31 protein-coding genes and 11 pseudogenes are annotated in these 42,896 nt (G+C 68.8%); 24 read left to right on the top strand and 18 right to left on the bottom strand.

The features are described from left to right. The first annotated feature begins 176 nt into the window (after window positions 1–176). The 3 genes and pseudogenes from ITI46_RS10080 to ITI46_RS10070 all read left to right on the top strand — a co-directional run bounded on the left by ITI46_RS10080 (window position 177) and on the right by ITI46_RS10070 (window position 3,037). Window positions 177–519: pseudogene (locus ITI46_RS10080) on the top strand (Rid family hydrolase). A gap of 239 nt (window positions 520–758) precedes the next feature. Then, complete coding sequence (locus tag ITI46_RS10075; protein WP_209239106.1) at window positions 759–1,127, top strand: hypothetical protein; 369 nt, start codon at window positions 759–761, stop codon at window positions 1,125–1,127. Between the two features lie 1,025 nt (window positions 1,128–2,152). Continuing rightward, window positions 2,153–3,037, top strand: a complete 885-nt coding sequence (locus ITI46_RS10070; RefSeq protein ID WP_247745744.1) for a TIGR03619 family F420-dependent LLM class oxidoreductase — start codon at window positions 2,153–2,155, stop codon at window positions 3,035–3,037. Window positions 3,038–3,063: 26 nt separating this feature from the next. On the opposite strand, the pseudogene ITI46_RS10065 reads toward ITI46_RS10070, so the two are convergent. After that, window positions 3,064–4,185 (bottom strand): annotated as a pseudogene (locus ITI46_RS10065) (IS630 family transposase). Between ITI46_RS10065 and ITI46_RS10060 the strand changes: the two are divergent. The 5 genes and pseudogenes from ITI46_RS10060 to ITI46_RS10040 all read left to right on the top strand — a co-directional run. Further along, window positions 4,150–4,999, top strand: a pseudogene (locus ITI46_RS10060) (IS5 family transposase). The pseudogenes ITI46_RS10065 and ITI46_RS10060 overlap by 36 nt on opposite strands. Window positions 5,000–5,102: 103 nt before the next feature. Then, complete coding sequence (locus ITI46_RS35795; protein ID WP_209239105.1) at window positions 5,103–6,203, top strand: ankyrin repeat domain-containing protein; 1,101 nt, start codon at window positions 5,103–5,105, stop codon at window positions 6,201–6,203. A gap of 156 nt (window positions 6,204–6,359) precedes the next feature. Next, window positions 6,360–6,815: pseudogene (locus ITI46_RS10050) on the top strand (transposase family protein); the annotation flags it as partial. 86 nt (window positions 6,816–6,901) lie between these two features. Further along, a complete protein-coding gene (locus tag ITI46_RS10045) occupies window positions 6,902–8,017 on the top strand; it encodes a transcription termination/antitermination protein NusG (protein ID WP_307808115.1) in 1,116 nt (371 codons plus the stop codon). A gap of 432 nt (window positions 8,018–8,449) precedes the next feature. Next, a pseudogene (locus tag ITI46_RS10040) lies at window positions 8,450–8,791 on the top strand (transposase); the annotation flags it as partial. A 310-nt stretch (window positions 8,792–9,101) separates the two neighbouring features. Here the strand turns inward: ITI46_RS10040 and ITI46_RS10035 are convergent. Continuing rightward, window positions 9,102–10,436, bottom strand: a complete 1,335-nt coding sequence (locus ITI46_RS10035) for a sensor histidine kinase (RefSeq protein ID WP_209239104.1) — start codon at window positions 10,434–10,436, stop codon at window positions 9,102–9,104. 8 nt (window positions 10,437–10,444) lie between these two features. Continuing rightward, window positions 10,445–11,098: a response regulator transcription factor gene (locus ITI46_RS10030; RefSeq protein WP_209239103.1), complete on the bottom strand. Its 654-nt coding sequence runs from the start codon at window positions 11,096–11,098 to the stop codon at window positions 10,445–10,447. Between the two features lie 134 nt (window positions 11,099–11,232). On the opposite strand from ITI46_RS10030, the gene ITI46_RS35465 reads away from it, so the two are divergent. The 5 genes from ITI46_RS35465 to ITI46_RS10010 all read left to right on the top strand — a co-directional run bounded on the left by ITI46_RS35465 (window position 11,233) and on the right by ITI46_RS10010 (window position 15,364). Beyond that, entirely contained in the window at window positions 11,233–11,355 is a 123-nt protein-coding gene (locus tag ITI46_RS35465; protein ID WP_280634744.1) for a hypothetical protein, read from the top strand. Between the two features lie 316 nt (window positions 11,356–11,671). Continuing rightward, the gene (locus tag ITI46_RS10025) at window positions 11,672–12,253 is read left to right on the top strand and encodes a hypothetical protein (RefSeq protein ID WP_209239102.1); all 582 of its coding nucleotides are present in this window, start codon (window positions 11,672–11,674) and stop codon (window positions 12,251–12,253) included. Further along, on the top strand, window positions 12,250–13,404 hold the full coding sequence (locus ITI46_RS10020; RefSeq protein WP_209239101.1) for a peptidoglycan-binding protein: 1,155 nt from the start codon (window positions 12,250–12,252) through the stop codon (window positions 13,402–13,404). Before ITI46_RS10025 ends, ITI46_RS10020 begins: the two co-directional genes overlap by 4 nt. After that, the gene (locus ITI46_RS10015) at window positions 13,401–14,165 is read left to right on the top strand and encodes an ABC transporter ATP-binding protein (protein ID WP_209239100.1); all 765 of its coding nucleotides are present in this window, start codon (window positions 13,401–13,403) and stop codon (window positions 14,163–14,165) included. The genes ITI46_RS10020 and ITI46_RS10015 overlap by 4 nt, the downstream gene beginning before the upstream one ends. Further along, window positions 14,162–15,364: an ABC transporter permease gene (locus ITI46_RS10010; protein ID WP_209239099.1), complete on the top strand. Its 1,203-nt coding sequence runs from the start codon at window positions 14,162–14,164 to the stop codon at window positions 15,362–15,364. The genes ITI46_RS10015 and ITI46_RS10010 overlap by 4 nt, the downstream gene beginning before the upstream one ends. Before the next feature lie 132 nt (window positions 15,365–15,496). Here the strand turns inward: ITI46_RS10010 and ITI46_RS10005 are convergent, their stop codons facing one another. The 5 genes and pseudogenes from ITI46_RS10005 to ITI46_RS35790 all read right to left on the bottom strand — a co-directional run bounded on the left by ITI46_RS10005 (window position 15,497) and on the right by ITI46_RS35790 (window position 17,439). Then, entirely contained in the window at window positions 15,497–15,730 is a 234-nt protein-coding gene (locus tag ITI46_RS10005) for a hypothetical protein (RefSeq protein WP_209239098.1), read from the bottom strand. A 133-nt stretch (window positions 15,731–15,863) separates the two neighbouring features. After that, window positions 15,864–15,963 (bottom strand): annotated as a pseudogene (locus ITI46_RS34760) (IS5/IS1182 family transposase); the annotation flags it as partial. A 21-nt stretch (window positions 15,964–15,984) separates the two neighbouring features. After that, window positions 15,985–16,218, bottom strand: a pseudogene (locus tag ITI46_RS36025) (ankyrin repeat domain-containing protein); the annotation flags it as partial. Window positions 16,219–16,719: 501 nt separating this feature from the next. After that, window positions 16,720–16,992 carry a hypothetical protein gene (locus tag ITI46_RS09995; RefSeq protein WP_209239096.1) on the bottom strand — a complete coding sequence of 91 codons (273 nt, stop codon included), beginning with the start codon at window positions 16,990–16,992 and terminating at the stop codon, window positions 16,720–16,722. A gap of 306 nt (window positions 16,993–17,298) precedes the next feature. Further along, complete coding sequence (locus ITI46_RS35790) at window positions 17,299–17,439, bottom strand: trypco2 family protein (protein ID WP_307808116.1); 141 nt, start codon at window positions 17,437–17,439, stop codon at window positions 17,299–17,301. A 1,655-nt stretch (window positions 17,440–19,094) separates the two neighbouring features. On the opposite strand from ITI46_RS35790, the pseudogene ITI46_RS36230 reads away from it, so the two are divergent. After that, a pseudogene (locus ITI46_RS36230) lies at window positions 19,095–19,238 on the top strand (DUF7196 family protein); the annotation flags it as partial. A 45-nt stretch (window positions 19,239–19,283) separates the two neighbouring features. Here ITI46_RS36230 and ITI46_RS09985 read toward each other — a convergent pair. Beyond that, entirely contained in the window at window positions 19,284–19,499 is a 216-nt protein-coding gene (locus ITI46_RS09985; protein WP_209239095.1) for a hypothetical protein, read from the bottom strand. Window positions 19,500–19,567: 68 nt separating this feature from the next. On the opposite strand from ITI46_RS09985, the pseudogene ITI46_RS34750 reads away from it, so the two are divergent. Further along, window positions 19,568–19,726, top strand: a pseudogene (locus tag ITI46_RS34750) (phosphoglyceromutase); the annotation flags it as partial. 67 nt (window positions 19,727–19,793) lie between these two features. Here ITI46_RS34750 and ITI46_RS09980 read toward each other — a convergent pair. Next, entirely contained in the window at window positions 19,794–20,279 is a 486-nt protein-coding gene (locus ITI46_RS09980; protein ID WP_209239094.1) for a hypothetical protein, read from the bottom strand. A 931-nt stretch (window positions 20,280–21,210) separates the two neighbouring features. Between ITI46_RS09980 and ITI46_RS34745 the strand changes: the two are divergent. Both ITI46_RS34745 and ITI46_RS09975 read left to right on the top strand, forming a co-directional pair. Beyond that, window positions 21,211–21,360: pseudogene (locus ITI46_RS34745) on the top strand (DDE-type integrase/transposase/recombinase); the annotation flags it as partial. Window positions 21,361–22,648: 1,288 nt separating this feature from the next. Further along, window positions 22,649–23,614, top strand: coding sequence for a hypothetical protein (locus ITI46_RS09975; protein ID WP_209239093.1), 966 nt, complete (start codon window positions 22,649–22,651; stop codon window positions 23,612–23,614). Window positions 23,615–23,734: 120 nt separating this feature from the next. On the opposite strand, the pseudogene ITI46_RS09970 reads toward ITI46_RS09975, so the two are convergent. From ITI46_RS09970 to ITI46_RS09960, 3 genes and pseudogenes are all read right to left on the bottom strand, one after another. Next, window positions 23,735–23,857: pseudogene (locus ITI46_RS09970) on the bottom strand (VOC family protein); the annotation flags it as partial. A gap of 5 nt (window positions 23,858–23,862) precedes the next feature. Beyond that, window positions 23,863–24,363 carry a cupin domain-containing protein gene (locus tag ITI46_RS09965; RefSeq protein WP_209239092.1) on the bottom strand — a complete coding sequence of 167 codons (501 nt, stop codon included), beginning with the start codon at window positions 24,361–24,363 and terminating at the stop codon, window positions 23,863–23,865. A 99-nt stretch (window positions 24,364–24,462) separates the two neighbouring features. Further along, entirely contained in the window at window positions 24,463–24,969 is a 507-nt protein-coding gene (locus tag ITI46_RS09960) for a nuclear transport factor 2 family protein (RefSeq protein ID WP_209239091.1), read from the bottom strand. Window positions 24,970–25,095: 126 nt separating this feature from the next. Between ITI46_RS09960 and ITI46_RS09955 the strand changes: the two genes are divergently transcribed. Next, window positions 25,096–26,001, top strand: coding sequence for a LysR family transcriptional regulator (locus ITI46_RS09955; RefSeq protein ID WP_209239090.1), 906 nt, complete (start codon window positions 25,096–25,098; stop codon window positions 25,999–26,001). A gap of 180 nt (window positions 26,002–26,181) precedes the next feature. Here the strand turns inward: ITI46_RS09955 and ITI46_RS09950 are convergent, their stop codons facing one another. Together ITI46_RS09950 and ITI46_RS09945 are read right to left on the bottom strand one after the other, a co-directional pair. Continuing rightward, the gene (locus tag ITI46_RS09950; protein ID WP_209239089.1) at window positions 26,182–27,693 is read right to left on the bottom strand and encodes a DUF4246 domain-containing protein; all 1,512 of its coding nucleotides are present in this window, start codon (window positions 27,691–27,693) and stop codon (window positions 26,182–26,184) included. 199 nt (window positions 27,694–27,892) lie between these two features. Further along, entirely contained in the window at window positions 27,893–28,750 is an 858-nt protein-coding gene (locus ITI46_RS09945) for an arginase family protein (RefSeq protein ID WP_247745743.1), read from the bottom strand. Window positions 28,751–29,048: 298 nt separating this feature from the next. Here ITI46_RS09945 and ITI46_RS09940 point away from each other — a divergent pair, with 298 nt between their 5' ends. From ITI46_RS09940 to ITI46_RS35785, 3 genes are all read left to right on the top strand, one after another. Further along, on the top strand, window positions 29,049–30,083 hold the full coding sequence (locus ITI46_RS09940) for a tetratricopeptide repeat protein (RefSeq protein ID WP_209239088.1): 1,035 nt from the start codon (window positions 29,049–29,051) through the stop codon (window positions 30,081–30,083). A 47-nt stretch (window positions 30,084–30,130) separates the two neighbouring features. Continuing rightward, a complete protein-coding gene (locus ITI46_RS09935) occupies window positions 30,131–30,889 on the top strand; it encodes a class I SAM-dependent DNA methyltransferase (RefSeq protein ID WP_209239087.1) in 759 nt (252 codons plus the stop codon). A gap of 156 nt (window positions 30,890–31,045) precedes the next feature. Further along, the gene (locus ITI46_RS35785; RefSeq protein WP_209239086.1) at window positions 31,046–34,570 is read left to right on the top strand and encodes an NACHT domain-containing protein; all 3,525 of its coding nucleotides are present in this window, start codon (window positions 31,046–31,048) and stop codon (window positions 34,568–34,570) included. A gap of 52 nt (window positions 34,571–34,622) precedes the next feature. On the opposite strand, the gene ITI46_RS09925 is transcribed toward ITI46_RS35785, so the two are convergent. From ITI46_RS09925 to ITI46_RS09915, 3 genes are read right to left on the bottom strand one after another with little or no spacing between them, the layout of a single operon-like run. Beyond that, a complete protein-coding gene (locus tag ITI46_RS09925; RefSeq protein WP_209239085.1) occupies window positions 34,623–35,483 on the bottom strand; it encodes a carbohydrate ABC transporter permease in 861 nt (286 codons plus the stop codon). Beyond that, window positions 35,483–36,328 carry a carbohydrate ABC transporter permease gene (locus ITI46_RS09920; protein ID WP_209239107.1) on the bottom strand — a complete coding sequence of 282 codons (846 nt, stop codon included), beginning with the start codon at window positions 36,326–36,328 and terminating at the stop codon, window positions 35,483–35,485. The genes ITI46_RS09925 and ITI46_RS09920 overlap by 1 nt, the downstream gene beginning before the upstream one ends. A gap of 59 nt (window positions 36,329–36,387) precedes the next feature. Further along, complete coding sequence (locus ITI46_RS09915) at window positions 36,388–37,704, bottom strand: extracellular solute-binding protein (protein ID WP_209239084.1); 1,317 nt, start codon at window positions 37,702–37,704, stop codon at window positions 36,388–36,390. A gap of 184 nt (window positions 37,705–37,888) precedes the next feature. On the opposite strand from ITI46_RS09915, the gene ITI46_RS09910 reads away from it, so the two are divergent. The 3 genes from ITI46_RS09910 to ITI46_RS09900 all read left to right on the top strand — a co-directional run bounded on the left by ITI46_RS09910 (window position 37,889) and on the right by ITI46_RS09900 (window position 42,887). Then, window positions 37,889–38,920 carry a LacI family DNA-binding transcriptional regulator gene (locus ITI46_RS09910; RefSeq protein ID WP_209239083.1) on the top strand — a complete coding sequence of 344 codons (1,032 nt, stop codon included), beginning with the start codon at window positions 37,889–37,891 and terminating at the stop codon, window positions 38,918–38,920. A gap of 77 nt (window positions 38,921–38,997) precedes the next feature. Further along, window positions 38,998–41,457, top strand: a complete 2,460-nt coding sequence (locus ITI46_RS09905; protein WP_209239082.1) for a beta-xylosidase/alpha-l-arabinosidase — start codon at window positions 38,998–39,000, stop codon at window positions 41,455–41,457. Between the two features lie 455 nt (window positions 41,458–41,912). Next, the gene (locus ITI46_RS09900; protein WP_307808114.1) at window positions 41,913–42,887 is read left to right on the top strand and encodes a glycoside hydrolase family 62 protein; all 975 of its coding nucleotides are present in this window, start codon (window positions 41,913–41,915) and stop codon (window positions 42,885–42,887) included. The last annotated feature ends 9 nt before the right edge of the window (window positions 42,888–42,896 follow it).

The following is a 42,896-nucleotide window of genomic DNA, read 5'->3' as shown; positions in this document are numbered from 1 at the left end:
GCAACCCCCTGCACGACCTTGCCGCGCCCCCACGCCGCCCACACCCCCGCGCATGCCTGCTGCCCCTGCCCCAGCCATCCCCGTGAGCCGGAGCAGCAACTGGCCGGTGCGGCCCTGGCCCACAGCCGGCCGCCTGGCGAGGGGAGCAGCCGGTCGGCTCACCGTTCGAGGAGCAGATCGGCTGCGCCCGCGCCGTGGTCGACGGGGACTGGGTGCATGTCTTCGGGACGACCGGTTTCGACTACACCACCAGGACGATCCCGATGACGTCGTCGAGCAGGCCGAGCAGTGCCTGCACACCATCGAGGCCGCTCTGGCCGAGGCGAAGTGCAGCTTCGTCGACGTCGTGCGGGTGCGCTACCTGCTGCCCGACCGGCCAGACTTCGCGCTGTGCCGGCCATCCTGCGCCGCTGCTCCCGCGGGATTCGGCCGGCGGCCGCCACGATGCTCGTGTGCGACCTCGCCGACCCCCGTATGAGGATCGAGATCGAGGTGTACGCGCGGCGGGCCACCGGGTAAGACCCTCCGCGCCCTCCTGACCCGCGCCGACGCCGAGGGCCGGATCGACCGGAGCCCGGTGCGCGTCGGCTCCACTTCCTGCCGGGCCCCTCAGCACGGGCCCACCGGCAGCGCCGCGAACGCGGGCGCCCCGGCCGCTCCCGGTGACAGCTGGGTGCGTGACGTCGCCGAACACCCTTCTACGGCGTAGGCTACCGACGGCCTGCGGGCCCGACCGTCGGCGTCTCACCGGGAGGGACATGGGCGTGGACGCATCGGTGCCGCGTGGCTCCGGAGGCTGCTCGTTCTTCGGCACCGCGCTGGCCGTCGCGGCCGTTGTCACGGTGTGGTGGGGGTTCGTCGGGCTGGCCACCGAGAACTTCGGGAGCGACTGCCTGTTCTATCTCGGCGCTGACGGGCCGCGGGCCGAGCACTGCAACCAGGTGAACGACCGAGCTGAAGCATGGCTGCCGTGGCTGGTGTTCACCGCGTGGGCCAGCGCGGTTCCGGCCCTTTTCGTGCCCCGCCGGTTTCCGTCGTGGCGGTACGCGGCTGTCGGCGTCGCCGTCGGGTGCCTGGTCGTCGCCGTGGTGCTCGGAGGGCAAGCCATGACGGTGGGCCGACCGTGAACCGACTCCACCGCGCCGCGACTTCCGCTGGTCCACGTCTCCGCACAGGGAATCCGGACACGGCCTGGCTTCACTGCCGTGGGCACGGCTATCAGTGAGTGACTCCTCTGTCGTCAACTACGAAGCCGATGAGCGCGTTAGCTGGCCCTCAGGCTCAAGGCGGTAGCTCGCGAGAGGGCAGGCGGAGGAGCACCGCGCCCCGGGCCGGCAGCGCGAGCCGCCACGCTCCCGACGGAGGGCTCCGCCCTCCTGGCCCCGCAACGCGCCCGCACTCGCGCTGTCTTCCTCACCAACCGCGTCGGGACCGCAACGCCCGGCGCGCGACCTGGAGACCGCCCCGAGTACACACACCCGCCGCCGGGCCGGCCGACGGGGCCTGCGGGAGCCTGCGTTCGGCACCCCAGCGCAGGCTATTCGGCGGCCTGATCAGCCGGTCACCGATGGAGCAATGGGATGCTCAGGGCCCAGCCTGTGCCGGATGTAAGCCCGCTGGGCCGCACCGGTCTCGATGCCACTTCTCTGGCTCGGTCCACTTCCTGCGCGGCTTGCTCACTTCCGGCATTCCCTGCTCCCTTCGCTGAGGCACTAATGTGCCGTCGGCCCGACCTGTTCCGGGCCGGGGATCTGGCGGGAGCAGAGGAGTTGCCGGATAAGCCATCGTAACGGCTCTTTTAGAGCCAACGCCCGGGTCGGCGTTGGCTACTTCACTGCGATTGCATCGCTGCTTCCACGCTGCTGCTAGGGGAGGCCATACCCCATACCCCGTTTCACTGTTCCAACCGAGGCTGAGGCGGTGGTCCGAGACTTTGGCGGTACCACAGCATCCGGGCTACTAGTGCTCTGACCGGGAAGGTTCACCGGCTTGCGGAGTTCCCGGCGTTGGTCAGCGAGCGTCGTACGGAGTGACAGGCGATCCGCTTGCCCCCGGCCGGGGATGAAATAGGGGCGGTGCGGGAGTTGAGTGTGGCGACAGGGCGGTCAGTGATCGTCGTGTCTCCCTCGGACTGCCGTCGAAAGGCAACCTCATGCCCTCGCTGCGCCTCGGTGTTTCCCTTCAACCACGCTGGCCGCTCGATGACGGAGCCAGCGTGCTCCGCGCCGCACGCCATGCTGAAGACTTGGGCTTCGACCACGTTGCGGTCGGTAACCGCCTACTGGACAGCGGTTTCGGCCTCGACACGGACCCGCTTGTTCTGCTGTCGGCCGTCGCGGGGGCGACGACGCGCCTGCGGCTGCTGACGTCCGTACTCGTCGCGCCGTACTACCCGGCGCTGGTACTCGCCAACCAGGCGGCCACCCTGGACGTCGTGTCCGGTGGCCGCTTGATCCTGGGCGTCGGCACCGGCTGGAACCCCGACGAATTCGATGCCGTGGGTGTACCCGCCCGTGAACGCGGTGCACGCACCGACGACCACCTCGCCGCCGCCAAGGCCCTGTGGGCCCGGCGACCCGCAGATTTCGACGGGCCTTTCACGACACTGCGTGCCGCGCACTTGGGAGTGCCTCCGGTCACCGCCGGCGGTCCGCCCGTGTGGGTCGGCGGCCACAGCAACGCTGCCCTGCGCCGTGCGCTGCGTTTCGGCGACGGCTGGTACGGCACAGGCGCCGACGCCGTGGAGATCACCGACGTCCGGCGCCGCTTGCGTGACCTCGCCGAGGCACAGGACGCCGATCGTCTGACGTTGGCGTCGGCCGCGTTCCTCACTCCGCCGGGTCTGCCCGCGGCGGTTCCGCCACCGGGACGACCACTCGGCGGCACTGCGCCCACTGCAGAGAGCGTTGCCGACGACCTCGGTCGGCTCGCCGAGGCAGGGCTTGCCGCTTGCACCCTGTGGCTGCCTGTCGCGGCTGAACATGTCGAGAAGGCCATGGAGTGGGTCGCAGCCGAGGTGGCACCGCGGCTCGCCTGATGCCGTGGCTGGAAACCCTAGGTTGATCAAGTTGCCGCTTCGAGGGGGCGTTCGCCCCAGCGGAGGCCCTTCTCACCACGGATGCGGGCGCGTTCTCGGCGTTGGGCGGCCAGGACCTCGGGGTGGCGGGAGTTGGCGTTGCGCCAGAGCAGGTAGCGGTGCAGAGCCTGGGTCTGTGCGGGATGGCTGCGGTGGTTCGAATTCGCCAGGGTGAACTGCCGCAGCGGGCCGAAGTGGGCCTCGATCGGGTTGGCCCAGGAGGCGTAGGTCGGGGTGAAGCACAGCTCGACCTTGTTCCTCTCCGCCCAGCGACGGATGGCCTGGCCGGTGTGGGCAAAGAGGTTGTCCAGGATGATGTAGATCGGGGCGCCGTCGGGGCGGGCAGCGCGGATCGACTTCAGCGCGGCCAGACTGTTGGCGGTGCCTTAGCGGCGGCGGTTGACGCCCCACAACCGGTCGTCGCCGACGGAGTAGCAGCCGTGGAAGTAGGTGACGCCGTGGGTGCGGCGGTAGGTCGCTGGCAGCCGGTCGGGCTTGCCCCGCTTCGCCCAGCAGGAACCTGCGGTCGGCCGGATCCCGAGCGGGCCGAACTCGTCGAAGGCGAAGATCCGGTCCGGAAAATGCTCCAGAACGTGCTCGATGCGGTCGAGCTTGACGTCACGGTCGGGGTCGGGTGACTCCTTCCAGGTCTTGGTCCGTTGGAAGGTGATGCCGCGGCGTCGGAGCAGGCACCGTAAGGCTTCCCGGCCGATGCGGATGACGCGGCCGTGCACGCGGCGCAGGTAGGCGGCGAGTTTGCGGATCGACCAGCGAGAGAAGGGCTGGCCGAGCTTGGTGGGGCGGGTGGTGGCCGTCTGGATGACGAAGTCCTCGTCGTCATCACTGAGTAGGCGGGAACGGCCTCCCGCCCATCGAGGGTCCAGGCAGGCCAGGCCGATCTCGTTGAACCGGTGGATCACATCGCGCACGGTGTCCTCGTCAGCCTGGACCAGCTGAGCGATCACCGGGACCGAGTTCCCGCCGACAGAGACGAGCAGCATCATCGCACACCGGTAGCGCACCGAGCTGGTGCTGCCCCGGCGCACGATCTGCGGCAGCTTCTGCCCTTCCTGATCGGTCAGTCTGCGCACGCGCACAGGCTCGGCCAACTCCTCTGGGACCAATTCGCGGCACTGCTGCCCGAGCGGCCGGAGCACCACCCGAACGATCCGCTGGGCTGGCACCGCCGACGCATCAGCGAGCGGATCATCTTCGACAGGATGCTGCAACTGCTGCGCTTCGGCTGTTCCTATGAGGCGATCGCCGACACAACCTGCTCGGTCACCACAATCCGCAACCGCCGCGGCGAGTGGATACAACTGGGCGTCTTCGCCCGGCTCAAGCAGATCGCGCCGGAGTTCCTACGACCGGGTCGTCGGCCTCGTCCTTGACCAGATTGTCGTCGACGGCTCCATCACCAAGGCTTCAGGTGGCGGTCAGGTCGCCGGACGTTCCCCGGTCGGCCGCGGCGAACAAGGGCTGAAACGCTCGGGCATGACGGACGGCTACGGCATTCGGCTGGGCCGGGTCCTGGCCAGCGCCAACCCCCACGTCTCCCCGCTGCTCGCCCCGACCCTGGACCGCCTGGACGACCTGGGTCCGTTGCCCGACGACATCATCGTGCACCTGGACGCCGGCTACGACTCGGACACCACCCGCGCTCTGCTCAGCGAACGCGGCCTCCACGGCCGTATCGCGCACAAAGGCGAGAAGGCGCCCATCCAGGCCAGTCAGCGTTGGCACGTCGAACGCACGCACGCCTGGCAGAATGCCTTCCACCGGCTCTCCCGCTGCTACGAGCTGCGTGTCACCGTCGTCGATGCGTTCTTCGACCTTGCCGACACGATCATCACCATGCGCAGCCTGATCCGGCGGGCATGGACAACTCACCGCTGGGACGAACGCCTGAACTGCCGACCGTGATCACCACCTAACCGCGCCACCTGTTAGCCGCGCCCGACTTCAGGCCTGTGCTCTCGGCCCGGGACCGCAGAAAGCCTGGGCCAACCCTGGAAGGAAAGTGTCCGTGAACGACACGACGCCCCAGCGTCCTGCTCCCGCCTCGTCAGCGGGGCGATCGGCCGGAGGGCTGCATCCCGAGGTACTGCGCCAACTGGAACGCCTGCGCGGCACAGTCTCTGACGACTTCGCGCCACGCGACGGGTGGACCATCGAGACCCCTGTGGGCGAACGGCAGCTCCCGGCCGAGATTCAGGCCCTGCTGTCGATCGACTGGCCCGAGGCCCACGTCCTCCTCGACGAGGACGACATCGGAACGATCAATTTCCCGATGATGCTCGAAGTCGACGAAGAGGACGGGCCGGGGGACCGGGCGTGGCTCTTCGTAGGCATGACCAGCACCCAGTTCTACTGGCTGCTGGATCTCGACGAGGCCGGAACGGGCGACCCGCCGATCTACGTCATCGATCACGACTGGGACGACGAGGAAGGGATCCCCGCACCTGATCTCCTGTCGAGGATGCTCGCGGATCTGAAGGCCGTGCCACCGCTGTCCGCGGAGGACCTCTTCCCGCGAGCCTGCGCGCTCGGAGACCTCACAGCTGTCCGGGAGGCTCTGGCCGGCGCACCGGCGCTTGGCCCGCTGAACGACTCAGGGCTCACCCCCATGCACCTGGCCGTCATCGGCCGTTCCGCCGCCGTCGTGCAAGCCCTGGCCGAAGCCGGCGCTGACCCGGGCACGGCGCTCCACGGGACGTGCAGGATTCCCTGGACATATCGCCACCCGAAACGGCACTGCCCCGACTTCGGGGACCTGAACGCCGGTGCTACACCCCTGCACCTCGCCCTCGCCCCCGGACTCCGCGTCAAGTCCGCGCCCGACATCGCCCCCGACGTCATCGAGGCCCTTCTCACCGCGGGCGGGGATCCCAATGCGACCGACGAGCACGGCCGCACACCGCTCCACGACGCGGTCACCTCCGTCGGACCGAACGCGCATGAAGCAGTACGGCTCCTCGTGGAAGCAGGCGGCGACCCCCATGCGCGTATGGAAGACCCGACGCGACTGCGCTACCCGGTCAGATCACATACGCCCCTGACCATCGCCCATGAACTCGGCCGCACCGAAGCAGCCGACCTGCTGAAGAACGCGACGAAGACACCGTAAGCACCGTCCGCGCAGGAGAAGGCCGGTCGGCGAAAGTGCGGCGAATGCGGAGGGTGTCGATGTCGAAGGGGAGGGCGGCCAGTCATGCCTGCAGTACACGGAAGGTCGCTGGCGTTGTATCGAACAGCAGTGAGCATGTCCGACGCCCGATGAGCCCTGATCGAGCCTACGTTGACGGCCTGGAGAAAGGCCCAGCTCGACCGCAGACCGACCGGACAGCCGGAAGAAGTCGGAGTCCGCGACGTCTTCAACGCGATCCTCCACGTCAACCGCGCGGGACTCCTCTGGAAACACCTCCCGCACGACTCCACGAACCACGGCGCCGTCTACGCCGCATCGCGGGGCGATGGAATCTTCCCCCAGCTCAATTACGACCTGACCGGATTGGCCAGGGTGAGGGGGCGCAAGCCCGAGCCGACCGCTTCCGTGATCGACATCCGGAGCGAGAAGACCCCCAGCAACGTACCCCTGACCAGCCAGGGAACCGATGCAGCCAAGAAGATCGTCGGAAGGTAGCGCGGCCTCCTCACCGACACAATCGGCCTCAACCTCGCCGTGACCGTCACCGCCGCCGGCCTCTCGGAGAACGCCCTGGGAATGCGGCGACGCGACGTATTGCGCGGATGCGACCGTCCAAAGCCTCGTCGAGGACGACACGGCCGCCGCAGAGGAAGACCAATGGAAGGGAACGGACGGCCGTGACAACGAGTGATCGCGCACCGAGCCAGGGAACCACGGGCGATAGCAACGTCCAGCATGGCGTCGAGATAGTCGGCGGTCCGTTCGAGGGCATGGCAGCGACGCTGGACAGCGTCGATGACGGGCAGATTCGGGTGCAGGTCTGCATTTTCGATCAGTGGAGGCGGGTCTCCCTGCGTCCTTGTCACGTGGCCCTGCCGCGGGAACTGCACCGATTCGGCATGCACACCACCCGGGCACAGCCGGTCGACCTCGCCGACTACCTGCCCGAGTTGCTGCCGATGGCCCGGACAACGACCCGGCTGCACCCATGCCCAGGGTATCCATCGATGTCGGACAGCTCGGTGGGTGGACCGCTGCGCTGGCCCGCCGTCGAAGCGTGGCCGAACTGCTCGATGCCCCACCACGCTCCGGACGACGTTGCCGGTGACCCTCGGAAACCGGTGCCACTGGTGCCCATCGTCCAGCTGTACGCACGGGACGTGTCGGAATTGCCGTTTCCGCCAGGGACAGACCTGCTGCAGGTTCTCTGGTGCCCGTTCGACCACCCCGAAGAGGACGAGGGACCCTGGCCCCGGCCGATACTGTACTGGCGGAACGAAGCGGCTGTCGGTGCCCGACTGGCCGCCGGCATGCCGGAGCCGTCCGAGAACAGTCCATTCGGGACGGTGCCGCGGCCGTGCCTCATCGATCCGGAGCAGGTCGTCGAGTACCCGAGCCCCGATGAACTGGCGTACCAGCCCGATCGGGCCAGCCGGATGGACGCTGTCGAGGCGGCAACCGGCTGGTCATACTTCCGCCATCTGTCCGTGGCGCCGGGGATCAAGGTTGGTGGCTGGCCGCGTTGGACTCAGCCGCCACGCTGGCCGGAGTGCATCTGCGGCCGCCGGATGGAGCACCTGCTCACGGTCTCCAGCCGCGAGTACGACGTGGAGAGCGGAAAGCGCTGGGCACCGATCCAGCACGTCGGCGCCGACATCGATCCGCAAGTCGACTCAATCGAACGAGGCTTCAGCCCAACCGACCTCTGCATCGGCGACATGGGTGGGATGTACCTGTTCATCTGCCCACGTTGCCCAGATGTGCCTTGGACGTACCGCTTCGACTGCTCATGAACGCGACTATTCGGCCCCCTCAGGGAGCGAACAGGACGCAGGACGCGGGACTCGAGATCAGGGTGCATGGTGGGCGCGGCGGCCAGCGGAATGAGGACCCGGAGGCAGGTCCAAAGTGTGGTACCGACTCAGCTCTTGTAGGGGGGTGCGGGTGAGGATGTCCAGCAGTTCCCGCTGCGACGGCCGGTCGTGCACCGCCTCCTCCAGGAGAAGCGCCTTCTTGCTGCGCTCGGCGCCCTTCCGTCGCAGCGGAATCGGGCGGCTGCCTTCCAGAACGAGGTCGGTGTTGCCCGGACAGCCGACGTCGACGCCTGCGACGACCTCGGTCGGGAGCTGCCGGTAGTGGCCGGTCAGCTCCCTCGCGTCGATCGGTAGTTCCGGTCCCAGCTCACGAGCTGATCGTGCAGCTTGGCGCAGGAGTCAGACCCCCCCGCCATCTTGCTGGTCACCGTCGGCGACGCCACCAGCTTCCCCACCGTCGCCCACCTGGCGTCCTATGCCGGCCTCGCCCCGACGACAAAATCGTCGGGGACCTCGATCCACGGCGAACACGCACCACGAGGCGGGAATCGACATCTCAAGAGAGCAATGTTCCTGTCGGCGTTCGCCGCCCTGCACGATCCCACCTCCCGCACCTACTACGACCGATGCCGGGCCCGCGGGAAGACCCACACCCAGGCCCTCCTCCGCCTCGCCCGCCACCGCGTCAGCGTGCTGTTCGCGATGCTCCGCGACGGCACCTTCTATGAACACCGAACCCCACGCCTCGTTTGACGAAGGACATAGAGGCACCCCCCGAAACGGCTGCCTCATGACCGCTTCATCGTCTGCGACCGGCCTTCCTGGGGCTGATGAGGTGGAAACTGGGCCGTGGCGACGTAGGCGATGGCTGTCCCCCCTTCCGCGGTCGGTGACGCCGATCTGCGCGTAGAGGACGTCGAGGCCCGTGCGGCGCTTCTGGGTGGTGGTGACAGCGTCGATCCGATACCTCGCGTGCGCAGGAGCCCACGCTGTCTTGTACACCTGGTGGGTAAAGGTGCCGGGGTTTCAGGTGCCGTCGGGGCCTGGCCGCATCTCACCGTGGTCAGGCGGCACCATTCCCGAGCCCCTCCCCGACTCCGGTAGACGCTGTGCTCGTCGACTTCTTCACCGGCTGGGGTGCGGACCCGGACCCGGACGGCCCGTGGGCGGGTGGGTGCGGAAAGCCGACCGTGAGGAGGAGGCCACCTTCCGGGCGGGCCTCGGCGGCGAGGGTGGCGTCATGCGCCGCGGCGATGGCCTGCACGATCGACAGCCCCAGGCCGAGGCCCTCGGCGTTCGTCCGTGGCTCACCGAGCTGCTGGAACGGCTGGAAGATCTGGTCGACGGCGTTCGGGGGCACCACCGGCCCGGAGTTGGCCACGGTCAGGACGGCGCGGCCGTTCACATCGGCGGTGCCGATCTCCACCCAGCCGTACGGCTCGTTGTGCCGCAGCGCATTGTCGACCAGGTTGATGACGAGCCGCTCGGCCAGCGGCCGGTGACCCGCCGCGGTCGTGGCGGACAGTGAGCAGTGCAGCGCGACCAGCCTCTGTTCCGCGTCCGGTCGGCGAGCCGCGACGACCTCCTGTGCGAGCCGGCCCAGGTCGAACGGTCGGCGCACCTCGATGCCCGCGTTGCCTCGGGCCAGGGTCAGCAGAGCCTCGATAAGCCGCTCCTGCTGAGCGCCGGCGGCAAGGATCCGCTCGTGCGCCGCGCGCAGCGACTCCACATCCGCGTCGGGATCCGACACGGCGAGCTGTCCCAGTGTCCGCTGCCTGGCGAGGGGGGTGCGCAACTCGTGTGAGGCGTTGGCGACGAACCGGCGCTGTGCCTCGAACGACCTCTCCAGTCGGCCGAGTAGATCGTCGAAGGTGTCGCCCAGCTCCTTGAGCTCGTCGCTCGGGCCGTCAAGGGCGAGACGCTGGTGCAGGCTCGTTGCCGAGATGTCCCGGGCGGCAGCGGTGATCGTACGCAGCGGGCGCAGTATCCGCCCGGAGACGACCCAGCCCAGCGCGATCGAGATCACCAACATCAGGGCGAGCGCGATGGCGGACTGCACGAGCAAATCGTCGAGCACGGCCTCCCGCTGGAGAACCATGAGCTTTTGCGCCGCGTCCGGCAGCACGTCGTGGGCGGGCTTCCCTCTGACTCTCTGGGGCGGCGCCGGCGCCATGCCGTCGGCCCTCTCGGCTGAACGCGAGCTGCCGTCCGGGGCGAGCCGGACCCCGGAGAGGGAGCGGCTGTCGGAGTTGAGCACCAGCAGATACGTGATTGTCAGCAGCGCCGCCCCGGAGAGCAGGAACAGCGCCCCGTACAACAATGTCAGCTTCAGCCGGACCGTACGCCGCGGGACCAGCGCGTTCGTGAGCCAGCCGGTGAGCCGGGAGAGCGGCGGCATGGGCGGCCTCAGATCCGGTAGCCGCGTTTGGCGACGGTCTCGATCACCGGCGGATCGCCCAGTTTGGCCCGCAGCCTGCTGATGGTGATCTTCACAGCGGTGGTGAACGGATCGGCGGCCTCGTCCCAGACCCGCTCCAGCAGTTCCTCCGCCGGGACGGCCCGGCTCTTGGCCGACAGCAGCAGCTCCAGCACCCCGAACTCCTTCGGTGCCAGCTCCAGCGGCCGTCCCCCGCGGGTGACCTTGCGCCGTGCCGTGTCGACCACGAGGTCGCCGTGCCGTACCACGGGCGGTACCACCGGATGCGACCGCCGCGCCAGCGCGCCGATCCGCGCGATGAGCACCGGGAAGTCGAACGGCTTGGCCAGGTAGTCGTCGGCGCCCAGATTGAGCCCGTCGACCAGTTCCTCCGCCGAGGCGGCGGCGGTCAGCATCAGCACCCTGCTGCGGCGGCCGGACCGAACTAGCTCGGAGCAGATCTCGTCGCCGTGCCTCCCGGGCAGATCCCGGTCGAGGACGATCACGTCGTAGTCGTTGAAGAGGGCGCGGTCCAGACCGCTCTTACCGTCGTACGCCACGTCGACGGCCATCTGTGCCCGCCGCAGTCCGACGGCCACCGCCTGCGCCATTTCCTGATCGTCCTCCACCACGAGCACTCGCACTCGCTGCTCCTTGCGTATGTCCAACCGGCTAAGAACACCCTGACAACGGGATTCAGAATGTTCCAGCCCTGGTTTCCGCAGGGTTTCAGCCTCTGTCCAGTCGCAGGGAATGTGCTCCCCGGTGAGCACCGGCGGTGCACGATCTGCCCCTGGAGTCGCTCTGCGAGACCATCGGCGACAGCCTCCGCTGGGCCGGCCCAGCGGCCACCGGGCAGGAGATGGTCGACGCCTGCAAGACCGCTCAGACCTGGGCCTGATCGGATCGCGGCCCGACGGACTCGACACAGTCGTCGGCAATTGCGGCTACCGGCTCTGTGGTGGGGAGGACGGGGAACAGCGCATCGCCATGGCCCGCCTGAGACGACGGCAGGGCGGAATTGGCATCCTGGTGTTTTTCCGCTTGGTTCCTATGTTCCTCCCCCCCACTCCGGTCTGTCCGACCACCCGTCCGGACGGACGCGAGCCCTTGTATGCCCTGGCGTCGCCGCTGCCGTTCTGGCAGCGAAACCTCGGCGAAACCGCCGCCTCACTAGAACAGGGCACAGAAATTCCGGAAGGAACGGAGAGAACGGAATGGGAGTTTCCGCGGAGTGGCCGACGGATGGCATCACCGCACCGAAAAGGAAGCTACTACGGCAGAGCGCTGCACTGGCGGCGTTGGTGACCGGGGCCGCCCTGTTCGTCGTCGGCTGTGGCGGCACCGAAGAGTCGGGTAACGGCGGGCCTGCATCGAAGGCCGAGCAGCCGGAGGCCGCCGATGGGCTGAAATTCGCGCAGTGCATGCGGGACAACGGCCTGCCCGACTTCAAGGACCCCAAGCCGGGTGAGGGCATGGGCGCCGGGATCGAGCCGCAGTCGGAGGAGTTCAAGAAGGCCGAAAAGGTCTGCAAGAAGTACATGCCCGCCCCGCCCGCGGAGGAGGGCGGGGCCGGTTCGGGCGATGTGTGGTCGGCCAAAGACAAACTCAAGTACGCCAAGTGCATGCGGGAGCACGGCATCCCGAGTTTCCCGGACCCGGACGAGAGCGGCGGCTTCAAACTCGACGTCGACCCCAACACCCCGCAGTTCCACAAGGCGGAGGACGCCTGCGAAAAGTACCAGCCCGAGTCCCTGCGCAACATGGAGCCCAACAAGCCCGCCGGGAGTTCGGCATGAGCGCGACCCAGCTACCGAGGGAGGACGAGGCAGTGAGCCCCCCGGACCGGCAGAGCGAGCCGCCACCGGTGAGGCGCAAGCCGCGCGGGCCGGCCGTGCTGGTCGTCGTGGCGATCCTCGCAGCAGTCGGTGCGGGGGTCGTCGTTGCCGACCCGTTTGGGAAGTCCGCGAAGGACTCGTCGGCCAGGACTGCTGCCCCCACCGGGCTGGCGAAGGTCACCCAGGGCACCCTGTCAGCCCGCACCCTGCAGAACGGGACCCTCGGGTACGCGGGTTCCTACGATGTCGTCAACAACACCAAGGGCACCATCACCAAAGTGCCCGCTGCGGGTGACGTCATCAGCCAGGGCGATGTGCTCTACCGCGTGGACGGCAAGCCGGTGGTGCTGCTCCAGGGAGCCACCGAGCCCGTGTACCGCGATCTGTCCTACGGCACAGAGGGCCCCGATGTGCGGCAGCTCAACGCTGCGCTCGTCAGCCTCGGGTACGCCACCAAAGACGAGATCGACCCTGACTCGGATTACTTCAGTTGGCTGACCGTCGGTGCACTCAAGGAGTTGCAGGAGGACGTGGGCCTCGATGAATCAGGTGAACTTCCCCTCGGACAAGCGGTGTTCCTGCCCACCGAGGAGGTCCGGATCAGCAAGGCCGACGCCGTGCGAGGCGGCCCGGCCAGACAGGGACAGAACGTCCTGCAGGTCTCCTCGACCAAGCGGCAGGTGGTCGTCGAGCTCAACGCCAGTGAGCAGTCCGGGGTGGCGGTCGATGACAAGGTGACCATTACTCTGCCCAACGGCAAGACGGCCCCGGGCATGGTGTCGTCTGTGGGGAAGGTGGCGAAGCAGGCCGAGGACAAATCCACCATCGAGGTACACATCAAGCCGAAGAACCCCAAGGTAACCGGCGGGCTCGACCAGGCGCCGGTCCAGGTCGCCATCATCTCCGACACGGTCGAGGACGTGTTGTCGGTACCCGTGAACGCGCTGCTGGCGCGCTCCGGCGGCGGCTATGCCGTCGAGGTCGTCGACCCCGGGGGCAAACACGAGCTGGTCCCGGTGCGGATCGGGCTCTTCGACGACAGCGAGGGCAAGGTCGAGGTCAGCGGCGCCAGGATCGCCGTCGGCCAGAAGATCGTGGTGCCCGCCTCATGACCGGCGCAGAGACCCAGACGCAGTCGGCCGCCGCTCAGCCAGCCGGCGAGCCGGTCCTGAAGCTGGAGAACGTGACCAAGATCTACCCGGGAGCGTCCCCCGTCGTGGCACTGGACCGGGCCAGCTTCACCATCCACAAGGGCGACCTGGTGGCGATCGTGGGTCCGTCCGGTTCCGGCAAGTCCACCCTGCTGCAGATGATGGGCACCCTGGACCGGCCGACCTCCGGGACGGTACGGGTCGCAGGGGAAGATGTCGCCGCGATGAGCGACCGGACGCTGGCCGGGCTGCGTGCCGTCCGGGTCGGCTTCGTCTTCCAGCAGTTCTTCCTGGCGGAGCACGCCACCGCGCTGGAGAACGTCGCCGACGGGATGCTGTACTCCGGCGTCCGCCGCCAGGCCCGGTTGCCTGCGGCCGTCGCGGCCCTGGACCGGGTCGGCCTCAGCCACCGGATCGACCACCGGCCGTCGCAACTGTCCGGTGGTGAGCGGCAGCGAGTGGCGATCGCCCGAGCCCTGGTCGGCGACCCGGCGATCGTGCTGGCCGACGAGCCCACCGGCAATTTGGACAGTGTCGCCGGCACCGGGATCTTCAACTTGTTCAAGGAACTCAACGCCGAGGGCACCACCATCGTCATGATCACCCACGACCGGGAGCTGGCAGCCAAGCTGCCACGCCGGATCGAGATCCTCGATGGCCATATCGTCGCCGACGTCCTGGCGTCGAAGGACCGCTTGGCCACCGAAAGGGGGCTGCCATGAGCACCACGGCCCCCGCCCCCGGCCGTCTCTACCCCGCCGACCTGGCCCGGACCGCGAGCGTCGGGCTGCGCACCCGGAGGGTGCGGGCTGCACTGTCGGCGCTGGGCATCGCCATTGGCGTCGCCGCGATGGTGGCGGTGCTCGGGCTGTCGGCCTCGTCGCAGGCCGGACTGATCGCCGAAATCGATAAGCTGGGCACCAATCTGCTGAAGGTCACCCCAGGCCAGTCACTGGGCGGCGGAGACGCGAAACTTCCCATCGAGGCACCGGGCATGATCTCCCGGATCGGCCCGGTCGAGGCGGTCCAGAGCACCGGCAAGACCGACGCCGAGGCGTACCGCAGTCAGCACATTCCGAGCCTCAACACCAACTCCCTCTCGGTGAACGCCGCCAGCCCGGGTCTCCCGGCCGCTGTGCGCACCTCGATGGCCCGGGGCAGATACCTCAACGCGGCCACCGCGAAACAGCCGGTCGCCGTCCTCGGTTGGGACGCCGCAAGCCGGCTGGGCATCTCCCGGATCCACCCCGGCATGCGCATCTGGGTCGGAAAACAATGGTTCTACGTGGCCGGGGTCCTCAAGCCCGCGAAGCTGACGCCGGAGATCGACTCGTCGGTGCTGGTGGGCTATCCGGCCGCGGAGAAGTACCTGGACTTCGACGGACACCCCTCTACGGTGTACGTGCGGTCGGACCCCGACCAGGTCAAGGAGGCCCGCAAGGTGCTGGCCGCCGCAGCCAACCCGCACAACCCCAGCGAAGTCAGCGTCACCCAGCCCTCGGCCGCGCTCGAGGCCCGGGCAGCCGCGCAATCGGCCCTGGACGGCCTGTTCCTCGGGTTGGGGGCAGTGGCCCTGCTCGTCGGAGGCATCGGCGTCGCCAACACCATGGTCATCTCCGTGTTGGAACGCCGCTCCGAGATCGGTCTGCGGCGGGCACTCGGCGCCACTCGGGGCACCATTCGACTGCAGTTCCTGTCCGAGGCAATTCTGCTCGCCACGCTCGGCGGTGCGATCGGGGTGGTGCTGGGCACACTGGTGACTTTCGCCTACGCAGGCATCAAGGGCTGGGGAACCGTCGTCCCGGCGCTCGCCTGGGCCGGCGGACTCGGAGCGGCCGTGGCCATCGGAGCCATCGCCGGGCTGTTGCCCGCCCTGCGGGCCGCCCGGATGCAGCCCACCGAGGCACTGCGGACCGCCTGACAGTGCGTGCCCGGCACTGCGGTGGTTGCCGCCGCAATGCCGGGCGCCCGTGTCCATGTCATGCTCCAGCGGACGCGCAACCCACTGCGGGGAATCGCCCCTGTGCGCGGCTTCTCCGATCAAAGCCTTAGGTCAGGCGCCTACCAGCAACTCCAGGCCGAACGCGCACACCGCCACGACGCTGTCGTCGAGCAGGCCATCGACGACAGCAAAGCCTCCGCCCTGGCCCACCTGCCCGCCGGGGTGCTCATAGCGCTGGATTGGCTGAGGGCCATGAAGGCGTCCTGCGTAGCGTGGCTCATGAACGTCACTTTCATGCCATGCCTGGGGAATTGTCCAGGTGGCGCCTGCCAGCATCACTGACACAGCAGGGCACGGTGGAGACCGAGTTGATCATTCTGGACGCGGCGGAACGTGTGGGCGTGCCGTGGATCGCCCTGGAGGAGTGGCCGCGCGGCAGGCGGTGAAGTACCGGGAGAAGTACGACAAGGCGCGAGCTGTGCTCGACGCGGGCCCGAACGTGCTTGTGGGAGCGGTTGTGTGCCTGTTCCCAGTCCGCGAGATCTGCCTGGCCTTTCGCGGCAGCGGTGCGGAATCACCGGGGGGTGCGGGCGCGCACCGGCTGCCAGCAGCAGGTGAACGATGTCGGCGTCGCCGTTCTCCGCTGCTTCGTGCAAGGGCGTGCAGCCCTGGTCGTCCCTGCTGTTCGGATCGGCACCTGCCGAGAGCAGCAATTCGATCCCCTCACGGAAGGCCGAGGAAGACGCAGCCAGAAGTGGCGTCCATCCGCGCTCATCAGTTCCATTGACGTCGGCACCGGCCGACAAGGGCAAATCGCAGGGCAGGCAAGTCACCCGCGTACGCTGCAATCCGCAGGTCCTCTGTCAGAGAGGACCCAAGAAGGCCACTTCTTCCAATGCTGACTCTCTTTCTCATGGCCCAGCTCCACGGACGGACCGCACTCGGCCCCGTCGCATGCGAGAGAAAGGCGGGCTTCCGGCTGGCAAGGCGACGGAAGCAGTCAGCGAGCCCCCGGCCACCAGGTTGCTGGAACCGGCGCGTCGGACGACGTCGACCGTGCCATCCTGCGCTCTCGCTCCGAGAGGTCTCCTTTCCGGGCGATCGTCGCAACCGGTGCAGGTCGACGCGGACCTGGATCAGCACCGTCCGTGAGCGGCTCCCGGACGACACCACGCTGCAGCAGACTCGTTCCCCCACGGCCTTCGCGCTGGTCAGGTGCCTCTTTGGCCGGAGCACAGGATCAAGCGAAGGCCGTGTCCATGTCTCCGGAATGCTCGTACGAGCGATCCCGTACGAGGCCTCGTTCACGGTCAGCCGAACGGGGAGAAGTTCCTTCAGGCGCTTCGGCTACGCATACCTGCTGACGCGAGCACCACCGTCGGCACCGAAACCAGGATCGCCCAGCCCAGGCGGCGCGTCTGGTAGGCGGCGCACCTCGACTCGACTCCCTCCTCCATCGACCCATGGGCGGGGCTCCAGTCGTTGCCGAGGACGGAGTGGCACTTGGAGCGAGGGTAAGCCGCGCTGATGTCCGGCGCGCTGGTCAGCAACCACAGGATCACGCCGGTTCCGGCGCACGCCAGAAGCCACACCATTGTCTTGTTCATGCCGTGACTGTATGCCTGCGGTCTGCTCTCACCTCGTCGGGCCCATCCTCTTCGGCGGCCTCGTACAGCCGGCGTTCCTGCGGGGGGCTGGCACCGAAGACACCGTCCAAGAGCGTGTCCTATGTGGTGATCACTCATTGCCCCCTGCATGGGGAGGGGAACGTCGCCTCTCGGCTGCCGGACACGATGCGCGCACCCGCTGAACTGGAACTTTAAGGGCGGCGCGCCCAGAGCAGGGCATGTCCGCCGTCGGCCTCAGGGATGAACTCCTCCCGTTCGACCGTCAAGCCGGCCTGTTCGATCCACTCACGGTTGGTGGCAGCATCCGCATGGCTCCCGCTGTGTCTGCGCGTGGGAGTAGTTTCCGTTCGCACCCGCATCGACGACCCACAGCCGGACCTTGGCGTTCGCACCCGCCTCACGCGTGACCGCGGCGGTCGCCTCCACCTCCACAGGACCAAGTTCAAAACAGCACGGCTTCACCTGCTCCGTCCGCCAGTGCAGTGGCCAACTGCTGCCTCAACTCACGGATCATGTCAGACAGTTCGATCATTTTCCCCACCCTCGCAACCGGCAATCAGACGCTGCAAGACCGCGCTCCGTACGCTCGCTGGACGACTCCCTGCCTTCCTGAAACAGCAGCCCTGCCCCACCCAATTCGCCGAATTGGTAACAGGGTCATCGCGCGCAGCTCACGGGCACCGGTTCCCTGCGGTCCGCACACAACCGGAACACCCCTGCTCGCGCAGGGACCACTCGCTGTGCCCGCAGTCCACCATCGCGATGGTCGGAACACCCCGCTCGCGCGGGGAACACGTTCTCGTGTCGCGAAGTCTCGATCTGTCAGACGGAACAACCCAGCTCGCGCGGGGAACACACTTCCTGACCTGCCCTGTTAGCGGGATTTTGCTTTTTCTTTGCCGCTGCGGCTTCTTGTCATCGGTACATGGCGGCAGAGCCGATGCCACGGCGTGGATGCCTGTTCGGGCCGGGTGTCTTTCGGGGAACGCTTCGGTGGGCAAGGCGGCCACCACGGTCCGCAGGTCGACGCGGTGGCCCGTCGCCGCGGACCGCACGGGTGGCAAGTCGATGGGTGCGGTGGTTCCTGCGCGCGGGGAGGGTGCTCCGCTGGCGCCGCGATCGTGGAGGAACTCCCTGCTCTGGTAGCACAGAACCGGAGGCCGAGCGCTGGTCCCGCGTCGAACTGCGTGTGGACCGCCTCGACTGGCTATCTGCTGTACCAGCCTCGCTGGTCGGCCCTCCGCCCATCGAACGCCCAGGTGAGCTCAAGCGATCTGCAGCCCGCCCGGCTTCAGGCAGTACCGTCGACGGTTGCTGGTTGTGCGCTGGTTGGCGTCCCGTAATGGGGCGTTTCCGCAGGTGACTGCGGTTTCGTCGACGTTCCAGGTTCAATGTGTGAGTTGTTCGAGCAAAGGCCCTCTGGCTTGCTTTGATGCAGGTCAGGGGTTTTCCGCGGGCAGATGTGGTGGAGTTCCGCTGGAACATCAAACGGGGGTGGTTCGGGGCGTGAGGCTTGCCTTTGTGCAGGTCAGCGCGGTGCGGCGGGATAGTTTAATCCGGTCGGGGTTTCCGGTTGCTGGATTTGCGCTGATCGATCTGACGGCCTGCCAGGGGGGCGAGACGGTACACGTCCACCACCAGGAAACCGGCCACGGCCCTGATGTACAGCCAAGTTCTTCACCCGGACTCAGGCCGCCGACCGGCATCGGCCCCAAGCGCATCCGGCGCTACCGGCCGCAGGCCAACGGCACGGCCGAACGCCCCCACCGCACCCTCTTCATGCGTGGGCCTACCAGCGGCCCCTATACCTCCAGCGACGAACGCCCCCGCGGGCGGTCGCGACATGTTCGGGGGTCTCCAAGGAGGCCGCGGCCTTGTAGAACGCTGAGACTGTAGGGCCTTCGGAAGGGGAGTGGCAGGCGCTCGGGTTTCGGTCGCTGGAGCCTCGCTCCCCCGACGCTCGACCTGTGCGGGCCGGACGGCTGCCACGGAGCTGAGTCTCCTGAGAGGGACGTTCGCGTTTCCAGGCAACCGGCAATGCCCGGCAGACGGCTTCACGTTGAGCCTGGAAGAACTTCCAGATGCCTTGCAATTGCGGCCGCGGATCGCCTCGGCAAGTAGTCGCGTGCCAACTGAACCTCCCGGACGGCACCGTCCGCCAGTACGTCACCTATCAAGAAGCGCGCACGGCCGGCAGGCATGCGGGTGGCATCGGTACCATTACCGCCGTCTCCCGGTACGGTCTTCGTGCGCGGACCGGATGCGGCTTCTCAAGAGGCTGCCGGGTAGCAGGCGGCGAGCGCCTGTACGGCTTCGAGCATTGTGCCGTTGTGCGTGCGGTCCCGGACCTCCGCCTCCGCGCCCAGGCTGAGCAGATCCGAGATGGCGTCCGGCTGTAACTGGACCGTCAGTCTCACCTCGATCCAGCCGACAGCGCCGGGCGCAGGCGACTGTTCCCGGCGAAGTTCGGTACGTCGGTCGAGCACGCGTTGGAGCGGGCGGGGCCTGCGGATCTCGCTGCGTGCCCTGGCCAAGCTCCTGGACGCATCTCGGCATCTCCGAGGATGACATCGCCGGCCTCAACATCTCCACCGGCATCCCGCTGGCCCACGACCTGGACGCAGACTTCCACCCGGCCGAGAAGGGCGGCACGTGCCTCGACCCCGGAGCCGCCAAGGCCGCCATCAAAGTCGTCAAGAAGCCAGGGCAAGAAGTGGCCGAACGGCCCGGAGGGTCTCCCCTGACAGGGGAGACCCTCCGGTGCGGCGGTCATCGCGGGATCACGGGTCGATCGTGCCGAGGTTCTTGGTCAGCAGGTCCTCGCCGTTCTGCTGGATGTGCAACTCGACGCCCCTGTAGGTGAGGTGGAGCAGGTTGACCGTCCAGTTCCGGTTGGGGCACACCTGTTCCGGTGAAGGGGTCGGCGGCGGCGGGATCGACACGTTCTGGAAGGTGATCTGGCCGTTGCGGGGCATAATCGTGGAAGTCGGGCCCTCCACGTTCTGGAACTCGGTGCCCTGGCCCGGAGCCATGTTGCCGCCCCGGTTGGTGCAGACGTACTCGGCCTCGACGGACGCGGCCGTCAGGAAGGCATCGGTTGGCTCGTTGCCCAGGCCCGCTGCCTTTCCGCTGCACTGAAGTCCGGCGGTGAGGGACTTGGTGCAGGTGACGCTTCCGATGAAGTGCGGGTTTTGAGCTGTGGCCGTACCGATGCCGGCAACGGTAGCTGCCAGCGTCATCAACGCGGTGGCAAAGACGCGACGCATGCGGTCTCCGGTTTCGCTAAGTGGGTTGGGATGTCCAACGCGCCTGGCGAACTTCGCCCAGCGGATCGGCATCTCTCATATGTCACGGCAATGCAAGAAAAATGCTTGCATTGCAGCATTTGGAGCATCAATTACGACTTTCAGGTGTATGAATGGGCCCGGGTGCTGCGCGCGTCCGGGACCCCCCGAACCGGCCGTCACCTGCACGGTCCGCAGGTCTTCGCGGCCAGGACCTTGCCTGCCGTAGCGTCGTTCGCCAGCCTTCGCCAGCCTTCGCCAGCCAGAGCGTGGACGGCGCCCAACTGCACGGCGGGCGCCTCGTTGCCGAACTGGGCGACGGCGGTGGGCCTCCCCGGGACCCTTCAGCTCGTCAAGCCGTTGATCGGCTATCGATGAGGGCACGCGGTGCGAACCTGGAAGATCGCAGACCGCCACGTGCATCTGCGCAGCGGGCCCCCGGGAAGCGGTATCGGTCCAAGGGACTGCTCTCCCGAGACATCCGCATCAAGATGCGCTGCACATGGTCGAGCAAGAACGCGCTCTGGCGCTACGGGAAAGTCCGCACCGGCCGGCATGCAGGTACCTGGGGCTGGACATGGTGGCACCACGCACATGCCCGACGCTCGCGTCCGACAGTGGCCGGGTCTCTGCCTGGTGGAGGCATGACTCAGCCCTGGGCCCGCCCAGTGGGCGGTTGGACCTCTCGTGTTCCTCGACCCGAAAGGAGAGCCGGCAACCCTTGGGGGCGCCAGCGACGGGGCCCATTTCCGACCTCGCCGACCTTCACGGCGCTGGTGGTGTCGAAGTCGGGGAGCCACTGCTGGCGGTGGAAACACCGGGGAACCCTTCGATCCTGAGCCTGACCACTTGCTGGGCGCCTGCCCGACCTCATCAGCGTGCTCCACCTCACCCACCGGTCCGTTCCGGCGCCTCACGCCGCCTGGCCGGCTGGGCGATCGCGGACCACATGCGTACCGACCTCGTCACCGACGCCCTGGCCGCCGCCGAGCGGACCCGCGGCAGCCTCGCCGCAGCGGCCATGCACACAGACCACGGAGCCCGGTACACCAGCCGGGCCTTCATGCTGAGCGAATCTCCGCAAGTCACAGCGGGCGCGGTACAGCCCCTGTATGTCGTTCCTGCCGTGGACTTGAACTGCGGCTACGGGGGGGCGTCGATCCAGCCCCACCCGGCAGCACCGTGTGCGGTGTGCGGGTGCTTCAAATTCCCCTCCACCACTGACACGTACCCTGACGGCAGCCTCCCCGGGCGGTCTACGACAGCACCAACGTCCCCCTGGCCAGCGGCGCGACATCGTGCGAATCGCTCGACACCCCCTCGGACACTGCAAAATCCCCACGGCTTCCTGTGTGCCGTGGGGATTTGCCGTTTCTCGCGCCGGGTGCCGGTGCGCGCGGCAGCGCCGCCCCTCCGTGGGACGGGGAGGGGCGGCGCCGCGGAAATACGTCAGACGAGCCAGCCGAGGAAGTCGACGACGCCGGCCAGCAGGTTGGTGATGACGTTCATTGTGGTGCTTCTCCTTGCGCTTTTCGTGGGACCAGTCCACCCGGCCGATGTAGGACCTGCGGCCGGGCGACGCTCGCGCGGTCTGCAGCCCGTCGCTTGCGTACCGTAAGCATCCGTGTGCACATGGTTATTCCGCAGCGATATTAAGACCGAGCACCCCATCGAGTGGGTGACTGGGCGTGTGTTCGACGTAATGCGGGGTGGTGGTGGGGGCGCGTGCACCCCATACGCCTCGAACCCCAGCACTCTCGGCCACACCGGCGCCGGCCCCGACCGTGCCTGGTGTGCGCGGCACTGCAGCATGAGATGTACCCGTTCGAGCCGCATCGGTGAGCCGGCCGGCCCCGCAAACGCCCGGCCTGTGCTGGTGCTGTGACCGCATAGGTTCGTCGGGCTGCTGTCTCGCGGCCGAGGTGAAGTGCTCGGGGACGTGGATGTGTTGGTCTGCTTCAGCTGTTGAGTGCTGCGAGTTCCCGCTCGGCTCGGAGGCGTCCGCGCTCGGACATGAGCGGGAACGGCTCCCTGCGTACGTTCGCTGCGAACCGCCGCCACTGGCCTGTGGTGTTGCGCTCACCGTCCCAGGAGGCCGCCGGTCGCGGAGGCCGGTTCAGGCTTATCAGGGCTGACAGCGGCCACTCCGAATCCCCCGTGCGGCCAGTTGAGGCGTCACGCTCTGTGAGGCATATCTGGGTCTGTATGGCGCTCCCCCGGACGGGGGAGGAAGGTCGTTCAAGAGACCGACGCCAGGTTCAGCCCGTCGGTGCGACGTTCAGAACATGACCACTGATCCACGGACGCTGAAGGCGCACTGGCCCACACGGCGGCAGCAGGGATCACGTTGGGTGGACCGAATCACGCTGTCCTGGGCACTGGTGTACGCCGGATTCGGCCTGGTCTGTGCGCTGAAGGGGACTCATCTGTTCCCTTACGGCGGCGTCCTGGGGCCTCGCGCGTCGGGGTGGGCCGTCACGGCAGTGGGGACGCTGGCGGCGCTGACCTGTACGGCAGTGTCGCGATACGGGCTGCGGCCCGCACTGCGAACGCTGCTGTGGACGGTGTGCGGTCTGTCCGGACTTGCCGCGTTCAGCCTGCTCATGGACGTGATCACGCTGATGTTCGGCCAAGGCGTGGACAGTTGGGCCTCTGCGGCGAATCACGCGCTGGCGGCAGTCGGGACGCTCTTGTCCGCGGGCACCGCGCGCTCTGCTCGGCCCTGCCTGCCGCGGGCCGCTGCCCCGGCAGCCTCTGCCGCACCCCGGCCGCATCAGCTCGCCGCCTGGGCCGGCACGGTGGCCTTCCTCCCGTATGCGGCGATGAAGCAGATCTGGGCCTTCGGCGGCACCTTCGCCGGTATATCCGGCGCGCAGATGAGCGTGATCTCCGAGCGCAACGGCGCCTCGGGGATCTGGCTCACCTTGGAGTCCTGGGGCCTGGATCCCACCATGCTGCTGGCCGCGCTCGGCGTTTTCCTGCTGTGGGGCCTCGTCCGCCCCTGGGGTCAGGTCTTCCCGCGCTGGACGCCGTTTCTACGCGGTCGCCGCGTCCCGCGCTGGCTCCCGCTGGCTCCATCCCTGATCGGCGCCGCCACTCTCGCCCCGTACGGTGTGCTCGGCGTCGGCTATGCGGTTTTGGCCACGGTGGACGTGGTGACGATGCGGAGCGGCGATTTCCCGACTCCGCAGGACGCGCTCCTGGTCACTTGGATCGGAATGGCGGCATTCGCCATCTACGGATGCGCACTGATGGTGGGGGCTCGTTCGTACTGGCTGCGAACCCGCACAATCTCCCGAGGCATTGATTCTGCGTGACTGTCCGAAGTGCTGGCGGCCAGATGACCCCCCACTAACCGGCCACTGACACAGGGCCCTCTTCACGTGCTGCGAGGAGGGCCCCACGCGTCGATACGGGACGGACCCGACCAGTGATGCTCAGGCCCGGGTGCGGGAGCACAGCACGAGGCGGTAGCCGTCCGGGTCGGCGATCGTGACACCGTGCTCGTCCCAGTACGGGTTGTGTGCCGGAACGCGGGTACCGCCGGCCCCGCCCAGGCGGTCGATCACGCAGCGCCCTCCAGGGCAGCCCGCCAGACGGGGCTGTCGACGTAGTGGTTGTCGAACCGCTCCGCGGAGGCGGCGATCTCCTTCGCGTCGGCCTCGCCACGCATCACCCGGCCCAGCAGGCGCAGGTAGTCGAACCGGCCCATGCCCGGCGTGAACACGAACAGCACGTCCGCCGTACAGCCGGGCGCCGCGGCGAAGGCGTGCGGGGTGTGGGGCGGCACGGCCAGGAAGTCGCCCGCTTCCAGGACGGTGACCTCCTCACCCACCAGTACCTGGAGGGACCCGCTGATCACGAAGAACAGCTCCGTCGCCTTGGTGTGGAAGTGGGCGGGTGCCCCAACGGCCCCCTTGGCGAACGTGGACCGGTAGCTGGTGAAGCCGTCGGCGGTGCTGTCCGAGTCGGCGAGGAGCGTCATCACACTGCTGGGGTCGGCACAGGTCTCGGCCTCGGCGTGACGGGTCAGTACCGGCCGTCCGCCGGTCATTGCGGTCTTCATGTCGTGCCCTTTCCAGGGATCGGTGAATGGTGCGGGGAATCGAGAGGGTCGTGAGGCATCCCGATCAGGGAGGCCCGGTGCGGTACTGCAGGGCGGGCGTCAGCTGAAGATCGCGGTGGGTTCGCCGGTGTACCAGGTGTTGTCGATGCGGAGGCGACGGATGACCCAGCGGTCGCCGTCGCGGACCAGTTCGACGTCGTAGGGGTTCTTCAGCAGCGCGTGTGTGGCGGAGTCGGCGATGAGCAGGTGCTGGGCTTCCACCAGGGCGGTGAGCCGGGCGGTGTCGCCCTCGATCGTGATCCGCGTGTTGGTGATCTGGTGTGTGGTGTCCACCCGGCCGGTGAACTTGGCCAGAATGGTGGTGACGATGGTGTCGCGCCCGGACATCAGCGGCGGCTCGGCCCCCCACTTGGCGGCGGCCGGGCGGAAGTCCAGCTCGGCGTCGGCGGCGAAGGCCGAGGCGAACAGCTCCTTGTCCTTGAGGTCCTGGCCCAGGCCGAAGCGGTGGAGCGCGTCGGTGATCTCCGCCCGGTCCTTGAGTTCCGCGACGGCTGCGGCGGTGTCGTGAGCGGGGGTGGTCAGGGCGCGGTCGCGGGTGACGTACATGATGTTCTCCGGTGCAGGTGAGGCGGCCTTTCGACGCCTCTGATCCTGCTGCGGTCCGGGTAGGGCATCAATGCGCACCTGCGCAACGATCGTGAAGCCCCGGTTAACGACGGGAGGGGTGCGGGGATGCTGGAACGGCACGAGCTGGAGGCGTTCCTGACGCTCGCCGAGGAGCTGCACTTCGGCCGTACCGCCGAGCGACTGCACGTCTCCACGGCCCGGGTCAGCCAGACCATCGCCAAACTGGAGCGCCGCATCGGCGTCCCGCTGTTCAACCGCACCAGCCGCCGGGTGGAGCTGTCCCTGGTGGGGCGGCAGCTGTACGAAGAGATACGCCCCGCCTGGTCCCTGATCACCGACGCGTTCGAGCGGGCCGTCGACGCCGGGCGGGGGCTGACCGGGCTGCTGCGGGTCGCCTTCACCGGGCCGGCGGCGGGCCAGCTGCTGGTCGGGGCCGCGCAGGCGTTCCGCACCCGGCACCCCGACTGCCAGGTCCGGAACAAAGAGGCACACCTGCCGGAAGTCCTGCCCTGGCTGCGCAGCGGCGAGGTGGACCTCGCGCTGACCTCCCATCCGATGCACGAGGAAGGCATCGTCATGGGGCCGGTCCTGGTGCGGGAGGCACGCATGCTCGCCGTGCCGACAGGGCATCCGTTCGCCCGCCGCGCAACCGTCTCCGTCGAAGACCTGGCTCGCGTGACCGTGCTGCAACTGCCCGAGACGCTGCCGGAATCCCTGCGTGAGGACCGCGCCCCGCGCCGGACCCCCACGGGGAGACCGATCGCACTCGGCCCGTCGGCCACGACGTTCAACGAGACGCTGACGCTCGTGGGCGCCGGGGAGGGGGTCTTCGCCGTCGGCGCCCACACCAGGCGCTACTTCGCTCGCCCCGACATCGTCTACGTCCCCTTCGAGGACGCCGTGCCAGTGGACTGGGGCCTGGTGTGGCCCGCCGACGGTGCGACAGCCCGCGTTCGCGCCTTCAGCGAGACGGCACTCAGCCTGGTGCAGGCACCTGCACCAAACCCCTGACCGTCACCGACGGCCCGTCGCGATCCGGGCAGAGCGCTGGGAAGCAATTTCCGTGCCCCTGGCCCTCCCTCCCTCAGTTCTGGCTCAACCGGAGGCCGCGCGCGACTGGTGGAGTTCAACCGGATCACGCGCGGCTGCGGCTCTTGGAGAACGTGCTTCGCGCAGCTGAAAAGAAGAGGTTCAGTGCTCGCAGAGGGAGAATTCTCGTTCGTAGAGCTGCTCGTTGTGTTCGTCGACGAAGAACTTGCGCTCCTGCATGAGTTGTTCGCGGTAGCTCTTGGCCTGCTCCAGGGTCATGGTCGAGGTGTCGGACCATGGCTGTTGCGGTGGCACGTCGGAGGTAGAGACGATCTTTTCCGACGGGTCGACCAGGAAGAATGCGAGGATTTTGCGGTACCCCGGGCGGGTGGGATCCGAGAGGCGGAATGAGCTCACGCGGTGTTGTAGGACGTTCGGGAATGCCAGGCACCGGCCGGCTGGGGTCGATGCCGACCCCAGTACCTGGTTCAGGGCGTCTTCGTCCTCCAGGCCGTAGACCTCACGCAGACCGTTGTCGTCGTTCTGTTCATAGCGCGGGTCGTCGAGTGCAGCCCGGAAACTCAGCCGGCTTTCGGTGATGTTGTCACTGTCCCAGTAGTAGATCCCGGTCGAGACGATCCGCTCGTTCATCATGCCCTCGACATGCCAGGACCCGCCGGGGTACTCGGGCTTCTCCGGGGTGAGATGAATGGTGGCGAGCTTGACGATGACCTGGAGACTGCGGCCCCGCAGGTCGACTCGCGCGTAGTCGTCGGGCAACTCGGGCGGGGTGAAGGCCGGGGCGTCCGGGATGGCCGGGCAGCGGTTTTCCCACCAGTCGTCCTGGGCCTGTTCCCATGCCTGGACGGCTTCTTCGTAGGACGCGTCATCACTGTAGGAGGATTCTTCCGGATACTCCGGCTCCGAGTCGTCGTACCACCCGTAAGGATCGGCCTCGATCCGCAGCGGCCGAGGATGCCGCAGATCGGTGAGCACATTATCCAGCAGCGGGCGCATGCGCGCGAACAAGTCCCGCAGGACGGCGGTCAGTTCGCGATGCCTCTCGGGGTGGACGTTGTTGACGTACGAACGGAATGTGACATCTCCGTCCGCATTGACGTCGACGTCCGTGGGCAGCCACTGGAATTTCTCCGAGAACTCGTACCGCGAATAGCGGTCCGTCGGGTTCTGCCAAGCCCGCTCGGGCCCGCCGCTCACCTCGCGCACCAGGCAGAACAGTGAGGGGTGAACCAGATCCAGCACCTGGCCGTCGGACCCGGGATGCCAGTCCTTTTCCGCTTCGGGGACCTCTTCCAGAATCCGAACCGCCTCCCGCAGCCGGGACCTCAGCCCGTCGTCGACCAGCGTGTCCGACTGCCACACCCCGTCGACGGCGGACACCTCGATGCCGGTTTCTGCGTCCCGCAGTGCGGCATAATGCGCGAGTTCGTCGAGCACGTAACGAACCTGGGCTTCGGTGAGGCCCTGGGCGACCGCTTCTTGCGTCCACTTGGCGACGATGCCGGCGTCGTTCATCTTGTCGAACCACCCCGGCTTCGACCGAATGTGCGCGCTGCACTGCATCATCTGAAGTTCCCGCAGCGTTCGGGGCTTCGCGAACGATATGGAGCGGGACGCATGAAAGGGCAGCGGGAAAGCAGACAGGCCAGTCAATTCTCTTGTTCCTCCCAGTCGATGTGCGGCGGCGGGAACGATACTTCAGCGGACTGACAACCGCCCTGTGCCCCTGTCAGCACTGGTCCGGGGGCCAGGGCTTCGACGTGGTCCCGTGATGTCCGGTTCGTGTTGCTCATGGACTCCGCCGAAGCGGGCATCGACCTGGACATCGAGTATTCCGGCGGCGGGACAGCCGTCAGGGAGCGTTTCCTGAGCCGCTCTCCAGAGCGGGAAGGAGGTCGTCGATGGTCTGCTTGAGCATCGGCTGTGCCGTGTCGTGGGCGTGTTCGTATTCGGTGAGGGCGAGTCCGGCTATGCGGAAGCGGGCGCCCAATGCGCGGACGGCGGCGGTGAGGCCGGACGGGGACAGACCGTTCGGCTCCGGAGTGCCGACGGCGTCGAAGTGCTGCGGGTCGAGGACGTCGAGGTCGATGTGGATGTAGACGGCAGATGCCCCGGTCGCCGCGACCGCGTCGGCCGGCGTGGTGGGATCGGCAAGCGCGGCCACCGTGAGGTGCCGGATTCCGCTGGAGTCGATGAAGGTCCGCTCTTCCGGGTCGAGAGCTCGGGCTCCCGCGAGGACCACCTGGCGGGGAGCGAGGGTCCGGAGGGGGCGGAGGCCGTGCGGCCCCTCCCCGAGCAGAGAACGCAGCACCATGCCATGGAACGCGCCGGAGGGCGACGAGGCAGGGGTGTTGAGGTCGCCGTGCGCATCGAGCCAGACAACGGCCAGCCGCTCTCCGTACCGGGCGAGCGCAGCCTCAATGGGGGCGAGGTCGACTGCGCAGTCCCCGCCGACCGTCACCGTGGTGCCTCCCGGCACCTTGGCGAGTGCGGCTCGGGTGGCCTGAAGGTTGTGCACCAGAGCGTCGAGCCTGTCCACGCCGTGTCGTGCGCGTCGTGCGATGCCCGCTTCGGTGACGACGTCGGCTTTCAGATGCCGCGCTGCCGGGATCATCCCGGCCAGCGCTGCGGCTCCTTGCTCCAGCCTGCGGGCTGTCGGCGTGGCCGACCCCTGCCACTGTGGGACTTCAATCAACGTCAGCTCGGACATCCCCGCGTTCCTCCGGTCCTTGAGCGGTGAATGGAATTGCATTGGGTGGCATAGACTTGCAGTCGAGGGTCGGGACGTCCACTGGGATTCCGGAATGCCGGCCCGGCCGCACAACTGAGTGCCGGTCCCAGCACGGCACCGACCCCGAAGATCCCCTACTTCTTGATGACGACGTCCGCCACTCCAGGGTGGAACCGCAGAGGTAGAGCCGAACCCTTATGCGGACGGATTCGGCGTGCCCTGGGCGCCGCATAACTTCGTGTCCGGACCATGAAGTTGATCGAGAGGCCAGGGATCGATGTACGGCACGGCGTTTGCACCCGAGTACCAAGGCGCGCTGAGCGAGAAGCTGGACGTGAACAGCTCCTACGAGGACGTCCTCGCGGCAGCCGGCAGCGCTCTCGCCGACGCGGACACCGCTTTGGACCGGGCCCGCGCCGCGCTCGCCCTCGCCGAGGCCCATCGGCGCCTCGGCCAGGTCGAGGAAGCGCAGGCCGCCTGGCGTACGAGCTACCGCAGCGCGCGCACCGCGGGCGATCCGGACGCCATGGCCTGGGCCCTGTGGAGCGGCGGCACCCTCGCCCGCCAGTGCGGCCGGCTTGCTCTGGCCCGGCGCCTGCTGACCTGGGCGGTCAACCTGGCCGCCGAGGGCCGCGACCGGCTCGCCCACGGCTACGCGCTCGCCGGGCTCGCCGAGACGGGCCGTATCCAGGGGGATTACGCGGCCGTCGCAGAGCTGCACGAGCGCCTTCTGGAGCAGGGACGCAAGCACGGCGAGGCCCGCCACATGGTGTGGGCGATGTCCGGGATCGCCCAGATGCACCGCAATCAGGGCGACTACCGCAAGGCACTCGAGCTGTTCGAGGAGGCCGCCCGCATCGCCGGTGAGGCGGGAGACGCCCGGGGACGCGCCTGGTCCCTGCGCGGGGTCGCCGACGTCCTGTCGCTGCGCGGCGACCCGGACCGGGCGCTTGCGCTGCTGACGGAGGCCGAGGTGACCTTCCGCAGCATGGATCTGACCAGCGCGCTCGCCTACAACCACAAGATGCGCGGCAACGTCCTCTTCCGGGCCGGATGGTACGAGGCGGCACGCGCCACGTACGGCATCGCCCTGGAGGAGTTCGACGCGATACGCGAGCCGCGCGGTGCGGCTCTCTCCCGTCTCGGGCTGGTGAGGTCCCGCGCGCGCCTGGGCGGTGAGCGGGAGGAGACTCTCGCCGAACTCGCCGATCTGGACGCCGTCTTCGCCCGCATCGGCCTGAAGGCCGCACGGGAGACCGTCGCCGCGAGCCGGGCCGAGGTGATGGCGGGGACGACACCGGTGGCGGTCTGAGACAAACGCGTCGACAGCGCCCTCCGCACCCGGCAAAGTGGCCATCCGTGACGAGCAGTGAGCTGTGGACCCGAGCGACCGCCGACCGCTACGACGCCGAGGAGACCGAGATGTCCTCGGCCGCGGTTCTCGGACCGACTCTCGACTTCCTCGCCGCACTCACCGGAGACGGCGGCCGGGCACTGGAGTTCGCCATCGGCACCGGACGAGTGGGCGTCCCGCTCCGCGCGCGCGGCGTGCCGGTAGCGGGCATCGAACTGTCCGAGCACATGGCCGCCGTCCTGCGGCGCAAAGTCGACGCGGACACGCTCCCGGTCGTCATCGGGGACATGGCCACCGCGGTCGTCCCCGGCGAGTTCACCCTCGTCTATCTCGTCTACAACACGATCACCAATCTGCTCACGCAGGACGAGCAGGTCGAGTGCTTCCGCAATGCCGCGCGTCATCTGGTGCCCGGCGGCAGGTTCGTCATCGAGCTGGGCGTGCCGCCGCTGCGGTTCCTGCCGCCCGGCCAGGTCGCGGTACCGTTCGACGTCTCCGAGCAGCATCTCGGCTTCGACACCTTCGATCTGGTCGAGCAGATTCTCGTCTCGCACCACTTCATCCGCGAGGGCGACGTCAGCGACGGTCACTTCGGCCGCTACCGCCGCAGCAACTCCCGGCACCGGTACGCCTGGCCGGCGGAACTCGACCTGATGGCACGGATCGCCAGGCTCGAACTGGAACGGCGCGTCGCGGACTGGGACGGAGCGCCGTTCACCCAGGACTCCGCGAAGCACATCTCCGTATGGCGCAAGCCGAGCTGAGGCGTCTCGCCCGGTGACGGGCCACAGGGGACCCGAGGGAACCGGCAATGGCCGGTACGGCGGCCTCGGATGCGACCTAGAATTCCAGCGAGCGAGTTCAGTGGTTTCCCGGAAGATGGGGGATGCGCGGTGAAGCCAGCGGCGGGCGAAGGTGCTGTGCGGGAGAGCATCGCCCGCCGCGTCGAGGAACTGCGTACCGCTGGGCCGCCGGCCGCTCCGCTGAACGAGGGCGACCGGTCAACGCCGGTGTCCGCGCTGCTCGACCTCGACGACGGGCAAGCGCTCCGGCTTCTGGCAGCGGAGTTGGTGCGCCATGCCTCGCCCACCGCGGGGGCGAAGCCGGGCGGTGCGGCGATCGTCCCCACGTCCGGTGGGCCCGCCGTGCACGGGCCCGAGGCCCTGGAGGGTGCTCGCTGCGGCGAGGTGAGAGTGACCGTGCTCGAGGGCGCCGTCGAGGCCGGGACGCCGGCGACGGTCCGCTTCGAGCTCGGCGCGCCGCCGACACACCCTCTTCGTGCGGAGCCGGCCGACGGCGACCCTCTTCGTGCGGAGCCGGCCGAAGGCGACCACCTTCGTGCGGAGCCGGCCGACGGCGACAGCCTTCGTCGGGAGCCGGTGGACGACCACTTACTCGTCGTCGCCACCCCCACCGGGAGCGACACCGTGACTCCTTCCTCACGGCTGTACCCCGTGGGCAAGGACGGGACCGGGGCTGTCGATTTCACCTTCACCCCGGCCGAGCACGGCGACCGGCCGCTGCATCTGGCGGTCTGCGACCGCGAGTCCGGTATCCGGCTCCAGGAGGTCACCGCTGCGGTTCCGGTCGCCATGGGACAGCGGGACATCATGGGACAGCGGGACATCGCCCGAGCCGTGGCACACGCCCTGCACGGACTCCGCGACCTCGGGCTCACCGTCGGGGATGTGCAGGACCGGCCACCGGCCGAGATCGCCGCGAGCCTGACACGCCTGGTCCCGCCCGAGCAGTTCGGCCTGTCCGCCGAGGGAGCCGGGACGTACGGCCTCGCGCTGCGGGCCGCGTGCCAGGAGATCGCGCGGCAGCTCGCCAAGGCCGAAGGTCCGTCGCGCAAGGCGCCCTTCGACCGGGCGGGCGTCATCCGGCGCCTGGCCGAGCCTGCCGTGGCCGCGCAGATCGACCTGCTGTTCGTCCCTCATGAGACGGACGCGCACAGCCGGCCGCTCCGGCTCCTGGTCGACTTCCGGGGAGAGCGGAACGCCCACAACGCGCGCGACCTGCGTGCACTGGCCGGGGACCTGGTGCGGCGAGCCGTGAACGACCCGGGGGAGCGGCCGGTCGCCCGTGCGGAGGACGCCGCCCTGACCGAAGCCCTCGCCCGCACCCTGGCCGCCTTGGGCGAGCTGGAGATGAGTGCCGAGGACGCCCTTGCGTCGCGGCCGGAGCACCTCGCTCAGCTGTTGAAGTCCACGGTTCCCGACGCCGGCCCGGCGCTGACCGAGCGCGGGGCGCTCGTCCACGACCTGCTCGTGGACAGCGCAGCGCAGCACATCGTGGGGTCCCTCGCCCGGCGTGTGACGTTCGCGAATGGGAGCCTCGCAGAACAAGGCCAACGCTTCGCCGAGCTCCGAAGCCGGCTCGACGAACTCCGGAGCAGACCCCAACGCCCGGCCCACCGTGCCGAGACCAGCAGCGCCGACGCCGAATTCGAGGAACGGTACGCGCGGGGCATCACCAAGGCCCTCGACCGGCTGACCCTCCACGGCATCGACCTCCACCGCACTCCGGACTCCTGGCCCCTGGACGCCGCCTACCTCGGCCTGCGGTGCGAGCAGCCCGGCAGTGAGGGCTGCGCACCGGTCCCGGTGGAGCAGGCCATGGCAGGGCTGACCCGGATCTTCCTCTGCGGAGAGGCGGGTTCCGGCAAGACGACGCTGGTCCAGTGGCTCGCCGTCTCCGCGGTGCAGCGCAAACTGCCGTCCCAGCTGGCTGCGTTGGACGGGCGGATCCCCTTCGTCGTGCCGGTGCGGCGCCTTCCGCCCGAAGGGTTCCCGCAGCTCTCCGACCTCCTGGCCGCGATCGGACACGTGGACGAGGGCACACAGCCCGCCGCATGGGTGGAGCGGGTGCTGGCAGAGGGCCGCGCGCTGCTGCTCATCGACGGTGTCGACGAAGCACCGGCGAGTGAGCGGCTGCAGCTGAGGCAGCAGCTGCGCGGGTGGATCGGCAGATATCCCGGCAACGTGTGGCTGGTCACCGCCCGGCCGTCCGCCGTGCATGACGGCTGGCTGTCGCCGCTGGGCTTCAGCCAGCTGCTGCTGGCGCCCATGAGCCGCGACGAGGTGTCGGACTTCGTCCGGCGCCGGCATCGTGCGGCCGCGCGGGAGCCGTCCGCTGACGCGAACCGGCTGGAGGCCCACGCAGCAGACCTCGTCCGCGCGCTGCACACCTCGCGCCACCTGGGCCGGCTCGCCACCAGTCCGCTGGTGTGCGGCATGCTCTGCGCGCTGCACCGGGAACGCGGCGGCAGCCTTCCGGCCGGCCGCAAGGAGCTGTACGACGCCGTCTTGCCCACGCTCCTCGAACGCCGGGACTCCGAGCGGGACATCACCCGCGCCGATGAGGTACGGCTCGCGCTGGAACCCAAGGTCCTGCTCCTCCAGTCGCTGGCACACCGGATGCTGGTCGAGGACCTGCCGGAGATGGACAGACACGCGGCCGTGGACGTCCTCGAACGGCGCCTTCCCGCACTGCCGGACGTCCCGGGCGAGATCAGGCCCGAGCACGTATACCGCCATCTGCTCGACCGGACCGGTGTGCTGCGTGAACGCAGGCCCGGCACTGTGGAGTTCGTCCACGACGCGTTCCGGGATCATCTGGCGGCGCAAGAGATCGTGCGGCGGCACGACTTCGACCTGCTGCTCGACAACGCGCACCGCCCTGAATGGGAGGACGTCGTCCTGATGGTGGCGGCACACGCCCGCCCCGACGAGTGCGCACGTCTGCTGAACGGACTGCTCGCGGCGTACTCCGGCCGGCGGGGGTCCCAACGCCTCCGCCGCAAACTCCTGGCCCTCGCCTGCCTGGAGCACGTCAGAGAACTCGACCCCGAGATCCACGCCCGGGTGCGGCGCTACGGCAGTGGCCTGATACCGCCCACCAACGCGGCGGCCGCTCGCGCCCTGGGATGGGTCGGCCCTCTCGTGCTCGAACTGCTCCCTGACCCCACGGCGGCTTCGGACGCGCAGGCGTACCTCCTCGCCGTCACCGGCACCTCCATCGGCGACGACATGGCGATCGACTATCTGGCCCTCCTGCGCGACCGCCGCAGCCACGCCATCCGCACCCAGCTGGCACAGGGCTGGCGCCGTTGCGACACGGACCGGTACGCCCGCGAGATCATCGCCCACCTGGACGAGACCGACCTGTACTTCCCCGTCTCCGACCTCGCGGAGCTGCGCGCGCTGGCCGCGCTCGGCGGCCGCGCCCGGGTACAGGTCGTGGGCCGGCTCACGCCCGCCGAGCTGACCGCGCACCTCTCGGCGGAACGGCTGACCCACCTGTGGCTGTCCGAGAGCGTCGGAGCGTCACTGGAGTGGCTGCGGGCCTTTCCCCGGCTGCGTGAGCTGCGCGTCGGCAGCCGTCTGCCCCTGGTGACCGGAGTGCCGGCGGGCGTCCGCATCGTCCAGGAGCAACCCGGCTGACCCGCGGGGCCGGGCTTCGCCCCCGGTGGACCGACGCCCGGCCGGGCCGGAGCTATTTGCCGAAGCCGGCGGTCAGGCCGCTGATGAGCTGGCGGCGGCCGACGGCGTAGAGGGCGAGGACCGGCAGGGTGGAGAGGACGACGGCGGCCAGTACGGCCGGGACGTTGATGGTGAACTCCCCCTGGAAGCTCCATACGAACAGCGGCAGGACGCGCTGGTCGGGGCTCTGAGTGAGGATCAGCGGGAAGAGGAAGCCGTTCCACACGTTCAGCGCGTCGTAGAGGGTGACGGTGATCAGCGCGGGACGGGAGAGGGGCAGCGCGAGGCTCCACAGCATGCGCCAGTGCCCGGCTCCGTCGGCGCGCATCGACTCGAACAGTTCGTCGGGGACGTCCCGCAGGAAGTTGACGAGGATGAGGACGGTCAGCGGGATCGCGAAGGCCGCCGAGGGCAGGATGACGGCTGCCAGGGTGTCGTACATCTGCGCCTTGGCGATCAGGTAGTACACCGGGATGATCGTCGCCTGCAGCGGAATGGCGAGGCCGAGCAGGAAGAGGCTGAAGGTCCAGCGCAGCAGTCTGCCGGTGCCGCGCACGATGGCGTACGCGGCAAGGAAGGACACCGCGAGGACCAGCAGCGTGGCACCCGCTGTGACGAGCGCGCTGTTGAGGAGATACCGCCCGAAGTCGTGGTCCAGGACCAGCCGGTAGTTCTCCAGGGTGGGGCTGGACGGCACGGCCAGCGGGTTGGCGTCGAAGAACCCCTCGCGGCTGCGCAGGCTCGTGACGAGGACCCAGTAGACGGGAACGAGGACGACCAGCAGCCACAGCAGGCCGCCCAGCGCGCCGAGCGGGTTGCCGCGGCGCAGCCGCCTGGCGGCCGGCGCGTGGGAGGTCGGGGAGTGCGCGGACATCACATACCTGCCTGCTGGCTGCGCATCCGGGAGAACCCGGAGAAGCGGACGATGATCAGGGAGAGGAGCAGGCCGACGGCGACGAGAACGACGGAAATGGCGCTCGCCCTGCCCATCTCGTTGCTCTGGAAACCGGTGATGTACATATCGAGCGGCAGGAAGCGGGTGGCCAGACCGGGGCCGCCGCCGGTGAGGACGAAGACCACGTCGAAGTAGGTGAGCGAGCCCACCAGCATCAGCGTCGAAGAGGTGACGATGGTGTACCTCAGCTGGGGCAGCGTGATGTGCCGGAACTGGGCGAGTCTCCCGGCACCGTCGATGGCGGCGGCCTCGTAGAGAGAAGCCGGTATCTGGCGGGTGCCGGCCTGGTAGAGCAGAGTGTGGAAGGGCACGAACTGCCAGGCGACGACGAACACCGTGGTATAGAAGGCGAGTTGCGGGTCGCCCAGCCAGTTGTGGTCGAGCAGGGGCAGGCCGAGGGTGGCGCCGAGGCCGAAGTTGGGGTCCAGCAGGTTCTTGAAGATGATGGCCAGCGCGGCGGCGGAGATGAGCATCGGCACGAAGTAGACGACGGCGAGCAGGGTCCGATAGCGCTGCCGGCCGGCGACGAAGACGCCCAGCAGCAGACTGACCGGGGTCTGCACCAGCCAGGACACCACCATGAACTTGGCCGTGAGCCACAGCGCGTGGCGGGTCACGTCGCTGGTCAGCGCCTCGCGCCAGTTGTCGGACCCGGTCCAGGAGGGGCTGCCCAGCCCGTTCCAGCGCGTGAAGCTCAAGTAGCCGACGATGGCCATCGGTACCAGCGCGAAGAGCGAGAACAGCGCCAGCGCCGGGGCCGCCATCACAAAGGGCGCACCGCCGCTGCTGCGGGAGCCGGCAGCCCCCGAGGCGCCGGGGGCACTCACTTCGCTGCCGCCCGGTCCATCTGCGCGCAGAACTGCTTGGGACTGATCTTGCCGAGGAAGAGCTGGTCGAGGTGGGTCAGCAGTGCGTCGCCGAGCTCCGGGTCGAGCGCCTGGTCCCAGGAGAGCTGGAAGCTGTCCGCGTCGCGGGTCAGGCCGTAGACGTAGGAGAGCCAGTCCGGGTTGTCCGCGCTCTTCAACTCGGCGTCCAGGTTCTTGACGGGCGGGACGTCGCCGCCCTTGAGGAGGTTGTCGACGTAGGAGTCGTTGTAGACCCCGTCCTTGAGGTAGGAGACGGCGGTCTTCTTCTCCTTGCCGGAGGCTTGCGCGGAGACGGAGTAGAAGTTCGCCGGGTTGCCGACGACGTTCTTCACGTCGCCCTTGCCGCCCTTGACGGCGGGGAAGCCGGTCCAGCCCAGGTGGCCTTCGGCCACGAACTTCGAGGCGCCGGTCCTGATGGTGCCGTACCCCCAGCTGCCCTGCAGCAGCATCGCCGCCTTGCCCGTGTACAGCTGCGCCTCGGCCTGTCCGGTGTCGGCGGAGACGGAGGTGAAGCCCTTCGCGAAACCGCCGGCTTCCACCAGCTGCCGGATCATCCCGGCGGCTTTGCGGATGGCGGGGGCCGACCAGGCGCCCTTCTTGCCGGCGGCTATGTCCGCGAAGGCCCGCGGTCCGCCGATGCGGTCGACGAGGTACTCCAGCCACATCAGATCCGGCCACTTGGAGCCGCCGCCCATGGCGAGCGGAGCGATCCCCTCGGCTTTGAAGGTCTTCACCAGGGCCAGCAGGTCCTCCCAGCTCTTCGGGGGCCGGGCTCCGGCCTTCTTGAACAGCTGCTTGTTGTAGTAGAGGACGACGGGCTGTACGCCGTTGGCCGGGACGCCGTAGATCTTGCCGTCGAAGGTGGTGGAGCGCAGCACCGAGGGGAAGATGCGGTTCTTCCAGCGCGGGTTCTTCTCCAGCTCGGGAGTGAGGTCGGCGGCCTTGCCCGCGTCCACATAGCTCTTGAGTCCGCCGCCGCCCCAGTTCTCGAAGAGCACCGGCCCGTTGCCCGCGCCGACGGCGGTACGCAGCTTCTGCTTGTAGGGGTCGTTCTGGAAGAACTGGATGTCGATCTTTCTGTCCGGGTGTGCCTTGTTCCACTCCTTGGCGGAAGCGCGGAACGTCGTCTCGGAGCCCTGCGTCAGCGCCCACACGAGTACGCCGTCGCCGGAGCCGCCCGAGACGGTGCGCCCACTGCTGCCGCAGGCCGTGACGGTGAGCGCCAGCGCCACCGCGCCGGCGGCGAGGGTGCTACGGAGAGGGACTCCGGCCATCGTGAACTCCTTCGCTCTGGCGCGATCCGAAAAATTTCGCAACTGCGGCCCATGCTGAGCCGACAACGTAGAAGCCTCCCCAGGGCCGGTCAAGGGTCAAGCCGCCTTCAGGGCACCGAAATTGACGTATGGCAGCGCCCGAAATCTTGCGCTATCGTTTTCGGCAGGCTTCGAAAGGACTTGTATGACGAAGAGAGCCGGTCAGCGCGGCCGGACCACGTTGACCGGCATCGCCGAGGCCGCCGGTGTCTCCGTCGCGACGGTCTCCAAGGTGGTCAACGGCCGCAGCGACGTCGCTCCCGAAACCCGCGCGCGGATCGAGGAGTTGCTGGCCGAGCACGGCTATGTGGCCCGCGGTACGGGCCGGCCGCAGCCGCCCGTCCGGACCATCGACCTGACTTTCGACGCGCTGATCAGCCCGAACAGCCTGGTCATCACCCGCGGGGTGACCGAAGCCGCCGCCGAGGCAGGCGTCGACGTCGTCATCGGGGTGACTCCCGACGACCCGCTGGGGGTGTCCTGGGCCCGCAGGACCGCACACGCCGGACGCGAGGGCGTCATTCTGGTGACCTCCGAACTCACCCCGGGACAGCGCGCCCAGTTCGACCAGGCCGGTATCCCGCTGGTGCTGATCGACCCGATGAACATGCCCGACGAGAACGTGCCGAGCATCGGCGCGACCAACTTCAGCGGCGGCATGGCCGCCACCGAGCATCTGCTGCGGCTCGGCCACCGCCGCATCGCCATGATCCAGGGCCGGCCCGACGGCACCTGCAACACGGCCCGGCTGCACGGCTATCAGGCGGCGCTGGCCGCCGCCGGCCTCAGCCCCGATCCCCGGCTCATCCGGCAGGGCGACTTCCAGTTCAAGCCGGCCTACGAGGCCGCACTGGAGCTGTTCACCCTGGAGGAGGCGCCCACCGCCGTCTTCGCCGCCAACGACGACGAAGCGTTCGGTGTCATCGAGGCAGCGCGGGTGAACGGCCTGCGCGTACCGCAGGATGTCAGCGTCGTCGGGTTCGACGACACCTTCGCCGCCAGCACCTCGGCCCCTCCGCTGACCACCGTCCGGCAGCCGTTCGCCGAGATCGGCCGGGCCGCGCTGCGCACGCTGCTGCGGCTCGGCGCAGGGCTGCCCCTCGACAGCCACCGGGTGGAGCTCGCCACCCAGCTCGTGGTCCGGGACTCCACAGCACCGCCGCCCGCAGCGGGCTGACCAGCGCGCCCCGTTGCCCCCCGGCCGGTCGGCCGACCGCCGTACGACGGCCATTCCACCACCGCAAGGGAGGCACCATGACCTCATCGACCTCGCCCTCGACCTCCTCCTGGCCGGACCCGGGCCGCCCCAGCGAGCTCCGGGTCGAGGAGCTGCTGGCCGAGATGACGCTGGGGGAGAAGCTCGCCCAGCTCGGCAGCGCATGGCAGGGCGTGGAGCGGGTCGGCGGCAATGTGGCGCCCATGCAGGACGTCTTCGCCCGCCAGTCCGACTTCGCGGCGGCGAGCAAGGACGGGCTCGGCCATCTCACCCGCCCCTTCGGCAGCAAGCCCGTCGAGCCGGCCGAGGGGGTACGGCGGCTCGCCTCCCTCCAGCAGGAGCTGCGGGACAACACGCGGCTGGGCATTCCCGCCATCGCCCACGAAGAGTGCCTCACCGGCTTCACCACGCACCGCGCGACCGTCTTCCCCGCCGCCCTCGCCTGGGCTGCGGCGTTCGACCCGCCGCTGGTCGAGCGCATGGCGCGGGCGATCGGCGCGAGCATGCGCCGGGTCGGGGTCCATCAGGGGCTCGCACCGGTACTGGACGTCGTACGCGACTACCGCTGGGGCCGGGTCGAGGAGACGCTCGGCGAGGACCCGTATCTCGTCGCCATGACGGGAACCGCCTATGCGCGGGGGCTGGAGAGCGCCGGGATCATCGCCACGCTCAAGCACTTCGCCGGCTACTCGGGCTCAGCCGCCGCCCGCAACCACGCCCCCGTCTCCATGGGACGGCGGGAGTTCGCGGACGTGATCCTGCCCCCTTTCGAGACGGCGCTGCGGGACGGGGGCGCCCGGTCGGTGATGAACTCCTACGCCGATGTGGACGGCGTACCCGCCGGGGCCGACCCGTGGCTGCTCACCCGACTGCTGCGGGACGAGTGGGGGTTCGAGGGCACGGTCGTCTCCGACTACTGGTCCATCGCCTTCCTCCGTACGATGCACCGCGTCGCCGCGTCCGACGGCGAGGCGGGAGCACGCGCCCTGGAGGCGGGCATCGATGTGGAGCTGCCCGACACCCTGTGCTTCGGCCCACCACTGGCCGAACTCGTGCGCAGCGGCCAGGTTCCCGAGGAACTCGTCGACCGCGCCGCGCGCCGCGTACTGCGTCAGAAGGCCGACCTGGGGTTGCTCGACGGCGGCGGCAGTACGACCGGCGGCAGCACGCCCGGCCCGGACGCCGACGGGCAGTGCCACGGAGACGAGCGGACGAACGGCGACGGGTCGGCCGGAGTGGGGGGCGAGGCGGGGGACGTCGAAGGGCCGGCCGGAGCCGACGAAGCAGTCGACCTCGACCCCGACCTCGACCCGCCCGCCCATCGGGACATCGCCCGGCAGCTGGCGGAGGAGAGCATCGTCCTGCTCGAAAACGGCCAAGGGGGCCGGGGGCCACTGCCGTTGGCCCCCGAGGTGGCCACTCTCGCGCTGGTCGGCCCCTGCGCGGACGACGCCAACGCCTTCTTCGGCTGCTACTCCTTCCCCAACCACGTACTCCCTCACCACCCCGGCCACGACAACGGCATCGCGGCTGCCACCCTGCTCGAAGCGCTCACCGACGAGCTGCCCGGCACTCGGATCACCTATCAGCGGGGATGCCCGGTCAAGGACGCGGACCGCAGCGGCTTCGGGGCAGCCGCGGCCGCGGCCGGTCAGGCCGATGTCTGCGTCGCCGTGGTCGGTGACCGCGCCGGGCTGTTCGGCCGCGGCACCTCCGGCGAGGGCTGCGACGCGGAGGACCTGTCGCTCCCGGGCGTACAGGGCGAACTGGTCGAGGCGCTGCTGGCGACCGGCACGCCTCTCGTCCTGCTGGTCGTCTCCGGACGCCCCTACGCACTCGGCGCCTACGCGGGGCGCGTGGCCGCCGCCCTCCAGGCGTTCTTCCCCGGCGAGGAAGGCGGCTCGGCGCTGGCCGGCGTCCTCACCGGCCGGATCGTCCCCTCCGGCAAGCTGCCGGTACAGATCCCCCGTACGCCGGGCGGCCAGCCCGGCACCTATCTGCACCCTCCGCTGGGCGGCAACAGCCAGGGCGTCAGCAACCTGGATCCCACCCCCGCCTACCCCTTCGGCCACGGACTGTCGTACACGACCTTCGCCTACTCCGGGCTGTCGCTCAGCGCCGAAGAGATCCCCACCGACGGAGAGGTGGAAATCAGCTGCCAGGTCAGCAACACCGGTGAAAGCCCCGGCACCGAGGTCGTCCAGCTCTACACCGCCGATCCGGTCGCCCAACTGCCCCGCCCTGTCACTCAGTTGACCGGCTTCGTCCGCGTCCACCTCGCGCCGGGCCAGCAGCGCCGGGTGGCCTTCCGGCTGCACTCCGACCGGCTCGCCTACACCGGCCCCGAGATGCACCGGATCGTCGAACCCGGCGAGATCACCGTCATGATCGGTGCCTCCAGCAGCGACATCCGGCTGCGCGGCACCGTCCGACTGACCGGCCCGGTACGCACGGCCGGCCATGACCGGATGCTGCACACTCCGTCGCACCTCAGTTGATCCGGCGCATGGCCGCCTGCTGCGGCCTGCTGTTGGCTCCGCCGTCCTGCTCGCTGATGTCGAAAATTTTCGGCTTGATTTTGAAAGTTTTCCGGGTGGGGCATTGACGTGTACGGCTGGGCGCTCGATCCTCCCCACGTCTGAGTTTCCGACCGCTGTTCGAAATATCGGATGTCGTCGTATGGCGCCGGTTCGGGCCCGTGCCCTCTGGCAACGTGCCGCGACGACACCGCTGAGCTGCGAGGGAGTACCTTATGCCGCTGTTGAGGCACCGTCACCGCCCGCGTTCCGTCCCAGCGGTCGCGGCCACTCTGCTTGGTCTGGCGCTGGCCATGGTGCTGGGCGCCGTCCCGGCCGCGTCGTTATCGCACCGTGCGTCCTTACCGTCGGGGGACGGACGGGCCGCTGCCCAGCAGGGGTTACCGGGACTGGAGGGGCAGGAGAGGCAGCAGGGCGTGCCCCGAGCACAGGGCCTGCCCGAAAATTTTCGATGGTCGTCCAGCGGTCCGCTGATCTCGCCGCAGCAGGACGGCAGCAACTCGGTCTCGGTCAAGGACCCGTCGGTGGTCCAGGACGAGAACGGCAAATGGCATGTGTTCATGACCACTGCCGACACCTCGGGTGACTGGAGCCTGGCCCACACCAGCTTCACCGACTGGTCCCAGGCCGCCACCGCGCCCCAGACCCACCTGGAGACCGCCTCCGACATCGGACCCGGCTACCGCGCCGCACCGCACGCCTTCTACTTCGCGCCCAAGGACGAGTGGTACCTCGTCTACCAGACGGGCCTGCCCTCCTACTCCACCACCCGCAACATCAACGACCCCACGAGCTGGTCCGCACCGCGCAACTTCCAGGACCAGGTGCCCGACATCGTCCGCCAGAACATGGGCAACGGCGCCTGGCTCGACTACTGGGTCATCTGTGACGAGAACAAGTGCTATCTGTTCTCCGCCGACGACAACGGCCACCTCTACCGGGCCGAAACCACCGTCGCCGACTTCCCCAACGGCTTCGGCAACACACAGATCGTCCTCCAGGACCCCGACCGCAACCGGCTGTTCGAGGGCGAGGCCGTCTACCGCGTCAAGGACACCAACACCTACCTGCTGATCATGGAAGCCATCGGCAGCGGCGACCGGCGTTACTACCGCTCCTTCACCGCAGAGGGACTGACCGGCCGGTGGCAGCCGCTGGCGGACACCGAGTCCCACCCCTTCGCCCGCAGTAGCAACGTCACCTTCCCCGGGGGCGCCTGGACACAGGACATCAGCCACGGCGAGCTGATCCGCACCGGCAACGACCAGTCCATGACTCTGGACCCCTGCCATCTCCAGCTCCTCTACCAGGGCATGGACCCCTCGGCCGGCGGCGACTACCCGCAGCTCCCGTGGCGCCTGGGTCTTGCGGAGAACACCACCTCTTGCTGAGCCGGGGCC

The sequence above is a fragment of the Streptomyces oryzae genome (assembly GCF_017676365.1).
In the GTDB taxonomy this organism is placed as follows: Bacteria; Actinomycetota; Actinomycetes; order Streptomycetales; family Streptomycetaceae; genus Streptomyces; species Streptomyces oryzae.
This window is presented reverse-complemented; position numbering and strand designations above follow the sequence as displayed.

Excerpts from the sequence above, each read along its gene's own strand:
- ITI46_RS10075 (WP_209239106.1), top strand. The coding sequence starts at position 759 with ATGGGCGTGGACGCATCGGTGCCGCGTGGCTCCGGAGGCTGCTCGTTC.
- ITI46_RS10070 (WP_247745744.1), top strand. The coding sequence starts at position 2,153 with ATGCCCTCGCTGCGCCTCGGTGTTTCCCTTCAACCACGCTGGCCGCTC.
- ITI46_RS10035 (WP_209239104.1), bottom strand. The coding sequence starts at position 10,436 with ATGCCGCCGCTCTCCCGGCTCACCGGCTGGCTCACGAACGCGCTGGTC.
- ITI46_RS10025 (WP_209239102.1), top strand. The coding sequence starts at position 11,672 with ATGGGAGTTTCCGCGGAGTGGCCGACGGATGGCATCACCGCACCGAAA.
- ITI46_RS10020 (WP_209239101.1), top strand. The coding sequence starts at position 12,250 with ATGAGCGCGACCCAGCTACCGAGGGAGGACGAGGCAGTGAGCCCCCCG.
- ITI46_RS10015 (WP_209239100.1), top strand. The coding sequence starts at position 13,401 with ATGACCGGCGCAGAGACCCAGACGCAGTCGGCCGCCGCTCAGCCAGCC.
- ITI46_RS10010 (WP_209239099.1), top strand. The coding sequence starts at position 14,162 with ATGAGCACCACGGCCCCCGCCCCCGGCCGTCTCTACCCCGCCGACCTG.
- ITI46_RS09995 (WP_209239096.1), bottom strand. The coding sequence starts at position 16,992 with ATGAACAAGACAATGGTGTGGCTTCTGGCGTGCGCCGGAACCGGCGTG.
- ITI46_RS09980 (WP_209239094.1), bottom strand. The coding sequence starts at position 20,279 with ATGCGTCGCGTCTTTGCCACCGCGTTGATGACGCTGGCAGCTACCGTT.
- ITI46_RS09965 (WP_209239092.1), bottom strand. The coding sequence starts at position 24,363 with ATGAAGACCGCAATGACCGGCGGACGGCCGGTACTGACCCGTCACGCC.
- ITI46_RS09960 (WP_209239091.1), bottom strand. The coding sequence starts at position 24,969 with ATGTACGTCACCCGCGACCGCGCCCTGACCACCCCCGCTCACGACACC.
- ITI46_RS09955 (WP_209239090.1), top strand. The coding sequence starts at position 25,096 with ATGCTGGAACGGCACGAGCTGGAGGCGTTCCTGACGCTCGCCGAGGAG.
- ITI46_RS09945 (WP_247745743.1), bottom strand. The coding sequence starts at position 28,750 with ATGTCCGAGCTGACGTTGATTGAAGTCCCACAGTGGCAGGGGTCGGCC.
- ITI46_RS09940 (WP_209239088.1), top strand. The coding sequence starts at position 29,049 with ATGTACGGCACGGCGTTTGCACCCGAGTACCAAGGCGCGCTGAGCGAG.
- ITI46_RS09925 (WP_209239085.1), bottom strand. The coding sequence starts at position 35,483 with ATGTCCGCGCACTCCCCGACCTCCCACGCGCCGGCCGCCAGGCGGCTG.
- ITI46_RS09920 (WP_209239107.1), bottom strand. The coding sequence starts at position 36,328 with ATGGCGGCCCCGGCGCTGGCGCTGTTCTCGCTCTTCGCGCTGGTACCG.
- ITI46_RS09915 (WP_209239084.1), bottom strand. The coding sequence starts at position 37,704 with ATGGCCGGAGTCCCTCTCCGTAGCACCCTCGCCGCCGGCGCGGTGGCG.
- ITI46_RS09910 (WP_209239083.1), top strand. The coding sequence starts at position 37,889 with ATGACGAAGAGAGCCGGTCAGCGCGGCCGGACCACGTTGACCGGCATC.
- ITI46_RS09905 (WP_209239082.1), top strand. The coding sequence starts at position 38,998 with ATGACCTCATCGACCTCGCCCTCGACCTCCTCCTGGCCGGACCCGGGC.